The organism is Rhizobium sp. RHZ01 (assembly GCF_014851595.1).
Lineage (GTDB): Bacteria > Pseudomonadota > Alphaproteobacteria > Rhizobiales > Rhizobiaceae > Rhizobium > Rhizobium altiplani.
Genome location: NZ_JACUZZ010000008.1, coordinates 1 through 57,671 on the forward strand (window position 1 = coordinate 1; position 57,671 = coordinate 57,671).

Below are 57,671 nucleotides of genomic sequence, written 5' to 3' on the forward strand. Positions count from 1 at the left end.
ACCAGTGCAGCATCTGCACTTCCTTCACATCCGCAGCCTTGGCAGCACCCAAGCCCGCAACACTCATCGTCACCAACGCTGTCGTCAGCAAAAACTTGCGCATCGTTTCCTCCCGGTTTGCAAGTTCGAAGGTGCGGGACCATTCCCGCACCGATTACCCGCCCTCCTCGGGCGTAGTCTCGTTGCCGGTTATCCCAGCGTTTCCCTCTTCGGCATCCACCAGTTTGTCCGGGCGCCGATATGCATGTTGAGCGTCTTGGTCTCGGTGTAATCCTCCACCGCATGGCGGCCGAGTTCGCGGCCGAGGCCGGATTGCTTGTATCCTCCGAACGGCAGCTCGGAGGCGCCGTCCATGAAGGTGTTCATCCAGACCGTCCCTGCCCTGACCTTCCGACCGATCGTCAGGCAGGTGTCGAAGTCACGGCTCCAGACGCCAGCGGAAAGGCCGTAGTCTATGGAGTTGGCGATCGCGATCGCCTCACTGGTGGTTTCGAACGTGAGGACGGACAGCACCGGTCCGAAGACTTCCTCGCGCGCAACCGCCATGCCTGGCGTGACAGCTTCGAGGATCGTCGGCGCCATGTATTGCCCCATGCCCAAGTCGAGCTTTTCGCCGCCATGCGCCACCTGCGCACCGCTGCTCGTCGCACCGGCCACGTAACCGGCAATCTTTTCCAGATGCTGCGGCGTGATGATCGCGCCCACTTGCGTTGTCGGATCGAGCGGATCGCCAACCTTGACGTCCTTGGCGAGTTCGGCGACGCGCTTGACCACATCGGAAGCGATGCTCTTGTGCAGGATAAGGCGCGAGCCCGCATTGCAGCACTCGCCGGCATTGAAATAGGCGCCGAAGACGGCCGCGTCGATGAACGCATCGAGATCCGCATCCGGGAATACAATCTGCGGGTTCTTGCCGCCCAGTTCCAGCGAGACCTTCTTCAGCGTCTGCGCGGCATTCGTCATGGTGAGCTTGCCGACGCCGGTTGAGCCGGTGAACGACACCATGTCGACCTCAGGATGGGACGTCATGATCGCGCCGACCTCTGGTCCCGTGCCGGTGACAATGTTGACGACGCTATCGGGCACGCCTGCTTCCTGAAGGATTTCGCCAAGAACCAGCGTCGAGCCCGAGGTCAGTTCGGATGGCTTGACGACCGTGGTGCAGCCCGCCGCCAACGCAAAGGGAAGCTTCTGGCCGACGATCAGGAAGGGGAAGTTCCAGGGAGTGATGATCGATACGACGCCGATCGCCTCACGCAGGACAACGCCCAGCGTGCCGTCTCCAAGCGTGTTGTAACTTTCGCCATGAAGATCGCGGGCGAGCGCCGCTGCGTATCGCCAAATGTCGACCGAACCGGCGATTTCGCCGCGCACCTGGGAGATCGGCTTGCCGGCCTCGATCGCGTCCAGGTAGGCGAGTTCGTCCGCACGGGCTGAGATCAGGTCGGCAGCCTTGAGCAAGATGGCGGAACGTTCGGATGCCGTCATTCTGGGCCAGGGACCCGTGTCAAACGCCTTGCGGGCGGCTTTGATGGCGCGCTCGGCATCGGCTTTGCTTCCCGCCGGAAAGCGGCTCACGACGACGCCATGGCTTGGCGCCACGCGCTCGATCGGCTGGCCGGAGCCGGCCTCCCACTTGCCATCGACCAGCATCTTGAAGTCGCGGGCCTTGTGATCGCTAAGCGCCTTGGGAGTAACCAGAACCGTCATTACCATTCTCCTTTAAAGTGTGCAGGGCGTTTTTCGGTGAACGAAGCCACCCCCTCATTGAGGTCGCCGGTCTTCGCAACGAGGATCGAGCCCAGCGCCTCGACGGCCGTGCCATTGTCCTCGCCGTTCGCGGAGGCAATCATCAGCTTGACCACTTCAAGAGCAGCCGGCCCCCTCATCGCGATGCGGGCCGCATATTCCTTGGCCGCTTCCACGGCATTACCGGTCGATGTCACCACATCGACGATGCTAAGCGCGCGGGCTTCCTCGGCGGTGAAGATCTCACCGCCCAGCGCCATGCGCCTGACCACCTGCGCGCCGAAGCGCTTCACAAGACGCTGCGTGCCCGACCAGCCGGGAACCATGCCGAGGCCTGTTTCCGGAAGTCCGATCTTGATGTTCTCTTCGGCAATGCGAATGTCGGCGACGCCGGCAAGCTCCAGCCCACCGCCGAGCGCATGGCCGTTCAAGGCCGCGATCAGAGGCATTCTGAGGGTCGCAAGTCTTTCGAAGATGCGATGTCCGTGGCGTACCCAGGCATGACCAAACTCCTGTGGCCGCATGCCACCCCAGGCCTTGATGTCGCCGCCCGCTGAGAAGCCCTTGCCTTCGCCTGTCAGGATCGCCACACGAACGTCGCCGTTAGCCTCGACGTCATCGGCGGCATCTGCCAGCGCCTTGAGCATGTCGAGATCAAGCGCATTCAGCTTTTCCGGACGCGATACCGTCATGATCGCGATGTGATCTTCGACGTGGATCTTGACCGTGCCGCTAGCCATTGAACGTGCCCTCCAGGACGCGGGCGCTCTTCTTCGGTAGAGTCAGGCCGATGTTTGCTTCACCAAAGAGTTTCGCATCCATGACCTTGAGGTCCTCTGCTATGATGAGCGAGAACTCGGACTGATCGAGGATATGGGCCTGCAGGTCGACACCCGGCGCAATCTCCGTGAGAACAATGCCTTCAGGCGTCAGCTTCATCACGCATCGTTCGGTGACATAAGTGATGTCCTGGCCCTGCTCGATCGCCCGCTTGCCGGAGAAGGTGACATGCTCGACCTCGTTGACGAGCTTCTTCAACTTGCCTTCCTTCTCGATCACGAGCTTGCCGTCGACGATCGCGAGCTTTGCGCCGGCATTGAACATCCCCGAGAAGACGATCTTCTTCGCACGCGCCGTGATATCGACGAAGCCGCCGGCACCCGCGGTGACGTGGGGACGGAACGACAACTTCGAAACGTTCACCGAGCCATCACGGCCGATCTCGAGGAAGGAGAGCAACGAGGCGTCGAAGCCGGCGCCCTGGAAATAGGTGAACTGGTATGGCGAGGGCATATAGGCGTCGGCGTTGGATGCACAGCCGAACGCGAAGTCCAGCAACGGGACACCGCCGACGGCACCCTGTTCGATGACCCAGGTGACGGAGCCGTGCAGCCCTTCCTCAAGGAGGATGCGCGGCACGTTGGCGGAAATGCCGAAGCCCAGATTGACGCAGCTGCCTGCCTGCAACTCTTGGGCAACGCGGCGCGCGATGACCTTCTGGATGTTGAATTCCGGAACGCGGAAGCTCTCCAACGGGCGAAAGATCTCGCCTGAGATAGCCGGATCGTAGAGCGTCTGAGTGGTCTGCTTCTGGTCCGGATCGACGATCACGTAATCGACGAGCATACCGGGGACGCGCACGTCATGCGGCTTCAGCGAACCTTCCTTGGTGATCCGCTTGACCTGAGCGATGACGATGCCGCCATTGTTGCGGGCAGCAAGCGCCTGGTCGAGACCGCCGAGATAGGCACCCTCGTGTTCATAAGTCAGGTTGCCGCGCTCGTCCGCGGTCGTCGCGCGGATGATGACGACCTGCGGCACGATCGACGGGAAGAACAGGTAGTCGTCGCCTTCGAACGAGACGCGCTTGACCACCGGGTCCTGGGCAGCGAGGTCGTTCATCGCGCAACCCTGCCTCTTTGAATCCACGAACGTGTCGATGCCCACCTTTGTCAGGACACCCGGGCGTTTGGCGGCAGCCTCCCGGTGAATATCGAACATGATGCCCGAGGGAATGTTGTAGGCCGGAATTTCGTTGTTCGTGATCATTTGCCAGATCAGCGGCGGCTCCGCGCTGGATGGTCCCGACGGATAGGAGCCGCCGATGATACATTTGAGCAGGCCCTTCTTGGCGATATAGTCCACACCCCTGATACCGCTCATGTCGCCCGCCGCGATGGGATGCAGCGTCGTGATATCGCGCGGATGACCGGTGCTATCGAAGCGCTCGCCGATCGCCTTCAGCATCAGGTCGGGGCAACCGAGGCCGCTCGACGACGATACGGAGACAACCGCTCCGTCGGGGATCAGTGCTGCGGCTTCCGTCGGGGTAATGTGCTTGCTCATCTGATTACTCAAAGCCCTTTTTCGATTTTCACGGCCGAGCCGCTTTTCGCCGCCTCGACAACGGCGGGACCCGTCGCCAGCGACCAACTCATGCCTGCCTCCTGTTGGAACCGCCTGCCAGATTTGCTCCACAGGTCTCCCGGACCACGAGCCGTACAGAGGAGACGATCGACTCCGCTTCCGCCCTACCCGCGCTGATCTGCTTCAGAAGCAGTTGCGCTGCGCGCCTGCCCATTCCCTGCGGATCCACCGAGATCGTCGTCAGCGCCGGAACGGCGGCCTTTGCCTCGATGACGTCATCGAAGCCGACCACTGCAAAGTCACGTCCAGGCTCGAGGCGCTGGGCGCGAAGCCCGTCGCACACACCGAACGCGACTGCGTCGTTGAAACACACAGCGGCAGTGGGAGCGGCAGCGATTGCCAGCGCTCGGCCGATCGCATCGACACCACCAGCTCTCGAGGGGGCGGAAGGCAGGATAAGATCTTCGTCAAGCTCAAGGCCGCAAGCCGCTATTGCGCCGCGATAGCCGTCGATGCGCTCGTCGAAGACCGCCGTATCACTAAAGCCGCCGATGAATGCGATCCGGCGGTGGCCAAGCGAAGCGAGATGCTGCACGCCAGCAGATATTCCCTCGCGATTGTCCGAAACGACGGACGAGACCTTAGCTCCCGGAACGTTGCGGACAGCAACGACGACGGGAATGCCAGCGGCGACCAGCGGCTTCAGGTCAGCGGCTTCGGTCGCACGGGCGGGCGACATGATCAGCCCTGAAATCCCATGCTCGCGCATGGAGGCGATAACTTCCCGCTGTCGGTCCAGGTTCTCGCTGGTATTGGACAGGAACTGGACGAATCCCGCGGACTGGACGACCATGTCCACACCAACGGCGAGTTCCGCGAAGAACCCGTTGGTCAGATCGTTGACGACCACGCCGATAATTTTCGACTTCGAACCGGATTGGCGCAGATTGGCGGCTCCGCGATTGTACACGTAGCCAAGCTCGCGCATCACCGCATTGACCTTCGCTCTCGTGCCGTCGTTCACCAGGGACGATCCTTGCAAGACAAGCGAAACGGTCGACTTGGAGACGCCCGCCGCCTTCGCAATATCGATGACGGTGACCCGCCCTTTTGTCATGAGATCCTCCAATGGCCTTAGCCACGGCGCCCAAATAATTGGAACGTTCCAATTTTGTCAAGTGGCAATTCCGCATTTCTTGCCGGAAAAGCAATCGCCATACAGGAATTACGCCTCTGCGCTTCGGAATATCTAAGCCACGGAAAATACATCAATATCATCTACAGCGCTTGCTTATTCGCAAGAAATTGGGTCGGTGTCGATCTAGAATATTTTGGAACGATCTAAGTTAAACCAACCGGAGGTCGCGCATCAACGCTCCCCGCTGCTGAGCAAAAGTCACGGACATGTAGTGTCGGTAGGCTGGGAAACCGGCCCAGACGGTCTTTTGGATCTCCGCGCTGAGTCCCTTTACGCTGCGCGACCACTTGGCCCGCCGCTCCCAAGCGCCGACTGGCCAGCAGTCAGTCGCCAGCGGTGAAGCCACCTATGGCATGCGTCAAAAATCCATGGTGAGATCGGCCGCTGGTAGGCCTGAGCTCGTGGAAGCCGTGATAGACAGCGCTGCGCCAACCGGAACTCGCCGCGTCAGAACTCCCCGATCAAACCGCGATCGGCGCCTTGATGCTGGCGTCGGCTTCGTAGCCGACCAGCTCGAAATCATCGAACTTGAAGCCGAAGATGTCCTTCACGTCGGGGTTGATCCGCATGAACGGCAATGGCTTTGGCGTGCGCGTCAGCTGCAGCTTCGCCTGCTCGAAGTGGTTGTGATACAGATGCGCATCGCCGAGCGTGTGCACGAAATCGCCGAGCTTCAGGCCCGTTACCTGCGCCACCATCATCGTCAGCAGGGCATACGAGGCAATGTTGAAGGGTACGCCAAGGAAGATGTCGGCCGAACGCTGATAGAGCTGACAGGACAGCTTCCCGTCGGCGACATAGAACTGGAACAGGCAATGGCAAGGTGGCAACGCCATGTCATCCACCTCGGCAGGGTTCCATGCCGAAACGATATGCCGGCGTGAATTCGGGTTCTTGACGATGCCCGAAACGAGATTGGAGATCTGGTCGATATGGCCGCCATCGGGAGCAGGCCAGGAACGCCACTGTGCGCCGTAGACCGGCCCAAGGTCGCCGTTTTCATCAGCCCATTCGTCCCAGATCGAGACGCCATTGTCCTTGAGGTAGCCGATATTGGTGTCGCCGCGAAGAAACCAGAGAAGCTCGTGGATGATCGAACGCAGATGCAGCTTCTTGGTCGTCAGGACCGGAAAGCCCTCCTGAAGATCGAACCGCATTTGATAGCCGAACACCGAGCGTGTGCCGGTGCCCGTTCGATCGCCACGATCGGTTCCGTGTTCCATGACATGCTTCAAGAGATCGAGATACTGCTTCATCGTCCGCCGCCGATTCCGTTCCGTACCTATTTAGGCGTTTTACCCGTCGAAACCAATCATAGTGCGGCTATTATCCCGGCAATTCTCCGCGATACCTGCCAGACGGTCGGAGGCGCTTTCAGGCTACCGTCAGGTTTGCGTGTCGCCCTATGCTCAGCGCGGGGGCGCTCCACGGGGTTCAGCACTGTCAGTATATTGGCGGCAATTCACGCCGCTCTCCTTTGGGACCAACCGCTTTTTTTGGGGGGGGGAAATGATGGCAGAGAGCCCGATACGATTGCAGCTGCGAACAGAGCGGCGGGACGAAGAATTCGCCAAAGAGGATCAGCCGATTGGCGACTTCACCTTCAATGCGAAGGTCGCAGATGTCTTTGACGACATGGTCAGCCGATCCGTGCCGTATTACGAAGAAATGCAGCGGATGGTCTGTGAGTTGGCGCAGGACTTCGCCGTACCGAACACCAATCTCTACGATATCGGCTGCTCGACGGCGACGACATTGCTTACGCTCGACCGAATGATCGATCCGAACGTCACTTTCATCGGCATCGACAATGCCCCTGACATGCTGGAAAAGGCGGCACAGAAAATCGAGCATGCAGACGCGCGGCGCCCGATCGACTTGAAAGTCGTCGATCTCCACCAGGGTCTTCACATGGAGAACGCCAGCGTCGTCACCATGCTGCTGACGCTGCAATTCATTCGCCCGCTGTTTCGCGAGCGCGTAATGAAGATGATCTTCTCCGGCCTGAACGATCAGGGCTGCCTGCTCCTCGTTGAGAAATTGACCAGCGAGGATACGGCCTTCAACCGGCTGTTCATCTAGCACTATTACGACTTCAAGCGACGAAACGGCTACTCCGAAATCGAGATCGCCTAGAAGCGCGAAGCGCTTGAAAATGTGCTCATCCCCTATCGTCTGGAAGAGAACATGCAGCTTCTGAAAGAGGTCGGCTTCCGCAGTATCGAGGCCTTTTTCCGCTGGTACAATTTCTGCGGCATCGTGGCCGTCAAGTGAGTCTGGGCGCAGAAATGAAAACAGCCATGATCCATATCGGGAACTTCTTCTTCAAATATCGCAATCAGGTGTTCCCGCTCATAATTGTCACCTTGTTTCTGATGACGCTACCCCCCTCGGAAATCGGGGGAAGCGTTACGGCGGAGCGTGTTAAAGACGTAGTTGCACTTCTGATCCTGCTTGCCGGCCTGGCTTTGCGCGCAACCGTGATCGGCTATGCCTATATTCAGCGAGGCGGCCTGAAGAAGCGCGTCTACGCCAGCGATCTTGTGACCGAGGGGATGTTCGGGTCTGCCGCAACCCGCTCTATGTCGGAAACATGCTGATCTATGCAGCGGTCTTCTTGCTGCATGGAAATCCAATGGTCGTAGTTGTCGGCATAGCGCTCTTCATGCTCATCTACCAATGCATCGTCTACGCCGAGGAAGCATTTCTCGAAAACAAGTTTGGCGACGCCGACGTTCCGCGCTGGATGCTTCGCCTTGGCAATTTTGCGCCGGCAACGCAAGGGATGGTGTTCAATGCGAAACGCGTCATCGCGAAGGACTATTCGACTGTTTCCGCCGCGCTTCTGGCCGTTCTCCTGATCGAGATCTACCGGGTCGCCAGCGCAGCCAATGCGCTGTCTCTCCCCTATCTATCTCTTCTTGTCTTCTTCATGGCCGTCGTGGGCGCTGCGACCGGTATGGTGAGTCTGCTCAAGAAGCGCGGTGTTTTCAATGAGGCAACGGCCGTCTGCTAGAGCACGGGCGAAATTCCTGCAGTCCCGCTCACTACGAAACGGTTTTGTGACAACACCTCTTCCCAACCGAGGCGGAAAACACTATATCAGCCATGCCGGTCCTCGGGCCGGCTATGGCGATAAATGAGCGGTGTAATAAACCTATTGGACCCGGGGGCGGTACCCGGCGCCTCCACCAAAAACCGGCGGCTTGCAACAAGATGGCCGGCTTTTGATGGGGGCGAAACAGGATCGACAAGGGTGTAAAGATCGTCTTTTTGCTCGGCATTGTACCGCCGTTATCGGGCTAAAATTGTAGTTGCAAACGACAACTATGCGGAAGCTCGTCTCGCTGCTTAATCGCGGTGTGACACTTCAAATAAAGCCCTAGTGGTTCGCACCTCTAGGCGGGGTCCGAAGGCACCTGGCAACAGAAGCCTTCACCTTCTCCCTTGCGCGCAAATCATGTATGGTTTGGTCAAGCATGACTCGGCTCAGGCCTTTTCCAGGGCGTCTTGGCATGCCATACAGCCTTGGGAAACGAGTCCGAACCAAAAGAAAGACAGGAAAGCATGGGGCAGGATCACATCCGTTACGACATTCTGGCACAGGACGCACTGCGCGGCGTCATCCGCAAGGTCTTGTCTGAAGTTGCCGCGACGGGCCGCCTGCCGGGCGAGCATCATTTCTTTATTACCTTTCTGACCGGCGCCCCTGGTGTTCGCATCTCGCAGCACCTGAAGGCGAAGTATCCGGAACAGATGACTATCGTCATCCAGCACCAGTTCTGGGAACTGAAGATCACGGAGACCACTTTCGAGATCGGCCTTTCCTTCTCGGATGTTCCGGAAAAGCTCTTCATTCCGTTCAACGCCATCCGCGGCTTCTATGACCCGTCCGTGAACTTCGAGCTGGAATTCGACGTGCCTCTCGCTGACAGCGAAGAGCTTCCCGCCGCTGAAATCACCGCCTATCCGGTTGCGTCCGAGAAGTCCGAGGAAACGCCCGCCGCCAAAACCGATGGCGAGGAAAAGAAACCCGGCTCGGTCGTCTCGCTCGACGCCTTCCGAAAGAAGCAGTAAAACCAAGGGAAGCAACTGCTTCCCTTTTTCAATTCCGATCGAGGCCAACCGTGACCGCCGAAGTCGTCAATCTCCGCCAGTTCAAAAAGAAACAGGCCCGCGCCGACAAGGCGAAGCAGGCGGAGCAAAACCGTATCTCCTTTGGCCGCACCAAGGCCGAGAAGCAGCTGACGAAGGCGCTCAATGAGAAGGCCGAACGCTCTCACCAGCAAGGCCGGATAGAGAAATCTGAAGACGACAAATGAGCGCCCCGAGAAACGCAAAAGATTCCGGGATCAATCAGTTGGCAGGCTTTCTGGAATCAACGTGTCAGCGGCTCGAACCGAATTCTGAAGCCTTGCGATGATCCGCAAGCACTCGGCTACTCTACACGGACACCGCACCAGCTTCTCGTTGGAAGACGAGTTCTGGACCGAGTTGAACATAATCGCCAAAGCGCGCGCCATCCCACTCGCAGCCTTGATTTCCGACATAGACGATCAGCGACAGCCGGAGAGCAACCTCTCGTCAGCGCTGCGCGTCTATGTCCTTCATTGGCTGAAATCCGAGAGCGCGGGCTAGTTCGCCTCGAAGGCTACCGCGCGTGAGGATGCCCACATACCGCGATCGCAAACACACTACTGCGGCACCTGCACGCCCGGCAACCCCGGCACCGTTTCGAAATTGAGTGAGTTCTCCGGGGGCACGGTAAGCTGCTCCTGTGCCCGTCGCGCCGCCTCTGCGGCCGCTTTTGCGCCCTCCGCCGCCTTTGCCTTGGCGCGCGCTTCGGCTTCAGCGTCAGCCTTTGCTTTCGCTTCCGCTGCCTGCCTATCGCGCTCGGCCTGCGCGGCCAAAGCTCTCAGGCGCTGCTCTTCCGCCTGCCGTTGCGCCTCGAAGGCTGCGGCCTTCTGGCGCTCGATATCGTTGAACTTGTAGAGAGCAACTTCACGGCGCAGTCGCTGCTTCTCCAGTACGTTGGACTGCAGGCGCTCGACGCGCCGGCGTTCGCGCTCGTAGGCGCGCAACGACAGGAAGCCGGTGATGTCCGTGACATCAATGGTTCGCCCAGGCGACGCGAGCAGTCCTGAAAAGTCGAGTCGTACCGCAGGCTCCGCACCGGGAAGCACCTCGCCACCCGGATTCAGTGCAATGTTGAGCGACGCATTGATGCGCTCCTGTGGCAGGTCGATCTGGCCGTTGCCGACGAGCTTTGCCTGGTCGGTCGTCACGCTGACGTTCTGAAAGCGCAGAACCCCATCCGTCACGTTGAACGGAATCGCAGTCGGCGGCAGCTTCGCTTCGCCGTTGTTGAGCAAGGTCTCGACGATCGGATGAACCTTGCCGGCATTCAGCTGATCCTGCATCGGATCGGTGGCGGCCAGTAATGGCGCCAGCATGCCGAGATTGAGACCACGTACGCTGATATCGCCAAGCCGAAGCTCGCCGGAGCCGTTCAAAGAACCAGCGATATCCTTCATGGACTTGCCGGAAGCCTCCATGGAGAGCCCAAGCCCGAACTTGCCGTTGGCGACCGGCGCGCCATCGCGGGGCCACACGACACCGGCCAAATCCGCATCTGCCAGCACCAGTTGCGTCTGGAAGAAGCCCGTACCGTCAGCATTGGTAAACAGCAGGCTGCCGTTGACGCTGCCGCCATCCCAACCGCCCTTGATGTCGTTCAGCTGCAATTCGTCGCCCCTGTAGGCCACGTTTGACGTGAAATCCGAAATCGCGCCGGACCAGCCAGGCCAGAATTGCTTGGCGGAGAGCTTGAGGTTGACGTCCAAATCCTTGAAGATCGGCAAGCCCAGCGCGCCGGCCGACAGGTCGCCGGTCGCCGCATCCGTCATAGGTCCGTAAACAGCTTCCCCTAGCCAGGTGGCATCGGCCTTGGATAGCGCCAATTCGCCCGTCGCCGTGGTCTTTTCCGCTTTACGGTCGACGGTCAGGGCGCCGCTGAACTCGTTGTCGGCGGCATGTCCTGCGATATCCGCAAAGGAAATCTTGTCGCCATCGATGGTCGCGTTCGTTGTCAGCTTGAACGGCAGGCCCGTACCCATTTGCGGCACAGCGATGCCGTTCATGACAAGATACGGATCAAGATCGGCACTCTCCAGGGATACTGCAAGCTGTCCGTTCATGAAGGCCTGCGGGCGAACGTCCACCTTGCCGCCAGCCGTAAACGATGTGCGGTCGGTGGCAAATGTCAGCTGGGCGTCGGCAGGATCCGTTCCTTCTGCCTGCACCTTCAGGGTCAGGCGGCCATTGGCATCGGCCTCGACCGGCAACGGATCAAGACCCGCCTGCCCAAACAGGATCGAGGTGACGCTGTTCTCAAGCGTCGCCTCAAGGCTCGTTGTGCCCTTGCCCGTCAGCGCCAGAAGATCCGACATGCGGTAGTCGAGGTTGACACGACTGCCGTTGGTCACCCCCGCCAATGTCAGGGTCAGGCCGTCGCCCTCGTCGCCTCCGAGAGTCAAAGCTCCGCGCAGTGCGGTATTCGTGTACCATGCGGCATTGCGCACAAGCCTATCCACGACCGGATGCTGCGGCAGATGCTGCTTGAGCATTGTGAAGAATGAGCCCGGATCCGCCGATTTGAAGGTGATTTCCCCAGAGCCCTTGTAATCGAGCAGCGATCCCTCGGCGCGACCGGTCGCAGTCACTTCGGCACCCGCCAGGTTCTTGATAGAAAGCTTGTCGACCGCGAGAGCCCCATCGGCAATTGCAAAGCTCGCCTCGACATCGCCCGCTTCGACGCCGAAGGCTGTAAACTTGTCGGCCTTGAGCCGTGCAGTGATCTTGTGATCGAGTACGTTGTCGCCGCCATCCTGGCCGGTGAACAGCCCTGTCAGCGCACGCAGTGCATCCAGATCGAGTGCGTCGCCGGCAAGCGCGACATCAAGCGTCGGTACCTGGTTGGCCAACGCCTGTCGGTCCATCCGACCCTTCAACGTGGCCTGTCCAACGGCGATTTCCAGGTTGTTGAACGTCTGCCGGTCATGCGTGAGGCTGACATCAGCGGAAAAGCCCGCCTGCCGCAGTTGCCGGATCGCCGGATCGACTGAGCCGGAAAGCCATGCCGCAAGGCCCGTGGGCTGATTGGAGGCCACCGTGATCTGCCCAACGAACGATGCTTGCCCCTGCAAATTGAGCTTGCCCTGGCCTTCCACCTGTGTGCGTCCCGGAAGCGTGCCGACCACGTTGTCGATGATCCAGCCCTTGCCAGCGGGTTGCACATCGAGCTGGATATCGCGGATTGTCGTGTCGCCGGCGACGATCGCCGGCAACCGAACGGTTGCCTTACCCGGCACCTGCGGTACAGGCACTTGCGAAACGATCTGAATCAGCGCGTTCAGGCGCTGCCGCGCCGATAGGCCGGGATCGCGCGTCGTCTTGCCATTCGCACCCTGATTGCCGATGCGATTGACGTCGATCTGCTGGCCGTTCGCAATCAGCAGGAATTGCGGCTGGCTTCCGGTGTCCAGGGCCGCCTCGCCCGTGACCACATAGGGATCATCGGTGGCTCCGATCTCGAGACGGTATTCCGGTATACGAATGCTCTCGTTCGTAAGCTCGAACTTGCCTTTCAGTCGCGGAGGAACATCGGTCTTGTCGGCCGCCTTGGCGTTCCGGCTCTCGATCGATGCAGATATCGCTCCCTGATAGTTCGGCCTGCGGTCGACAAGTTTCAACTCGCCATCGAGATCGACGATCACCGGTTGCTTGTCGGGCTGCAGTCGCGTGCGCATCCGCAGGATCCCGTTCTCATCAGGCTGATTGCTGGCGATCATGAAACTCCCATGTGCGCCATCCAGCGCCGCATCGCCTTCGATCCTCCACGGACCGGCAAGCGACTTAGCCGACATTTCGGCGTTCAGTCCTGTGATGCGGCGCGACCGCCCTGACTGATCGTCAATGAACTGAATATCGCCGCCAGTAACGTGGACGTTTTCGAGAACAACCGTCTTGGCCGGAATTTCGGGTTGGCTGCCACGGGTCCAATCGAGCGTGCCATCCTTCAAGAGGCGCAGCTTCACCCGCGGATTGACCACGCGCATGTCGAAGATCAACGCCTCGCCGGAAAGGAAAGGCGCGAGTTCAGCATCCATGGAGAACTGCTCGATCTGCACGATCGGCGACCCGTCGACCTCCTGTCCAACGCGTACATCATGCAGCGTCACCGAAGGGAACGGCAGAAGGCGCGCGTCCACCGCTCCGTGCACGACGACCTTTTTGCCGATAATCCGGCTCGCCTGATCCTCGAAATTCTTTCGGAAATCGGTCCAATCGATAAACAGCGGTGCCAGCAGCGCTACGAACAGCGCCACCACAATCACTCCGCCCAAAAAGACGAGGAACCGGCCTACCAACTCAACTATTCTCCATTCGGGAATCCATCGCGGACACTAGAGCATGATCCCGAAAGCTGTGAAGCAGCTTTCGGGCAACATCATGCCCTATTTAATTGATTTGGAGATGAATTCGCCTCATCGCCAGTCAATCTTCCGTAGCGTCAACCCTGCCGGCCCACAGGCTCGACGGAATCCTACTTCAGGTGCGGTGGAATATCTTGCCAGGATTGAAGATATCATCCGGATCGAGCGCCTTCTTGACCTGCCGCATCAGTTCAACCGTGCCGCCGAGCTCCTCTTCCAGGAATGCCATCTTGCCCTGGCCGATGCCGTGCTCGCCAGTGCAGGTGCCGTCCATCGCCAGAGCGCGAGCGTTGAGCCTGCCGACAAAGGCCTCGGCAGCAGCAATGCCCTCCTCGGTCTTGTCGTCGAACAACAGGAGCACATGGAAGTTTCCATCGCCTGCATGCCCGACGATCATCGCCAGCAGGCCATGTTCCTCTATATCGATCTGCGTCTCGCCGATACAATCGGCAAGACGGGAAATAGGCACGCAGACATCCGTCGAGAGCGCGGCCAATTCCGGCGCCAGCGCGCGCGATGCCCAGTAGGCATCGTGCCTTGCCTTCCAGAGCCTGCTGCGCTCCTCGGCGTTGACTGTCCATGAGAACGCGCCGCCTCCACATTCGGAGGCAATCTCGGCAAACTGTTCCGATTGCAGGGCAACGGTTTCATCCGTGCCATGAAACTCGAGGAAGAGCGTCGGCGTTTCCTCGTAGTTCAGCTTGGAATAGGCATTGCAGGCACGAATTTGCAGCGCATCGAGAAGTTCGATGCGGGCGACGGGAATGCCCATCTGGATGGTCATGATCACGGCATCGCAGGCGGCCCGAACAGTCGGAAAGGCGCAGACGCCACCGCCGATCTTCTGCGGGATGCCCTGCAGCCTCAGCGTCACCGACGTTAGTATGCCAAGCGTGCCTTCCGCGCCGACAAACAGCCGGGTCATATCGTATCCGGCCGACGACTTGCGGGCGCGTCGTGCTGTACGAATTTCCTCTCCGTTCGCGGTAACCGCGGTCACGGCAAGCACATTGTCCTTCATCGTGCCGTAGCGCACGGCATTCGTTCCGGAGGCCCGCGTCGAAGTCATGCCACCGATCGAAGCGTTTGCTCCAGGATCGATCGGGAAGAATAGACCGGTGTCACGGAGATAGGTATTGAGCTCCTCCCGCGTCACCCCGGGCTCGACGGTACAATCGAGATCCTCAGCATTGACTTCAAGAACCCGGTTCATTCGACTGAAATCGATCGATATACCGCCATTCGGCGCATTGACCTGCCCTTCCAGCGACGAGCCGGTGCCGAAGCCAATGACCGGCACCTTGTGCTCGGCGCAAATCTTGACTGCGGCCTTCACATCGTCGGCACTCTCTGCAAAGAGCACGCCGTCTGGCAGCTGAGCCGGGATGTAGGTAGTAGTATGCGCGTGCTGTGCGCGGAAGGCCTCGCCGGTCTGGAAGCACTCACCAAAGCTCTGTTTCAGAACAGCAAGAGCGGCGGTGATGCCTGTTTCGTGCCGTGTTCCGGATTTTGCATCTTTGAGCGCCATCTCTTTGATCTCCTTCACCTTCACACCCGGAGGCAGGTTGGTATGAGACAAGAGACGGCGCCTGTCTAGTGCATGATTAAGGGGAACGTCCCCGATCGAGCACCCTTAGACCACCGGCGGGTTTAGCCGCGCAAACGCTTCCTGCCTGCGGTATGGGAAGTAGGGATAGGGCGCGGTTACACTGCTCGCTTTGTCGAGCTTTTCCACCTGCTCCTTGGCCAATGACCAGCCGACGGCACCGAGATTCTGCCGCAGTTGCTCCTCGTTGCGCGCGCCGATAATGACGCTGGAAACAGTGGGGCGACCGATCAGCCAATTGAGCGCGATCTGCGGGACGGTCTTGCCCGTTTCCTCGGAAATCTCCAGCAGCGCATCTACGATATCATAGAGCTTCTCATCATCGACCGGCGGCCCGAATTCAGCCGTCTGGTGCAGCCGACTGCCTTCTGGCAATGGTTGGCCACGGCGGACCTTGCCGGTGAGACGGCCCCAGGCAAGCGGACTCCAGACCAACGCACCGACGCCCTGGTCGGCAGCGAGCGGCATCAGTTCCCATTCGTAATCGCGGCCGGCAAGGGAGTAGTAGACCTGATGCGCAACATAGCGCGGGTAGCCATGCCGCCCAGCAATGCCGAGCGACTTCATCAGCTGCCATCCCGCGAAATTGGAGACGCCGACATAGCGGATTTTCCCTGCCGCGATCAGCCCGTCCAGTGTTGCGAGTACCTCTTCGATCGGCGTCGAAGCATCGAATGCATGGAGCTGCAACAGGTCGATATAGTCGGTCCCTAGGCGTTTCAACGCCTCGTCAGTGGAACGTATCAGGCGCGAGCGCGACGTTCCCCAATCACCCGGTCCGTCGCCCATCGGTAGCGCGATCTTGGTTGAGATCAGCACGGCGTCGCGCCGGCCGGCGATAGCCTGGCCAAGGACTTCCTCGGAGGCGCCGCCCGAATAGACATCTGCGGTGTCGAAGAGATTGACGCCCGCTTCCAGCGAAATGTCGATCAAGCGTCGAGCTTCGGCGGCGTCCGTGTTGCCCCAGGCACCGAAGAGCGGACCCGAGCCTCCGAATGTTCCCGCACCGAAGCTCAAAACCGGCACCCTGAGGCCCGATGCGCCGAGATTTCTGTATTCCATGGTCGGTCTCCTGTTGTGGACTTCAGAAGAGATAGACACTGAATCTATCGTGATATAGATTGCCGGGAGGAAAACTATCCATGAATTGAATTCATCATGAGCAGACAAGACATCAATCGCTCCGGCGAAATGGAAGTCTTCGTGCGTGCCGTCGAACTCGGCGGTTTCACGGCCGCAGCGCGTGCCTGCCGCATGACACCATCTGCCGTCAGCAAGCTTGTGGCGCGCCTTGAGGCACGCCTCGGCGCTCGCCTCGTCAACCGTTCGACCCGCAAGCTGCATCTGACGCCGGAGGGATCCGCCTTTTATGAGCGTAGCGTTTCGATCCTTGCGGACATCGCGGAGGCCGAACGCTACGCCTCCGCCGGCGAGCAGGCCGCGGGTCCCATCCGCATCAACACGAGCGCTTCCTTCGGCCATCATATCCTTGCACCGCTCGTTTCGGATTTTCTGGCGCTCAATCCCGCCGTCACCCTCGACATCTCTCATACCGATGCCATTGTCGATCTTGTCGAGGATCGCGCCGATGTGGCGATCCGCGCCGGACCGTTGAAGAGCTCTAGCCTCATTGCGCGCAAGCTTGGCTTCACCCGCAACGTCATCGTGGCATCGCCGGATTATTTGAAACGCGAAGGCGAACCGAAGACGATCACGGATTTGAAGCGCCATCGCCGTGTCGGCTTCTCCTACGCACGCAGCGTTCAGGGCTGGCCGTTACTCGATGGTGGCGAGACCATTGGCCTGCCGATTACGCCAGGCGTTCAGGTGGGTGATGGCGAAGCGATGCGATACATGGCGCTGTCAGGCGCAGGCCTGGTCCGCCTCGCCACCTTCACCGTTCGCGCCGATATCGAGAGCGGGCGGCTGGTGCCCGTTCTCGAGGATCTCAACCCCGGCGACATCGAGGAGTTCTACGCCGTCTACATTGGCCAGGGCGGTCCGTTGCCGGCTCGCGTGCGGGCCCTGCTCGACTTCCTGGCGGAGCGTGTCAGCCTCTGACCTCGCGAAACCGACAGGATTTCGCAATTGACCGCTTCCCCGGCAGGCGCCTATATCGCCGCATATCCTCCGGCCCCTCCGGCCGGCTTCTTTTGCCAGCCAGTGCTGCTCTCCTGCTTCGCCTGATCGCGGCTCCAGCATTGGCAAGACATGCATGGGAATCATGCCGTTGTACGACGCCAGCCGTTTCTTTCGATACGCCAGCCTGCCGCGATGGTTTCTCCTGCTCAGTATCTCGACCCTGCTTGTGGTCGGGCTTGAAATGCTCGGGCTGCCAGCCTCGCTCCTTATCGGCCCGATGGTGGCGGCAATCATCCTTGCCCTTTCCATCGGGCAGGGATCGCTTCAGGTGCCGCGCTGGCCACTCCTCTTCGGGCAGGCGCTCGTCGGTTTTCTGATGGCGCGCGCCATCACTGTCGATATCCTCAAGACCATGGCGACCGACGCGCCACTTTTTCTCGCGATGATCTTCTCCGTCATCGTTGCCGCGGCCGGCCTTGGCTGGCTGCTGACGCGCTGGCAGGTCTTGCCGGGAACGACCGCGGTTTGGGGTTCCTCGCCAGGCGCGGCGTCCGCGATGGTCATCATGTCCGAAGCTTATGGCGCCGATGCCCGTCTCGTCGCCTTCATGCAATATCTGCGGGTGGTCTTCGTCGCGGTGGCGGCCTCGGTTGTCTCGCGCCTCTGGGTTGCCGCCGATGGTGGCGAAGCGCCGCCCTTCATCCTCTTCCCGTCGGTCGACTGGCAGGCGCTGGCCGCCACTGTCGCCCTCACCTGCCTGTCCGCCTACATTGCGGTGCGCTTTCGCATTCAGGGCGGCACGATCACCGTGCCGTTGGTTCTCGGCGCGCTGCTTCAAGGGTTCGGGTTGTTCAAGATCGAACTTCCGCTCTGGCTGCTGGCGATCAGTTATGCCCTGATCGGCTGGAACATCGGACTGCGTTTCACACGCCGCATCGTCATGCACGCCGCGCGTGCCCTGTCCCGCGTCGCGGCCTCTATCCTGCTGCTAATGTCGATCTGCGGCTGTATGGCCCTTGCCTTGCACAAATTCGCCGGCGTCGATCCGCTGACGGCCTATCTGGCGACCAGTCCCGGCGGGGCTGATTCTGTGGCGATCATTGCGGCGTCAACCGACGTCAACGTGCCCTTCGTGATGGCGATGCAAACCGGCCGCTTCCTGGTGATCCTGTTTACTGGCCCAATGCTGGCACGCTTTATCGCGCGCCGCTCCGGCCTTGCGGAGAAGCCCGTCTAAGGCTCGCCCATTGGCCGGGCGTCATGCCATAGGCCTTTTTGAAATGACGTGTCAGATGGCTTTGGTCTGCAAAGCCCGTCGCCGCGGCCACATCCGAAAGCCCGTCACCCACCCCGATCATGGCGCGCGCCTGCTGCAGCCGCCGCATGAGCAGATAGCGATGCGGGCTTGTGGCGAAGGCGGCCCGGAAGTGCCGCGAAAGGGAGAAGCGGTCGAGACCGGTGACCGTCTCCAACTCACCGGATCGCACCGCTTCCGTCGCATGTGCTTCGAGATAATCGCGCGCCAATCTAGCACGCTGCCACGCAACGTTGCCGAGCGGCCGCCGCGGGGTCTTTGCATGCTTTGCAAGTCCGCCGGCAACACGCGAAACAAAGTCGTCGACGAACAACTCGTCGAGCTCGCGATCCAGCTCACTGAGTGCAGCTAGCAGCGTACCCGCCAAAACCGGATCTCCGATGACAGGGTCGTCAACGAAGGGCAGCCCGATCTTTTCCGCTCCAAGGCATTGGAGCAGTAGCGCCGGCTCAAGATAAAGCATGCGATATTGCAGCCCATCATCGGTGCCTGCTCCACCATCATGCTCCTCGTCCGGATGGAGCACGAGCACCTGCCCGGGCATGCTGAAGCGCCGCTGGCCGCGATAAGAAAAGGTCTGCACGCCTTTCATCGTGACGCCGAGAGCATAGGTATCGTGGCGATGCGGCTCGAAGGCCTTGCCGGAAAACTGCGCTTCCATCCGCTCGATTCCCGGAAAAACCGGCGCAATCACGATCCTGTCTGCGCCGGGCTCCGTGCACAAACGTTCAAGACCCTCGAAGGCGTGACTGGTTACATCCTGGTCCAACGCGACTTTCGAACCTGCATGAAAGAGACTGGAATGTTTGATACCAAAATTGCGATCGTCCTGCGAAACAATCTTGCATCCTGGCAGAAGCTGAACGTCACGGCTTTCCTGATGAGTGGCATTGCCGGCCAGCACCCCGAGATGATCGGCAAGGCCTACAAAGACCGCGCCGGCAATCTCTACAATCCGCTTTCCATCCAGCCGATCATTGTACTGTCTGCAGAGGACGAAACGATGTCGACAATCCACCGCCGCTCGCTCGAGCGCGGCATAACCTCGTCGCTGTTCATCGAGGAGATGTTTGCAACCGGCCACGACGCCGCCAACAGGGCCGTCTTTGCCGAATACGCACCCGACGATGCCAAGGTCGTCGGCATAGCCATCCGGGCCGAAAAGAAGATCGTCGACAAGATCACCAAGGGCGCGACGATGCATCAATAACGAAAACGGCCGGGCGCTGGCCCGGCCGTTTCTCTTGACTGAAGTCTGGATCAGCTCTGCGTGACAGGCGCAATCTGGATTTCGACGCGGCGGTTCTGAGCACGTCCAGCTTCCGTAGCGTTGGAAGCGATCGGCTGCGACGGACCGAAGCCGACAGCGGAAACGCGGCGCGGGTCGATGCCCTGCGTGCCGAGATAATCGGCAACCGACATGGCGCGGCGCTGTGACAGATCCTGGTTGTGCTGCAAGCTGCCGGTCGAGTCGGTGTGGCCGTTGACGTCGATCAGCGTGCGGTTAAACTTGCGCAGGACGATCGCGACAGAATTCAGCGTTGGATAGAAGCCAGACTTCACAGCGTCCTGGTCAACATCGAACGTGATGTTGGACGGCATGTTGAGGATGATGTTGTCGCCGCGGCGGGTCACCGAAATGCCCGTTCCCTGGAGCTGGGCGCGCAGTTCCGATTCCTGCTGGTCCATGTAGTTGCCGATCGCACCGCCTGCGAGCGCACCGACGCCGGCGCCGATCAGCGCGGCATTGCGACGTCCGACCGGCGAGCCGCCGACCGCCAAACCGGCAAGCGCGCCAACGCCGGCACCCAGCAGCGCGCCGCCCGATGTATTCGACATCTTCTGCTCGCCCGTATAGGGGTCGGTCGTGGTGCAAGCACTAAGGTAAGTTGCGGCAACAGTCAAAAGTATGAATTTCTTGATCATGGACGGGCGAATCTCCAATTCGGTGTTAATGCGACCAGTATTAAGGATTGCGGCAACAAGATGAAGCAGACGCTGCAGATGCTCGAAATTGGGCAAAAAGCACAACTACTGCGGACGGCAAGCAACAACAACGGCCAGGCCGCTAAGTCGCCCGTCGGAATCTAAGCGACAGTTCTACTTCAAGACGACCGGTTAGAAGTTCTGGAAGAGTTGGCGAACCGTGTCGTAGCTGGCGTTGGCGATGTTCAGCGACTGCAAGCCAAGCTGCTCTTGGGTTTGTAAGGCACGCAGCAGGCTCGACTGCTCTTCCATATCGGCGTCGATCAGACGGCTGATGCCGCGGGAATAGGAGTCGTCCAGCGACTGCGCGAAGTCGCTCTGGATGCTGATGCGCTTTTCAAGCGCACCGAAGGCCGAGCCAACCGTCGTCATCTGGTTCAGCATCATATCGACGACGGTGATCATCTCCTTCACCTGCGCCTGCGTCGTGCTGCTCGAAACACCGATTTCAACCTGCCCAGCCGTGTTACCAGCGCCTTTGAGCATCACATAGTTCTGCGAGGCACCGGCCTCGGTCGCGAAATACTGGGATGTAAGAGCGCCATATTCACCGGAACCGGTGGTACGGTCGTCAATCAGGTAGCGAGCATCCTTCGAGGTGGTTGCCCCAACGGGCGCGAGATCGACCTCATAGCTCAGCATATCGACCTTCACCGTTCCGTCGGAATAGCGGACGAACGACGACGGGATCTCCCTCGGCTTGGAGGGATCGGCCGAATCGTCGATCGTAACCCAGTTGTCGCCGTTGAACTCCGCCGACTGCGCGACCGACCGGAGCTGATCTTTCAGGTGGGCGATATCGGTGTTGATCTTGTCCTTGTCGACACCAGACTCGGTCGCTGCGACCAGCTTTGCCTTGATCTCGCTGACGAGATCAATTGCGCTGTCGACGGCGTTATAGGCCGTGCCCATCGTCGCAGCCGCCAGGCCGAGAGCGTCGCGAATGGCCGATTGAGCTTTCTGATCAGTTTTCAGGGTCGAACTAATCGCCCAATAGGCGCCGTTGTCGGACGCTCTTTCGACTCTGAGGCCGGTAGACACCTGCCTCTGGGTTTTGGTCATGTCGCGACCGATGTCGCGCAATACATACAGCGCGGCATCCACCGAGGTGCGCCGATAAATGCTCAAGGTACTGTACTCCGAACACAACAATACACTGATACAAACAAACCGTACCGCGAACGATCATTGTCCGGGAGCGCCTGAACGAGGCACCAGGGCGGCCCTCAGAAAACGCTGGAGGACCTTTCGGCTTCTGTCGGAATGATTACCGCTCACACTTAAAAAACGTCTAAAATTTAGAAGAAATTCATCCAATCCTACAACTTTTTATAAGCCATAACTCGCAGGACCTTACCCGCTGAAGGCGCGGTTCATTCTGCCGCCTCCAGCCGGCCTGCCTTGGCGGCAGGGCGCGGACGCGATGCGTGCGCCATTTCTTCGTGGAGCCGCTCCTCTTCGTGAGCATGCGGCTTCGCGAAGCGGGCAATCAGCAGGTAAGCGACCGGCGTAATATAGAGCGTCACCAGTGTCGCAAAGCCAAGCCCTCCAACGATAACCCAGCCAAGCGCAATGCGCGCTTCCGCGCCAGCGCCATGGGCGAAGACCAGCGGAACGCCGCCGAGGATCGTCGCTATCATGGTCATCATCACGGGGCGCAGGCGTAGCGCGCACGCCTTCTCAATCGCCGTGCGCACCTCCTCGCCGCGATCGCGGAGTTGGTTGGCAAATTCAACGATCAGAATACCGTTCTTCGCCATCACGCCCACAAGCAGAACAAGGCCGATCTGGCTGTAGATATTGAGGCTCGACCCGGTAATGATCAGCGCGAAGACGGCGCATGCCAGCCCGAGCGGAACCGTCGACATGATGATAACCGACGACAGCACACTCTCGAACTGCGCGGCCAGAACCAGGAAGATGATGACGATTGCAAAGCCAAAGGTCAGTGCCATGCCGCTTGAGTTCTCCTCCAGCGTCGCCGCCTCGGCAAGTGGCACGAGACGCGCACCGGCAGGCAGGATCGATTTGGAGATCTCGGTTACTTCCTTGACGGCATCTCCGAGCGAAAGACCATTCTTCAGGCCGGCCGTGATCGCTACCGACGCAAGCTGCTGTTCGCGGTTCAATTGCGGCGCGACCGAGCTCTCCGTCAGTGACGCGATTACAGACATCGGCACGATTTTGCCATCGCCCGTCTTCAGGAAGACGTTCTCTAGATCCGTCGGATCGTCGAGTGGTCGGGTGTTCGACGTGAGCAGCACCGGATAGGCTTCGCCCTTGACGAAAACGTCAACGACCGATCGCCCTTCCAGGAGCGACTGCATAGCCGTTGAAAGGCCGGTGATGTCGATCCCGAGATCGGAGGCACGCTCGCGGTCGATCGTCACCGACACCTGGGCCTGGGTCGGTTCGTTGGTCAGTCGCGGCGTATCGTAATGGCCCGTGGCGTCGAGGGCCTGCACCAGTTGAGCAGCCGCAGTCGTCAGAGCCTCGTGATCGTTGCCGACCAAGGCCATCTGCAGTCCGTTGCCGGCGCCGCGGATGCGCAGGCTGTTCGATTGGATCGCATTGCCGCGCAGCGCCGGAACCCTTGCTGCGGCCCGGTTGATATCGGCCACGATCTCCGCCTGTGTGCGATGGCGTTCACCCCACGGCGCCAGCGTCAGCACCATGAAGCCGCTGTTGACCTGTCCGCCCTGTCCCGAGATCGAAAAGACATTGCTGATATCGCCGCTATTGACAAGCGGCTGGAGATATTCCTCCACCCGTTGCATCTTGTCGCGCGTGTATTCGAGACTTGACCCCTGCGGCGTGGTCAGGCGCATCATCACCATCGCGCGGTCTTCGTTCGGCGTCAGCTCGCTTCGAACCGTCTGGAAAGCAAGAACAGCGGCACCGGCAAAAAGCAACGAAGCGACGACGACCACAAGCGGTGCATTCAGGCAGGCGTGCAGCGACCATCGGTAGGCGTCGGCGAACCACCTTCCGAAACGGCCAAGAAGGCCATGGTCCTCAAGCATCTCCTTCGTCAGTATCCGTGAAGCCAACATCGGACATAGCGTCAGGGCAACGATGGATGAGAGGCCAACCGAGAAAGCCAGCACGAAGCCGAATTCGCGGAACAGACCACCCACCTGCCCCGGCAGGAAGGAAAGCGGAATAAAGACCGCTGCAAGCGTCGCGGTCGTGGCGATGACAGCAAAGAACACTTCGCGCGTGCCGAGCACGGCAGCCGCTCGAGGTCCCATGCCTTCCGAACGGCGGCGAACGATGTTTTCGAGAACGACGATCGCGTCGTCAACGACAAGGCCGGTCGCCAACACGATCGCTAGCAGCGTCAGGATGTTGATCGAGAAGCCGACGAGATAGACCGCTGCCAGGGTTCCGATCAGCGCAACCGGCATGCTGACGGCAGGGATAATCGTCGCACGCCAGTCCCGCAGAAAGAGATAGATGACGCCGGTGACGATGACCGCGGCCAGGATGAGCGCCAGTACCACTTCATGGATCGCGCCCTGGATGAAGACGGCGTCATCGCTGGTGATGGCGATCCGCGTGCCTTCGGGAAGCGTTCTTGAAAGCTCGGCGACGGCGTCCTTGATGCCGTTGGAGATGTTCAGCGTATTCGATTGTGCCTGGCGGATGACGCCGAGGCCGATGCCGGGAACGCCGTTCGAGCGCAGCGCCGTCTGCCCGTCGCGCGGTCCGAGGGTAACATTTGCCACATCGCCGAGACGCACGTGGTTCTGCAGGATGACGTTGGAGAAATCCTCCGGCGTCTGCAAACTTGCCATCGCGCGGACAACGATCGTCTGCGTCGGGCTCTTTAGCGATCCGGCCGGCACGTCGAGAGCAGCGCTTGAAAGCGCCTTCGTCAGATCGCCAACGGTCAGCCCGCGACTGGCCAGTTCGCTCTGGTTCACGTCGACGCGGAAGACCTTCTCCTGGTCGCCGTAGGTTTCGACATCGGCAACGCCATCTACCGAGGCAAGCCGGTCGATGACCTGGTTCTCGACGAGAAGCGTCAGATCGTCCATGTTCAGTTTCGACGACGTAACGGCAAGACGCATGATCGGCTGAGAGTCGGAATCCGCCTTGACGATCTGCGGCGCATCCGCCTCTTCGGGAAGACGGTCGGCGATACGGCCGATGGCATCTCGCACGTCGTTTGCCGCTACCGCGAGATCGACGGAGTCAGAGAATTCGAGCGTCACCCGGCTCTGGCCGAACTGAGAACTGGAGGAAATGGATTTGAGGCCGCTGACGCGTGCGGCAGCGCCCTCGATCACCTTCGTCAGTTCCTGGTCGATAGTCTGTGGCGAGGCACCGTCGAAAGTCGTGCGCACCGTCACCACGGGTCGGTCAACATCGGGCAGTTCGCGCACTTCGATCCCGGCATAGGCTGCAAGGCCGGCAACGATCATCAGGGCGTTGAAGACAAGCGCAAGGATCGGGCGCCTGACAAACAGCGCGGTGAAGGTCTGTTTGCCGGAAGCCGGCTTCTCCTGCATCTCGGTCACGGTCATTGCGTGACTGGCTCCGAATTCGACGCCACTTCGCCGGCCACCCGTACCGCGCCGCCTTCACGGACACGCTGCAGCCCTTCGGTAACGATTGCATCGCCATCGTCCAGATCGGCCTTGACGAGAATATAGTCGGGATTGCGCTGCACGATGCTGACACGCACCTTGCCGGACTTGCGGTCGACGACCTGCCAGACGAACGCGCCTTGCGAATCCCACTGGATTGAGAGCGGATCGACCGCGGGATACTGGTCGCCGCCAAACCTCATCCCGACATTGAACGACATGCCGGCGCGCAGTTCGTCCGATGCGTTGTCGATTCGGGCCCGCACGCGCATTGTCCGGCTGGCGGCGTCAATGCGGTTGTCGATTGCCTCGACCGCGCCCGAGAATACCCGACCTGGCCGTGCCACCGACGTTGCCTCCACGGGCTGGCCGACCGTGATCGTGTTGGCGAAGCGTTCCGGCACCCAGTAGTCGACCAGGATTTCGGTCCGGTCGTCGAGGGTCGCGATCGGCGTCGTCGTCGAAACGTTGTCGCCGACGTTGACCGGGATGATGCCGACAATGCCATCGATCGGCGCGACAATGCTGCGACGCTCGAGATTGAGTTCGGCGGCCTGCAGTTGAAGGCGTGCGCCTTGCTCGGCGATTTCTGCATCGAAGACATCCATGCGCGACACGCTGGATTTGATGTTGTGGTAGAGGCTGGATTTCTCGACGGCGCTTTTCAGCGCCACATCGGCCTGACCGCGAGCGATGACCTGCTCTTCGCTGTCTAGCTTTGCAAGCACCTGCCCCTTGGTGATCCTGTCGCCCGACTTGATCAGGATCTCGCGAATTGTCCCGCTTGCCTGCGGCATCACCACCACGGAGCGGATGGCGTCGCCCGTGCCGATGGCACTCAGCCGATCATTGACGACACCACGAACGACGGCCTGCGTGGCGACCAGAACGGGCGCGTTTGCTCCGCCGCTGCGACGTCTCGATTGCCCTTCCTCGCTCCCCACCGGCTTCGGTGCAGCCTCACCGGGCGCCAGCTTTGAAACCTCTGAAAAGCCGGCCTTCCGTAGCGTCTCGCCAGCCCCTGGCACGAAGAAAACCCATCCAGCAAAGCCGGCCGCAATCACGACAAGGCAAACTATAAACTGCTTCCAAAATGGCATTCACGTCTCCAGAGGGACTCGAGGCTGGTCCAGGGTCTATCGAAAGAGGCGTTCGCAGGACAAATTGCCGCGCGTCTGCGACAATATTGTCTCTTTGCCGATCACCAGCAAGCGAATTGCTCCAGCATTACTGAATTGTAATTCAAGACTGAGTTACTGTCAGGCAACTCTCGACCGCCGCCTGCCGTGTTGTAGAATTTCATCGCCAACGTCAAATGACGGTTTTGTTTTCTGAGTTTTATTGACGATGTTTGCGCGCGACCGAGCCCGCCCTTACAGCGCACATGGGCAATTCCCGGGCAGGACTGCTCGAATGCACTGCATAAGCTGAGGACAGCGGGTGCGGGGCGGAATGAAAGCAGAACATCTTTTCTGGTCTTTCGATCCCGAATCACTACATTACGCGCCATGAGCAATAGTTTCGACGATATCCCCTTCTTCGATGAAGAGCCGGGCGAGCCGCCGCGCAAGCAACCGGCCCCTGCCGCTCCCGCCGCCGGAAGGCTCGCCGCCCGTGCCATGGCAGCTCGCGATGGCGGCGGGCGCCCCGATTACCTTTCCGGCCTGAACCCTGAACAGACCGAAGCCGTCGAGACACTGGAAGGCCCCGTACTCGTGCTCGCCGGTGCGGGCACCGGCAAGACGCGCGTGTTGACGACGCGCATCGCCCATATCCTGAACACTGGACGCGCTTTCCCCTCGCAGATCCTTGCCGTGACCTTCACCAACAAGGCCGCCCGCGAGATGAAGGAACGTATTGCCGTGCTCGTCGGCGGCGCCGTCGAGGGCATGCCCTGGCTCGGCACTTTTCACTCGATCGGCGTCAAGCTTCTGCGCCGCCATGCCGAACTCGTAAACCTGCGCTCCGACTTCACGATCCTCGACACCGATGATGTCGTCCGGCTGATCAAGCAGCTGATCCAGGCGGAAGGCCTCGATGACAAGCGCTGGCCTGCCAAGCAGTTCGCCGGAATGATCGATGGCTGGAAGAACAAGGGCCTCGGCCCTGGCGACATTCCCGAGGGCGACGCCCGCGCCTTTGCCAACGGCAAGGGCCGCGAACTCTACTTTGCCTATCAGCAACGGCTCTCGACGCTGAACGCCTGCGATTTCGGCGATCTCCTGATGCACCCGATCGCGATCTTCCGGAAAAACCCGGATCTTCTCAAGGAGTATCACGGCCGCTTCCACTACATCCTTGTCGACGAGTATCAGGACACCAACACAGCCCAGTACATGTGGTTGCGGCTGCTTGCCCAGCGCCCAAAGGGCGAGCCGCAGAACGTCTGCTGCGTCGGCGACGACGACCAGTCGATCTATGGCTGGCGCGGTGCCGAGGTGGACAACATCCTCCGCTTCGAGAAGGACTTCCCGGGCGCCAAGGTCATCAAGCTGGAGCGCAACTATCGTTCGACGGCGCATATCCTTGGCGCCGCCGGCCACCTGATCGCTCACAATGAAGGCCGCCTCGGCAAGACGCTTTTCACCGACCGCAGCGACCCCGATGACATCAAGGTCCAGGTGCACGCATCCTGGGATTCAGAGGTGGAAGCCAGGGAAATCGGCGAGGAGATCGAGCAACTTCAACGCGGCGACGCCAAAGGAAAGCGGCATTTGCTCAACGACATGGCGATCCTCGTGCGCGCCTCATTCCAGATGCGCGAGTTCGAAGACCGCTTCGTGACGCTCGGCCTCAACTACCGAGTCATCGGCGGCCCGCGCTTCTACGAGCGCCTCGAAATCCGCGATGCCATGGCCTACTTCCGCCTCGTCGCCCAGCCTGCCGACGACCTCGCCTTCGAGCGCATCATCAACACCCCGAAGCGCGGTCTTGGCGATACGACGGTGCGCGCCCTCCACGATTATGCCCGCGCCCGCGACATTCCGATGCTGGCCGCAGCCGCCGACATGATCGAAACCGACGAGCTGAAGCCGAAGGCGCGCAAAGCTCTCTTCGACGTCGTCCAATCATTCCGCCGCTGGCAGGAAATGCTGGAAAACACCCAGCACACTGAGCTTGCCGAGCAGATCCTTGAAGAGTCGGGTTACACCGACATGTGGAAGAACGATAAGTCGGCGGACGCGCCGACCCGTCTCGAAAACCTGAAGGAACTCATTCGCTCGATGGAGAGCTTCGAGTCGATGCGTGGTTTCCTCGAGCACGTCGCGCTTGTCATGGACGCCGAGCAGAACGAAAACCTCGACGCCGTCTCGATCATGACGTTGCATTCCGCCAAGGGCCTGGAGTTCGATACCGTCTTCCTGCCGGGCTGGGAGGAAGGCCTGTTCCCGCACCAACGTTCACTGGACGAAAGCGGCCGCGCCGGCCTCGAGGAAGAACGCCGCCTTGCCTATGTCGGCATCACCCGCGCCAAGCGCCGCTGCCACATCTGGTTCGTCTCCAACCGGCGCATCCACGGTCTCTGGCAGTCGACCATCCCTTCGCGGTTCCTCGACGAACTGCCGGAAATGCATGTCGAGGTGGCGGAAGCCGAGCAGAGCTACGGCGGCTATGGTCGCGGTGGCTACGGCCAGTCCCGTTTCGACAAGGCTGACCCCTTCGCCAACTCCTATTCGACGCCCGGCTGGAAGCGTGCCCAGCAGAACAAGACGGACGCCACCCGCGACAACTGGGGCACACGTTCTGGCCACGCCGTCGAACGCATCGGCTACGGCGAAAGCGGCCCGCGCAGCCGCACCATCGATGGCGAACTCGTGGCGAAATCAACCGCCGCCGAGCCCTCGAAATTCAAGACCGGCGATCGCGTCTTCCACCTCAAATTCGGCAACGGCAACATCGTGGAGATCGAGGGCAACAAGCTGACGATCGAGTTCGACCGGGCAGGCCAGAAGCGCGTCTTGGATGGGTTTGTGGAGAGGGTTTCCTAAAGCGGAACCGCCAACTCACTGACCTCAGATAATGTACCAACAACTGCAGCAAACGACAGCGCGGCTTGCCTCACCCTTTCGTGACTTCGTTTACTGCCCCGCGTCCCGCATACTGAACTCCCGCGCGCATCGATCGCGGGAGAGAAGGAGGACGCAGATGAAACGTTATTCGCTGCCTCTGATCGTAGCCTCGCTCATGATTGCCGTGTTGAGCAGTCCGACCGTCGCATTTGCCTGCAGCAAGATCATCCTAGGGACCTGATCCCGCAGGTACACGAACGACTACCGACAAGCGAGGAAGTCCGAATTCATGGAGCGGGCGTGGCGCCCGCTCACCCCAGGATCGGCATCGATCCCAACCCCAGTATGTCGTTGAGCAATGCGAGCCCGATCCCGGCGGCGACGACCGCGATTCCGATCAGGAACAGGCGCCTCGCCCGATCGTACTTGGCCGCAATCAGCGAGTCCCTGGCCAGCAGATCGGCAAAGACCTTGACCTGCAAGGCAATCCCTACCGTCAGCAGCAACATCGGCAGGATATCGATCCGGCTCCAGTCGTTCGGATTCGAAGCCCAACGGCTCATGAAACTCAGGGAAAAACCGAGAATGATGCCGGCTGCTGTCAGTGACCCGTTGCGAAAGGTCGCATCGATCTTCTCATCAGGACCGGGCTCGGTCGTTGGCTTTCGCTTCAGGTCATCCTCTGCAGCCATCAGGCACAGCCTTCCGCGGCAAATGTCGCACCGCGCTCTTCAAGGAGGCGCCGCAACACGCTTCGATGGCAGCGGCTCTCGGTCTCGCAGTAGCATCCGATTGAAAAATGACTGGCATGCGAAAGCGTGGCGAGCAGGTCTAGCACATGGCTCGCCTCCGGCACTTTCATTTCCTTCGTGAAGCTGCGGACGAAGGCCGCCCACTCGGCGTCAGTCGTCGCGGCCTTCGCTTCCGTCACAAGGGGCTGGCTCGGCGAAAGCACCGGCAGCCAGACGTCATAGTAGTTGCGGCTGGAAAATTCTTCCTTCGGCACGCCCCGTGGCGGTCGGCGGACGGTACCGATCCGCACCCCCTCGCCTTCTGCCCGCGGCGAACCCAATTGCACGACCCTGATTGCCACGACGCCCTCCATCGACCTGCCGCGATATTTACCGCAAGGGCCGCCGCCTCACCAGCCTCCAGAGGAATGATCCGTCACCAGATCCCAGGCACTAGGCGCCATTGGACCTGGCTGCGGTACTCGGCATAGCCGACCAGATTGCCCACCAAATACCTCTCCTCATCTAGGAGGCGGGCGACCAGACCACCAATGACGGGAGCCAACACAAGCAGACCCCAATAGGAAGCCAGCGCCAAGGGCACGCCAAAAAACATCGCCAGCGCCGCGGCATACATCGGATGGCGCACCACGCCGTAGAGGCCGGTCGAAATCACCCGCTGCCCCGCCGTCACGCCGACTGTCGCCGCGGCAAACGAATTCTGCCGGAGCACGAAGAAGCAGCCGATAAAGCCGACCGCGATCAATGCATTGCCGAGAAGCACGATCGAGGCCGGAACGACCGACCAGCCGAACCTGTGGTCGAGCGCCGAAACGACGAAAAGCGCAAGGATCGCGATGCTGTTAAAGGACTGTATGCGCTTCTGCGATGGCTCGCGTTCCGCCGCCGGTCCGACACTCATGCGTTTCCGGACCAGTTCCGGGTCGCGCTTGACGAAATAGGCCGTGAGGACTGCGCACCACCCGCAGAAATGCACGAGAAACACCCAGCCTTGCCAGTAAGACAGGGATCCCGCCGCTAGGAAAATCATGACCAGCATGACGAGACAGAATTTGGCCGTCGCGACTGTCGCCTGTCGCCCGAGACTCTGAACGCTACTCACCATCATCACTCACTCGCACTGTCGCGGGCACAAGGTCTCCTATCTCTAGATTGGCCTGACTGAGCGCGCGTCAATGGCATGAATCGCACGAGGATCGGGAAACCGATCTTCGCCGCATCAAGTGAAGGTTTACGAATCATGCTTAAAAGCCGACGAACAACGCTGCGCCTCCACACATGCGACAACAAACCGAAAGTCTCATCATGAGCGACTCCGATATCTTCGACCTGTCACCGATCGCGATGTGGATCGAGGATTTCAGCGGGGTCAAGGCGCAATTCGATCGCTGGCGCGCTGAGGGCGTCGAAGACATCCGAGCTTACCTTAGAGAAGACACAACGCGCATCGCCGCCTGCTCACAGCTTATCCGCGTGCTGCGCGTCAACCGAAAGACACTCGAACTCTTCGGGGCTAACGATCTCGACCACCTGGTCGCCAATCTCGGCCTGGTGTTTCGCGACGAGATGCTCGAAAGCCACGTCAACGAATTGGCAGAACTCTGGGATGGCAAGACCGAATTCACCAGCAGCGCGGTCAACTATACGCTGTCCGGCCGCAGGCTCGATATCCAGCTCCGTGGTTCGGTGCTGCCGGGCCATGAGCAGTCGCTTGCGCAGATAATGCTGACAACGGAAGATGTCACCGCACGTGAGGAAGCGCGCCGCAAGGAGCGCGAAAATCGCCGCTACGCCGAAGGCATCTTCGAGCATTCCCCGGTCTCGCTCTGGGTCGAGGATTTCAGCCAGATCAAACTGCTGCTTGAGAATGTCCGCGATCGCGGCATCGACGATTTCAGGGTTTTCACCGATGTCCATCCCGAGTTCGTGCGTCAGTGCATGAGCGAGATCCAGGTGATCGACGTCAACCAGGCAACCCTCGACCTGTTCTGCGCACCCGACCGGCATACGCTTCTGCAGCGCATTGGCGATGTCTTCCGCGACGACATGGAAAAACACTTCCGCGAACAGCTGATCGAGCTTTGGAACGGCCGGCTCTTTCATCAGCGCGAAGTGATCAACTACGCCCTCGACGGCTCCGAGCGCTACGTCCTTCTGCAATTCTCCGTCCTTCCCGGCCACGAAGGCGACTGGGCACTTGTGCAGGTAGCCCTCACCGACATCACAGCGCGCAAGAAGGCCGAAGCTTACCTCGAATATCTCGGCAAGCACGACGTCCTGACCAAGCTTCACAATCGCGCCTTCTACGTGGACGAGTTGAACAGGCTCGAACGCAAGTCGCTGCGGCCGGTCTCGGCTGTCGTCATCGATCTCAACGGCCTGAAGGAGGCCAATGACCAGCTGGGACACGATGCCGGCGATGCGCTGCTGCGCCGTCTCGGCGAAGTTCTGAATGGCGCCGCCACACAGCCAAACCATGCTGCCCGCATCGGCGGCGACGAGTTTGCGGTGCTGATGCCCGGCGCCGACAAGCAGGCTGTCGCCGCAATGGTCGAGACCATCGGCGAGCTGCTGAAGATCAACAATCAGTTCTACTCCAATGCTCCGCTCAGCATATCGCTCGGTGTCGCGACAAGCGAGCCGGGGGAAACGATGGAAGCCATGGTGCGGCGTGCCGACATTGCGATGTACGCGCAGAAACGCGCCTATCACGCCAGCCGCAAGACAGAAGGACAAGGCAGCGTCGCGGCGAATGAAAAGTCCGCTTCGGCGGCCTGACCATTTCCCCGGCGCAGGAAATCTCTCCACGGTCTTGGAACGCCGGCGCAAGAACCGGCCGCGTCAGCACATGTTCGCAGGGGCGAACCACCCGCCGCAACGCACAATAAAAATCGTTTGAATACTACCAATTTGGTTTCAAATGGATATATGAGCCTTGTGGCTTGCTGCATGCCTCCTCCCAAGTGCCTTGCCGAGCCACCGCCGGCCCGCCGTTTCGACGGCTTCAAGAGAAAATTTCCGGCGCAACAAGAACAAGAGGTACAAGACTGTGGCTGGTATCATCACCAACAGTGCCGCGACGACGCGCCCGGCATCGGCTTCCCCGGCAGCGAGCTATCAATTTGCCCTCGTGGCCCTGACATCGTTGTTTTTCATGTGGGGTTTCATCACCTGCCTGAACGACATTCTCATTCCGCACCTGAAGAACGTCTTCCAGCTGAATTACACGCAATCGATGCTGATCCAGCTCTGCTTCTTCGGCGCATACTTCATCGTCTCCCTGCCCGCCGGCGCGCTCGTCAAGCGCATCACCTACAAGTGGGGGATCGTGACGGGCCTGATCATTTCCGCCATCGGTTGCGCGCTCTTCATTCCGGCCGCAAGCTACCGTATCTATGCACTCTTCCTCGGCGCCCTCTTCGTGCTGGCAACTGGGATCACCGTGCTACAGGTCGCGGCAAACCCGTATGTCACGGTCCTCGGTCCACCCGACACCGCCGCAAGCCGCCTGACCTTGACACAGGCCTTCAACTCCCTCGGCACGACACTTGCCCCGATGTTCGGCGCAGTCCTGATCCTGTCGGCGACAGCGGCCGCCGTTGCGGGCACCACTCCGGAACAACTCGACGCCGTCAGGCTTGCCGAAGCGAGCGCTGTGAAGTTCCCCTATATGCTGCTGGCTGTCGCCTTCCTGTTACTCGCCGCGCTCTTTGCAGCCCTCAAGCTCCCCCAGGTTGAAGGTGCGGAAGATATTGAGCCGATCACCGGCGGCGGCTCGGCCTGGCAGTATCGCCATCTCGTGCTCGGCGCAATCGGCATCTTCCTCTATGTCGGCGCGGAGGTCAGCATCGGCAGCTTCCTGGTCAACTTCATGAGCCAGCCGGATATAGCAGGCTTTTCGGAAGCCGAGGCCGCCCATCATGTATCCTACTTCTGGGGCGGCGCGATGATCGGCCGGTTCATTGGTGCTGTCGTGATGCGCTACGTCGATGACGGCAAGGCCTTGGCCTTCAATGCAGCCGCGGTCATCCTGTTGCTGTTACTCACCGTCTTCTCGGGCGGTCACGTCGCCATGTGGTCGGTCCTCGCAATCGGCCTCTTCAACTCGATCATGTTCCCAACGATCTTCAGTCTCGCACTGTACGGCCTTGGAAAATACACGAGCCAAGGCTCTGGAATCCTTTGCCTGGCAATCGTCGGCGGCGCCTTGCTGCCGCTTTTGCAAGGCGCCCTTGCTGACACGATCGGCATACATCTCGCCTTCCTGATGCCGGTTCTGTGCTATGCTTACATTGCCTTTTATGGGCTGAAGGGGCACCGGCCGACCTGACCATTTCAAGGCCCGCTTCGCCGCCCATGCGGCGAAGCGTTTCGGCGCTTGCGCCGTCCCTCGGCCCTTGGCATGTTGCAGTGCAAATCGAGGGAGTCGCACCGATGAAAGCCTTGCTTCTAGTCGATATTCAGAATGGCTTTTGCCCGGGCGGCAACCTGCCGGTGCCGGATGGCGACCAAGTGGTTCCCATCGCAAACCGCCTGATCGAGAGCGGCAAGTATGACCTGATCGTCGCCTCCCAGGACTGGCATCCTGCCGGCCATGGAAGCTTTGCCTCATCTCATCCCGGCAAGCAGCCGTTCGAATTAGGGACGCTCTCCGGCAAGCCGCAGATGATGTGGCCGGACCATTGCGTTCAAGGAACGGTGGACGCTGAACTGCATCCCGATCTCAAGACGGGCGAGATCGATCTCATCCTCCAGAAAGGCGAGAATCGTGGTGTCGACAGCTACTCGGCATTCCGCGACAACGATCAGGACGCCCTCACCGGGCTCGCCGACTTTCTCGAGGGGCAGGATGTCACGGAACTCGACGTTTGCGGTCTCGCAACCGACTATTGTGTGAAGTTCTCCGTCCTCGATGCGACCGAAATGATGCCCGGAGTGCGGGTTCGCTTTGTCGAAGATGCCAGCCGTGGGATCACACCCGAAGGTGTTGCGATCGCGGTCAAGGAAATGCGCGAGCACGGCATCGACATCGTCACCAGCCGACAAATTTTGGAAGGCTGATCACTCCGTCGCAGTCCGCTGCAACTCATAGACGTCCTCGGAAAAGTCATCCATGCGTCTGGCAAGCGCGACTTGCGCATCCTCGAGCCCCTTCTTGTAGTAAGCGGCGCCAACTTCCTTCGCGAAAAACTCGAGAACAAACTCCGCTTTCAGGAGGCCGATCGGTTGGTCCAACTCACTATCGAAATAGTGCTGGATCCGCGCAATGAGTTCGGCCTTTTCCTCTTTCGATAGTTCGATCCGGGTCATCTTTGTTCCTCGAACGGCAATCAGTCGCGTGTGCATCGTTCAGCGAAATCGATCGGTCAATCAAGGAAATTTGCTTGCGGCGGATACCGCCCGTCCCTAGACGGGGGACAAAATTCCAGAAGGATTATCGCCGATGAGTCGCGCTGATTTTTTCGACGGCTTGCGCGGTGGCTCAGCCATTGCGATGGCCTCGGCCCCGTTTGGGGCATTGTTTGGAGCGCTCGCAGTCGATAACGGCATGTCGCTCGCGGAAGTGACCTTCATGAGCGCCACGGTCTATGCCGGCGCGAGCCAGATGGTCGGCCTCGAACTGTTCGGCCATAACGTCCAGGCGTGGCTGATCGTCGCCTCCATCCTGGCCGTCAACTTTCGCCATGTCCTCTATTCGGCGGCCATCGCCCCTTACATCAAGCATTTTTCGCCGCTCCAGAAATTCTTCACCTTTTTCCTGCTGGTCGATCCGCAGTTTGCCGAAACGCTGAAGCGCGGCGAAGCCGGCAAGCCGGTCACCTTTGTCTGGTACCTCGGCTTCGGCATCATCATCTACATCCCCTGGGTCCTGGTGAGCCTGCTCGGCGGGCTGCTCGGCAACTACATCGGCGACCCGAAGTTGATCGGTCTCGACATCCTGCTGCCGGCCTACTTCCTCGGCATCGTCCTGGATTTCCGCCATCGCGACAACTTTCTGCCGGTCGCCGCCGTCAGTGCGGTCGCCTCTGTTGTCGCCTATCACTATGTCGGCTCACCTTGGCACGTCAGCCTGGGTGCCGCAGCGGGAATCATCCTTGCCGCCCTGTTCCCACCGCCGCCCCACGAACAGGAACTCGAATCCGATCTGCACGAGGTATGACGATGGCCTTCGATCTTCATATGGCACTCGTGATCGTCGCTGCGGCGGTTGCAACCTACGCAACCCGCATCGGCGGCTATATCCTCATCACCACGATGAAGCGCATTCCGCCACGCATGGAGGCCGCACTTGCTGCGGTCCCAGCTGCAGTCTTGACGACGCTTGTCGCGCCGGCCTTCTTCATGGGGGGCTGGGATTCGAAGCTGGCCCTGCTCGTCGCACTCGTCGTTGGCCTGCGGGCCTCGCACACCTGGATGCTGATCGTCGCGTGGCTCTTCGTTCTGGGCTGGCGTCACACGATCGGCATGTGACGCCATCGGCGGCGAGCAAGGCCGCCTGGCTCAGTATTCCAGCGGCAAGGTCGAGTTCTCCAGCCACGCCTTGACGTCGTGGTCGTGGATCAGCGGCATCAGCGCCTCCCGCGTGCGCTCATGATAATTGTTCAGCCAATGCAACTCGTCATGGTTCAGAAGTTCTGGAATGACGAGGCTGCGATCGATCGGACAGAAGGTCAGCGTCTCGAACCCGAGCATTGGCGTGTCGCCGCCATCGATTGCCTCTGCCTCGCGGACGTAGATCAGGTTCTCGATGCGGATGCCGAAAGCGCCGGGACGGTAGTAGCCGGGCTCGTTCGAGAGGATCATCCCCGGCAGTAATTCCTGCGTTGATAACCTGGCGATGCGTTGCGGACCTTCATGCACCGAAAGGTAGGACCCGACACCGTGGCCGGTGCCATGGGCGAAATCGGCCCCCGCCCGCCAGAGCGCGATGCGGGCCAGCGGATCGAGATCGCAGCCGCGGGTGCCTTTCGGAAAACGCGCGGTGCTGATCTGGATCATGCCCTTCAGCACCAGCGTGAAGAAGCGCTTGTGCTCCTCGGTGACCGAACCGATCCCGACGGTGCGGGTAATGTCCGTCGTGCCGTTGATGTACTGGGCGCCGGAGTCGATCAGGAAAAGCTCCCCGGCTTCCAGCTTGCGGTTCGTTTCCGTCGTGACGCGATAGTGCATGATCGCCGCGTGCTCGCCGGCACCGGAAATCGTATCGAACGAAATGTCCTTCAGCGGGTTCTGCATGCTCTGCCCGACACGGGCGCGCGCTACTTCGAGCTTCTCCGCCACGTCGATTTCCGACACGGTCCCGGGCTTGACTTGCGACAGCCAGTAGAGAAACTCGACCATCGCTGCGCCATCCTGCAGATGCGCGGCCGCGGAACCGTTAATCTCAACGTTGTTCTTCACCGCTCGCGGAAGCTTTGCGGGATCATTCCCTTCCACGACTTCGCCACCTCCCTTGCGAATGATCTCCGCCAGGGCATACGAGGTGAGGTCAGGATCCACGAAGACGCGACCACCATCCTTTGCAACAGCTGACAGTTTCTTTTCGAGCTCCGACGGCGGAAGCTGCATGCACATCTGAGCGAGATAGGCTTCGGGTTCGATACCGGTCTTGCGCTTGTCGAGGAAGAGGTCCGCCTTGCCATCGGCATAGATGATCGCCCGCGCCAGCGGGTGCGGCGTGTGCGGCACATCGGCACCGCGGATATTGAAGATCCAGGCGACCGAAGACGGATCCGCGATCAGCGCCGCCTTGAGGTTCTTCTTTGCAAGATCGGCCGCGACCGTTGCGATCTTGTCGGTTGCGAGCACGCCCGCCTGGACGATGTTCTGGATTGTCACCTGCCCCAACGGCTCCTGCGGCCGGTCGCTCCAGAGTTTGTCCAGAGGATTGTGAGGCAGGACAACGAGCGAACCGCCAATTTCGGCAAGCGCCTTTTCAAGTCGCCGCACCTCCGCCCCGGAGTGCAGCCAGGGATCAATGCCAAGACGCAAGCCCTTGGAGCCATTCTTTGCAAGCCAGGCATGAGGCGGCTCGTTCACAAGGTCCCCACCGGTGAAGAGCGCGTTGTCGACTTGCTCGGCAAGTTGCGTCACGTAGCGCCCGTCCACGTAGACAATCGCCTCCGAACGCGTCACCAGCGCGACCCCCGCCGAGCCCGTGAAACCCGTCAGCCACGACAAGCGTTCCGAGCAAGCTGGCACGTATTCGCCGTTGAACTCGTCGGCGCGCGGCACCAGAAAGGCGTCGATGCCAAGCGCATCAAAGCTTGCGCGCAGGGCCGAAACGCGATCGCGGCCGAATTGTGGCGTCGAGGTGACTTCGAAAGACTGGAACATGCTCACTAACCCGTTTTTTTGGACGATCCCCTCAGCGAAGAGATTCGGCTATGGTATCGGAATTTCATGAGAATACGAGAAATTGCTACGCGATACCTGAGTGAGAGCCGCGCAATAATTCGGCGGAAATGAGGCGCCGATTCACAAACTGGCACGCTTTATGCATTCTCTGCATGGCTCCCATGAAGGAAACCCTCTCCCTCAGCTTTTCTAAATCGCTATATAGGCGCCATCAGACGGGTTCGAGACGAACCTGAAACGAAACAAAAGGAATTTGGATATGACTGCCCCTCTGTCGCGCTTCGCTTACAGCAGCCCGGTGCAGGCTGGCGAGCGCCAGACTGTGCGTCACATCATCGGCTCGCGCCGTCCGCCGCATGAGGACACCCTCAAGCTGCTCGGCGCCGGCCACAGGGTTACGCGCCATCAGGTCGCAACCAGCTACACGTTCTGAGCAACTCGCCGCTCCCTTCTCCTCCTCCCTCACGGGATCGGCGATCAGAACAGTAGAAGCCCGCTCGAGCGCTCCTCCTCCTTCGAGCTCGCGGGCACTGACCGGGAAACTGGTCTCAAGGCGGTGCCATTGGCACCGCCTTTTCTTTTGCCTTCATCTCAAGGGCGGTCGAGATGGATCGTCACCCAACCGTTTCGCCAGATCGTGCGGACATGCCGCAGGTGCGCACCATTATAGGCGGCAAGCACCTTCCAGCGTTGCGCGGCCAGAATGCCGGAGAGGATGACCGAGCCTCCCGGCGCCAGGTGGTTGACGAGCTGCGGCGCCATCTTGATCAGCGGTCGCGCGAGGATGTTGGCGATGATGAGATCGAAGGGACCATGTGTGGAAAAGGCCGTCGAGTGAAAACCCGGCGCTGTCGCCGTCGAGATACCGGACGCAATCCCGTTGCTTCTGATGTTCTCGGCCGCGACCCGAGTTGCGACCGGGTCGATATCGGTGGCGAGAACGGGAATGTTACGCAGCTTCCTCACGGCAATCGCCAGAACGCCGCTACCGGTTCCGAGGTCGAGCGCATTCCGCACGGAGCGGGAACGAAGAACACGATCGATCGTCTCCAGGCAGCCAGCCGTCGTACCGTGGTGACCCGTACCGAACGCCTGGCCCGCATCGATCTCGATCGCAATGTCCCCGGGCCGTACCTTGTCGCGGTCGTGCGAGCCATGGACGAGGAACCGCCCTGCCCGAACCGGCTTCAGGCCCTCGAGTGACTTGGCGACCCAATCGACGTCAGGGATCACCTCGCGTTCGACCTTGGCGTCGGGAAAGCTCGTCTTCAGCGCGTCTTCGACACGCGCGCGAACCTGCGCCTCGTCTTCACGCATCATGTAGACGGAGGCTTCCCAAATGTCCTTCTTCTCGTCGATTTCAGTCGTCGCGATCGCGAAGTCTTCTTCGCCGAAGACCTCGGACAGCAGGTCCAGAATCTCACCGGCCTGCACTTCGGTCGTCGTCACATAAAGGCGTATTTCACTCACAATCACTCTTTCTTTTATGGGGCGCCATCGATCCAGGGCGGCGACTGCGTATCATATCCGGAAACACCGTGAAGCAATTTTTGTCGGAATGCAGGTATCCGCAAAAGAACCGGTACGGCAAGATTGCGGATCGCGATTGCCATCGGATGTGTCATTGTGATTAGCGATGTCAATTGATGGGTCTGCTTCAGCACCGTCGTCACAGCAGGCATCCTGAGCACCGCATACTCCTGCTCCCGCCTCTCCGAGATCAGCCAGGCCAACCAGCATGCGTCTTCGATGCCAAGGTTCATCCCCCGCGCCCCGGCAGGCGAATGAATGTGCGCAGCATCCCCGGCAAGGAAAACGTTGCCCCTCGCCATTACCTCGGCACGACGAAAGTGAATGCGAAAATCGGACGCCCAGACCCGCTCAGCAATGGGCGCGGGATGCTCGATGCGGCTCTCGAAATCGGGGAGCGTCGAAATGTAGCGCAGCACGTCACGCGTCACAGGCAAGCGCCCGATCATGCCAGGATCGAACAGGCTGATCTCGGCAAAGCTGGGATCGACCGGTCCGGCGTAGCGAAAATCCGCCAGGTAAAAGCTGCTCTCCAGCACCTGCCCGGGGAAACCGATGCCGAGGGCTTCTCGCACCGTTGAATGGGACCCGTCGGCCGTGATCACGATATCGAAATCCGCGGTTTCGACCGAACCATCCAGCTTCCTTAGCGTCACCTTCGGTTTCGAAAGATCGCCGGAAACCGCCTCCACGACGGTTTGCCACTCCGGAGCAATCTCGTAGTCGGAAAGCTTGCCGAGCAGCAGCCGCTCGGTATGCCCTTGCGCCAGCGCATGGATGGCACTGTAGGGACCGGGAACCTCCGTGGTGTCGATGTCGGCAAGGACCTTGCCTTTGGCGGCGATCCGGAAGTGCTGTATCTGCTGCGCTTCCTGCAGGATCGTGTCCGTCACACGCGAAGGTGAAAGCAGCGTCAGCGTTCTGGCATTGATGCCGAGAGCACGGCTTTCCGTTAGGGGCACCGGTCCGGCGTCGCTATCGACGATGCGCGGGAGGTGGCCGCGGCGGGCGAGTTCAAGAGCAGCAGTCAGACCAGTCGCACCGGCTCCGGCGATCAAGATGCTGCGATGCCCTGACGCCATGCCGTCATCCCTTGCTGACGAGGTTCTCCAGTTTCTTTACAGCCGTATCGGGATTTTCGCCATAGGCGATGGTACCGGAGAACCGCCCTTCCGAATCGAGCAGGAAGACAGAAGCCGTGTGATCCATCGTGTAGTCGCCGTTCGGATTGCTTTCGTCCACCGGAACCTTCTTGGCGTAGACGCGGTAGCCCTTGATGACATCGGCAATCTTGTCGGGCGCGCCTGATATGCCGACGATGCGCTTGGACACGTTGGAAACGTATTCGTTCATCACCTCAGGCGTGTCGCGCTCCGGATCGACGGTCACGAAATAGGCCTGCAGCTTCTTGCCATCCGGATCGACCTTCTCCAGCCAACCGTTCATCTCAAAGAGCGTTGTCGGGCAGACCTCCGGGCAATGGGTGAAGCCAAAGAAGAGCGCCGTCGGCTTGCCCCGGAAGGCCTGCTCGGTGATCGGCTTGCCGTCCTGGGCAACGAGCGTGAACGGCACGCCGAACGGCCCCTCGGAAACGGCCTCCTTCGTCTTGGTGACATTAAGCGTCAGCCAGCCGAGAATTCCGGCCATCAGCAGCACCGCAACCCAGACCGCAATGCGGACAGTCTTCATCGATCGAACCTCAAAGATCGGGATTATTCCCGTTTATCGGGTGATATCGCCTCCTGCTTCGGGGCGCAATTCAACAACACGTTTCCCAGTGGCGACCGATTGCCCCACCAGCACACGGAAAAGGCGAAATCGGTTTCACAAAAACCAAAATCTTCAACCACTTAGCAGATGAAACAAAGACGGTTGCAATCTTTGAGGGTTAGCAAATACTTAAAAATACATATCTATATTTAGGAATGGATAGAACGTTCTACGTTCTCGTGACATGAGGTCCACCCGGCATTTCAATCCCCGGCTATCCGCGTGAGCGCAAGATGCACACCGCGTCTCATCGCGGAGGGGGATGATCATCAATGACTGATATGAAAGTGCGCAAGAGCCTCTCTGTAGGCCAACGGCTGGGGACACTTGCCGGCGCGGCGTTCATTGGCTTCGGCTCGATGCTTGCAGTTGGCTGGTATCAAAATTCGAGCGCCGACGCGGCTTTGAGACATGCCAACGAAATCCAGGCCAGCGTCGACCAGATTAACGAGATGCGCGCCGCAAACCTCACCCTCATTCTTGCCGCCATGGACACCATCGTCGACCGTGGCGATCGCGCCGTGATGCCCGAACGCCTGAAGCTGATGAACGAGGCGATCGGCGAGCTGCAGAACAGCTCCAAGGAGATGCACCGCCTGGGCGAAGAGCTGAACGCCGGAAACCTGTTGTCCACCTATGGTGCAGACGTGGCGTCTCTGGGGAAAAATGTCGTCGGAGACTTGAAATCTGCTGTCGAAGCCGGGGCGCCGGACAGTGAATTTGACAAGCTGGACGACGCCATCGACGGTGGCGGCGACAAGGTGGGCGCGACACTGGACAAGCTCGCCCACGAAGGCGGCGAATTGGCCAAAGCGCGTATCGACGAGGCAAACGCAATCTCGGAGCGGGCGATACTGATCCAGCTGGGACTTGGCATCGTCGCCATCCTGACAATGGGCACCCTGCAATACATCCATGGCGGTTCCATCCGTCGCGGTATCGAGGGTGTGCGAAAAAGCATGCAGGGCATCATGCGCGGCGATCTCAATAGCCTTGTCCCCGCCACTGACCGGGGCGATGAGATCGGCGACATGGCACGCGCAGCGGAGAGCTTCCGGCTTGCCGCAATCGAGAAGCAGGAATTGCAGGCGCGTAGCGACAGCGAACGCCAGCAGAGCGACGCCGAGCGCCGCAGCCGTGAAGCAGCGAAGCTTGCGGACGCCGAAGCGCTCAACGATGCAGTCCATGCGTTGGGCGACGGCCTTACGCGCCTCGCGGGCGGAGACGTGACAGTCACCATCAATCAGCCGTTCACGGCAGAGCTTGAGCGCTTGCGCACCGACTTCAATCACACCACGGCGACGCTCCGCCAGACAATGGCCGGGATCGCCCGAAACGGGACTTCCATCCAGGCAAACAGCCAGCAGATGCGCTCGGCAGCAGACGACCTCGCCAAGCGTACGGAACAACAGGCGGCCTCGCTGGAGGAAACCTCCGCGGCGCTCGACCAGATCACCGCGACGGTTCGCAACGCCACCAACCGTGCCGAGGAAGTCGGCCACATGGTTGCCCACACCCGGCAGAATACCGCGAAATCAGATGTGGTCGTGACCGATGCCATGGCTGCGATGGAGCGAATCGCGACCGCCTCGCGCGAGATCGGAACAATCATCAACGTCATCGATGAGATCGCCTTCCAAACCAACCTCCTCGCCCTCAACGCGGGCGTCGAAGCTGCTCGCGCCGGCGAAGCCGGCAAGGGCTTTGCTGTCGTAGCACAGGAAGTACGCGAACTCGCCGGCCGCGCGGCCGGTGCCGCCAAGGATATCAAGGCCTTGATCGGAAAATCCGGCGCCGAGGTAAAGGCCGGCGGCGAACTCGTAACGGCGGCCGGCGAAGCCCTGCGCCAGATCGGCGAAGATGTTTTGCGCATCGACGAGCATGTTAAATCAATCGTAACCTCTGCACGCGAACAATCTACCGGACTGAACGAAATCAATACGGCCATCAGCCAGATGGACCAGGTCACGCAGAAAAACGCGGCCATGGTGGAAGAAACGAACGCAGCAAGTCACGCGCTCGCCACCGATGCCGACAGCCTGATCCACCTGATCCAGACGTTCAAGATCGGCGAAGGCATGAATGCCCGTTCCACGCCGCGGGAAGCCACCGCAGTCTCGCATCCGAAACCATCTCCCGCACGAAGCCTTATCGGCAAGGTCGCGGGCGCATTCAGCGGCGGCGCAACCGCCAGAGCCATGGCCGTACCGGCCGGAGACAACTGGGAAGAATTCTGATCATGAACAATACCGTCATCAACCAGACCGGATCGCATCTCGAGATCGTCTCCTTCCATCTCGGCGAGCAGGAGTTCTGCATCGACATCATGGCGATCCGCGAAATCCGCGGCTGGGCGCCCGTAACGCCAATGCCGCACACACCGCCCTACGTCCTCGGCCTCATCAATCTTCGTGGTGCGGTAATTCCGGTCATCGACATGGCCTGCCGCCTCGGCATGAAGATGACCGAGCCGTCGGAGCGCTCCGCCATTATCGTCACCGACATTGCCGGCAAGCTCGTCGGCCTGCTGGTCGAGCAGGTCTCCGACATGATGACCATCAAGAGCGAAGACCTGCAGCCGGCACCGGAGATCATCCCGGAAGCCCAGCGCGCCTTCTGCCGCGGCATCGTCGCCCTGGAAAAGACCATGGTCTGCTTCCTAAACCTCGACACCGTAATCGCCGACGAATTGGCACAGGCTGCTTGACGCGACCAGCCAGCATAACCGCCAAGAGATTTTCGAACCGCTCGCATCGAACCGTTGCGAGCGGTTTTTTCTGTACGGTCATTGTTAGGGCCGCATTGCAGGCTATCTCCTCATCGCATCGTCCGACGTCGCTTCGAGTGAACGAAGTGCGCGAACGGGCGTTCGAATGGTTGTCAGAAGAACAACGGGGTACGCAGAATGCGCGAGGCGAAAACCCGTCACACCGGAGGATGCGGCTGCGGTGCGGTCCGATACAGAATTGACGAGGCGCCGCTGGCGAGCGGCATCTGCCACTGTCAGACATGCCGAAAGGTCGCTTCGGCTCCTACGCTTCCGTTCGTCACCTTTCCCGTGCGAACGCTGGTATACGAACAGGGAGCCCCTCGGGCATTTGCCTCCTCGAGAGGCGTTGTCAGGACATTTTGCGGCTCATGCGGTTCCCCGATCGGCTATCAGAACGATGCCGACCCAGACCTGATCGACATCATGACAGTCAGCCTCGACGACCCGGATGAGTATCATCCGACCTTTCACGTCTGGACGTCTGAAAAGGTGTCCTGGGATGTCATCTGCGACGAGCTGCCGGCACATCCCAAGAGCCGCGCCTAGCGCGACGAGGCGTGTTGCTATTGCGGCTTGCCGTTCTTCCACGTGACATTCTGGCCGTATAGCGGGATGGTTGAAATCGCCATCTTCGCCGAGCCATCAGTCAGTTCGCGGGAGTGGGCGAGATAGACCAGCGTGTCGTTCTTCTTGTCGTAGATCCGGTTGACGACCAGCTTCTTCCAGATAAGCGACATGCCCGTCTTGAACACCTCGTCGCCGCCCTCCGACAGATTGATGTCGCCAATCTCGATCGGCCCCGTCTGCCGGCAGGAGATGGAGTTGTTCGAGGGGTCTTCGAACCAGTTGCCGTTCTTCACGCGATCGATAACGCTGCGGTCGAAATAAGTGACGTGGCAAGTCACGCCCTTCACCTGCGGGTCGGCCACCGCATCGATGATGATGTCGTTGCCAATCCAGTCGACCCCGACCTTGCCGACGACGTCGGCTGAGGCAGCGCCGGCGCTAAGGCCGATGAGTGAAGCAGCGGCAAGCGCGATGTAACTCTTTCTGGACATGACGGTTCCCTGATTGCATCCGCATCTTAGGTAAGCGCGCCTGATGCCTTTACAAGGAAGTGTTCACGCCTTCCTGCAGGTGCAGGCCTCATACCCGGTCGACGTCAGCCTGCCAGGCTTCATGCCTATCAGAGCGGGAATGGCGTTCACTGCAGCCGCCCCGACAGCCTTTGCCATCGCGATCGCGGCATGCGCGCAGACGGCGGCGTCCTCGGCGGCATTGTGATGCGCAAAACGCAGGCCGAGATGCTCGGCGATCATGTTGAGCCGGTGCGAGAGGAAATGCGGCCAGATCCGCTGGGCCATCTTCAGGCTACAGAGATACGTCAGCTCCGGATAGGACTGCCGATAGAGATCGAGGCTCGCGCGCCAGACGCTGAAATCGAACGCTGCATTGTGCGCAATCATGGTCGCACCTCGGAAATCGTCGTGGAATTCGTCCATCACTTCCGGAAACGCCGGCGCGTCCTCGACATGCTCAGGCCGGATGCCGTGAATGGCGATGTTCATACCGGAGAACCGCATCTCCTTCGGCCGGATCAGACGCTCCTCGACGCGGGTAACCTTGCCGTCCTCAATCCATGCCAGTCCCACCGAACAGGCGCTGCCGCGTTGTTCGTTGGCGGTTTCGAAATCAATGGCGATGGTTTTCAACGAGATTTCCGATTCGATAGCATGGATCTGGCATAACCTCCCCACCCTCTCCGCGCAAATCCGGCTGTTGACATCCGCAAGCGGATTGCGAAATCATGGCGCATGACCGGATTGGTGACCATTGTGCTGACGCGGACGACCACCCTTGCAGGGTTGGCGGGAGCGATGGTGCGTTAGAAGCAGTCCGTCATCCCCTAAACCCTGCCGAGGCGAGCAGGGTTCGGGAACCGGCTCTCCTCAAACTGAGAAGGAGAGTTGCATGCAGAAGAATCCAAACCCCAGAGAAATACCCGCCGGACTGTCGATCCGAGCCATCCGTCCGTCCGACACCGAGGCATTGACGGCGCTGGTCAATCTGCCGGGCTTCCGTGCCGGTACCTTGCGTCCACCCTACCAAAGCATTGAAGAGACCCGCCGCCATGTCGAAAACAGCAATCCGGATGCAATGCGTCTGGTCGCAATTATCGACGAGCAGATCGTCGGCGACATCGGCATGACCCGTTACCACGGCCGCCGCAGTCACGTCGCCAGCATCGGCATGGGCGTGCATGACGACTTTACCGGTCGCGGCATCGGCAGCGCGATGCTCGCGGCCGTCATCGATGCCGCCGACAACTGGCTGAACATCATGCGCCTGGAATTGACTGTTTACACCGACAACGAAGCCGCCCTGGCCCTTTACAGGAAATTTGGTTTCGAAGAGGAAGGTATACTCCGTGCTTTCGCCTTCCGCGCCGGCAGCTACGTCGATGCTTACGCGATGGCGCGCATCAAGCGGTAGAGGAACGCTCCGAGGTCGGTGACAGCCGATCCCTCATCCGCTGATCAGGGCCAGCCACTCGTCCTCGTCCATCGTCTGGACACCGAGTTCGCGTGCCTTGTCGAGTTTCGAGCCTGCGCCTGGTCCTGCAACCACGATGTCGGTTTTCTTTGACACCGAGCCTGCGACCTTAGCGCCGAGGCTTTCAGCCCGCGCCTTGGCTTCATCGCGCGTGAACTTCTCCAGCGAACCGGTGAAGACCACAGTCTTGCCGGCGACTGGGCTGTCTGCAGCAGCAACCTTCTCTGCAGGCAAGGGCGTCCCGTCATTCAGTTCGGCGAGCAGTCGCGAGATCACCTCGACATTGCGCGGTTCCTTGTAGAATTCAACGATCGCGCGCGCGACGATCTCACCGATGCCTTCGATGGCGTTGAGGTCGTTCCAGGCATCGCCCGAGAGCGGCGCGGCAGCTGTCATCGCTGCTTCGAAGTCGGCATAGGTGCCGTAGGAGCGTGCCAGGAGCTTGGCTGTCGTCTCGCCGACGTGCCGGATGCCGAGCGCGTAAATGAACCGGTGCAGCGCGATGCTCCGCCGCTCGTTGATCGCCGTATAGAGCTTTCCGACGCTGACCTTGCCGAAACCTTCGATATTTTCAAGCTTTGTCAGCGAACCGGCCTGCCGCTTCTCAAGCGTGAAAATATCTGGCGCGTTACGGATCTGCAGCGCCGGATCGTCGCTCTCGAAGAAGAAGTCGACCTGCTTCGATCCCAGGCCCTCGATATCGAAGGCATTGCGCGAAACAAAGTGCTTCAGATGCTCGGTGGCCTGCGCACGGCAAATGAAGCCGCCGGTGCAGCGCGTTACGGAGTCGAGCTTGCCTGTCTTTTCGTTCTTCTCCCGCACCGCATGGCTGCCGCAGACCGGGCATTTTTGCGGGAATTCATAGCGGGCGGCATCAGCGGGGCGCTTCTCCATGACAACATCGAGCACCTGCGGGATAACGTCTCCGGCCCGCTGCACGATGACCGTGTCACCGATCCGAATGTCGTGCCCGACGTCGCGGATGCGTTCGCCCGAGTTCCCGATGCCTTCGATGTAATCGGCGTTATGCAGGGTCGCATTGGTTACGACGACGCCGCCGACGGTAATTGGCGTCAGCCGTGCAACCGGCGTCAGGGCGCCGGTGCGGCCCACCTGGATATCGATGTTCTCGACAGTCGTGAAAGCCTGCTCGGCCGGGAACTTATGTGCCGTCGCCCAGCGCGGACTGCGGGAGCGGAATCCGAGCCGTTGCTGCAGATCCAGGCTGTCGACCTTGTAGACGACACCGTCGATATCATAGTCCAGGTCCGGTCGCTTCAGGCCGATCTCGTCGTAGTGGGCTAAAATATCGGCGACGGAATTCAACCGCTTCATCAGGGGATTGACCGGAAAGCCCCAGCTCTTGAATACCTCGACCATACCAAACTGTGTGTCGGAGGGCATGTCGGATATCTCACCCCAGGCATAGGCGAAGAACTTCAACTTGCGGCTCGCAGTCACCTTGGCGTCGAGCTGCCGCAGCGATCCGGCTGCCGTATTGCGCGGATTGACGTAGGTCTGCTTCCCCTCGGCTTCCATCTGCTTATTGAGCGCCAGGAAGTCGCTCTTGGCCATGTAGACCTCGCCGCGCACCTCGACGACTGCTGGTGCCCCCGCCGGCAGCGTCTGGGGAATTTCCTTGATCGTGCGGATGTTGGCCGTGACGTTTTCGCCGGTCGTGCCGTCGCCGCGCGTTGCAGCGCTCACCATCCTGCCGTTCTCATAGCGAATCGACATAGAGAGGCCGTCGATCTTCGGCTCCGCGGTAAAGGCAATCGACTGGTCCGGCAGACGGCCGAGGAAGCGATAGACGCTCGCCACGAAGTCCTGCACGTCCTCCTGCGAGAACGTGTTGTCGAGCGATAGCATCGGCCGTGCATGCACAACGGGCGCGAACGTTACCGAAGGCGCGATACCGACACGCCGCGACGGACTGTCCTCGCGAATGAGTTCCGGAAAGCGCGCCTCGATCGCGTCGTTGCGACGCTTCAGTGCATCATACTCGGCATCGGAAATCGCCGGGCGATCCTCGCCGTGATAAAGCTCGTCGTTGCGGGCGATCTCCTTGGCGAGCCACTCAAGCTCGGCGGCGGCATCTTCGATCGTCAGGGCATCAACGGCTATGGCTTCGGTCGACATACGGCTCTCGCTCCACGGAATCTGGAGTCGGTTTTAGAGCAAAATGAATGGATTGAAAGAGAGCGAGAGGTCCTCGTTCGCCCTCTCCCCAATTCGGCGATTAGGAAATCAGCCGTTCCCGGCCAGCAGCCGGGCCGCCGCCGCCCTCGCCTCTTCCGTCACCGACGCACCCGCCAGCATGCGTGCGATTTCTTCCGTCCGGTCGCCAGGCGCCATCGTCGCGACGTGAGTCGCGATCTTCTCCGAGCCTTCGGCGGCCGGTCCTTTCGAAATCAGCAGGTGCGTCGCCGCACGCGCGGCGACCTGCGGCGCATGTGTGACCGACAGCACCTGCACGCGGTCGGAGAGCCGCTTCAGCCGCTGACCGATCGCATCCGCAACCGCCCCACCGACGCCGGTATCGATTTCGTCGAAGACGAGCGTCGGCGCAGAACCGCGATCGGCAAGCGCGACCTTCAGGGCGAGCAGGAAGCGCGAAAGCTCGCCGCCGGATGCCACCTTCATGATCGAACCAGGACGTGTGCCCGGGTTGGTCTGAACGTGGAACTCCACCACGTCGATCCCCTCCGAGGTCGCGTCATCAGGATTGGTGGTGATCTCTACCATGAAGCTTGCGCGCTCGAGCTTCAGCGCCGGCAGTTCCGCCATGACGGCAGCAGCCAAGGCGTCTCCGGCATGATGACGCTTATCGGAAAGGCTGCGCGCCGCTGCGTCGTAGTTTGCCTTGCCAACACCGACCTCGGCTTCAAGCTTGGCAAGCTTTTCCTCGCCGGCATCGACGTCGGCAAGATCGCTGATCATGCGGACCGCCAACGCCGGCAGTTCGGTCACCGGAACGGAGTATTTGCGGGAGGCAGCGCGCAAGGCAAACAGGCGTTCCTCTACACGCTCCAGCTCCTTCGGATCGTATTCCGTCTTCCTCAGCGCAGCCTCGACTTCCATCTGCGCATTGGAGAGCTGGTCCAGAGCGGCATCCAGAAGCGCCACCGTATCTTCCAGCAAGCCCGGCGCCTCGTGGCTCTTGCGCTCCAGCCTGCGCACCAGCGAGGCGATATGTGGCACGGGGGAAGCATTGCCGTTGAGGAATTCGGAAGCCTCGGCGATATCGCCGGCGATCCGCTCGGCCTTCATCATCTTCTGGCGACGATCGGCGAGCTCGTCCTCTTCTCCGTCCTGCGGTGAAAGCTTCTCGAGCTCCTCTACGGAAGCGCGGAGGTAGTCGGCCTCACGAGCAGCGTTCGCCACCTTTTCGCGCTGCTTCTTGAGCGTCCGCTCGGTATCGCGCCAGATGCGGTACAGATTGGAGACTCCGGCAGCATCTTCGTTCACGCCTGCGAAAGCGTCGAGCAGGATCCGGTGCGCATGCGCATCGACCAAGGCGCGATCGTCGTGCTGGCCATGAATCTCGACCAGCATCTGCCCGACCTGGCGCATGAGCTGAACGCTGAGCGGCTGGTCGTTGACGTAAGCCTTGGTACGGCCATCAGCGTTCTGGACACGGCGGAAGATAACATCGCCGTCATCATCGATGCCGTTTTCGCGCAGCAGCTTGCGGGCGCTGTGGTCCGGACCGACGTCGAACACAGCCGTAACCTGCCCCTTGTCCTCGCCATGGCGAACAAGACCGCCGTCTCCGCGCCCGCCAAGCGCGAGCGACAGGCTATCGAGCAGGATGGATTTGCCAGCGCCGGTCTCCCCGGTCAGCACCGAGAGGCCGGTCTCGAAGGCGAGATCCAGCCGCTCGATCAGGACGATATCGCGGATCGAAAGCTGGATCAGCATTGGCCTCAGGTACCGAGCAGGAGTTTCTTGCCCGCGGCAGCAATCCACGAACCGGGGTTTTCACGCGGCTCGGTGCCACCACTCTTCAGCAGCTTGAAGGAGTCCGCATACCACTGACTGTCAGGATAGTTGTGGCCGAGAACCGCGGCTGCCGTCTGTGCTTCCTCGACGATGCCCATTGCGTAATAGGCTTCGACAAGGCGCGCAAGCGCTTCTTCGATCTGGTTGGTATTCGGATATTTCTCGACAACCGTGCGGAAGCGTGAGATCGCCGCCAGGTATTCCTTGCGCTCCATGTAGTAACGGCCGACCTGCATTTCCTTGCCTGCCATCTGGTCGCGTGCGAAGCGGATTTTCGCCTGCGCGTCGTCGACGTATTCCGAATCCGGGTAGTTGTCGATGACGGCCTGCATGGCCTCGACGGTCTTGGCGGCCGCGCGCTGGTCCTGCGTGACGTCCACGATCTGCTTCGAATAGGTCAGACCGATCAGATACTGCACGTAGGGAGCGTCCTTCGACTTCGGATACTGCGCCATATAGCGGTTGCCCGAAGCGAGAGCGTCGTCCAGACGGCCCTGGCGATACTTGACGAAGGTGCTCATCACGAGCGCCTTTCGCGCCCATTCTGAGAACGGGTTTTCGCGGTCGATTGCGTCGAACTTGCGCGCCGCCTCGGCCATGTTGCCGGCCTTCATGTTGGCGAGGCCTTGGGTATAGAGGACATCCGGCGGATCGTTCTCGAGGCCGAGCTTGGTGATATCGATATCGGGGTCCGACTGGCATCCGGAAATTAAGGCACCTGCGCTCAGCACCAAGAGCGATGCGAACAAAGCGCGCGCTGTCTTCATCATACTATCAGACCCTGCATAACCCATCGGAATATCCCAACGCCGCCATCCCTCAACGGCAGCCACGCCTTGCTGGCGTTTCTAGCCACAAATGTGGAGCCAGAGCAACGCAATGATGATGCATTAACGCATTTTTGTGGCGATGCAGGCGATAAACGCCGGTTTTACACTGCGAATGCTGCATCTGGTGCTACTAAGCATCTGCGGCAGCACATCTATCGGGGAATCATCGTCAGCCTGCTCCCCATAAAGAAACCGCCTCCCGAAGGAGGCGGCCCTGGCCTAATAAATGCGATGGAGGTCATGCCGACCAGGGAGCAAATTCCGGCGCGTTGACCCGGATGAAATCCCGAGCCGCAACACGCTGGCGCGGCGCAGAGGTCTCGACCACTTCATAGGCGGTCGGGTCGCTGAGCAACGCCTTGAGAGCATTAGCATTCATCTTGTGACCGCCGCGGTAGGACCGATAGCAGCCGATGAAAGGAGCACCGGCGAGCGCCAGGTCGCCAACCGCATCGAGTGCCTTGTGGCGCACGAACTCGTCCTTGGCGTAGCGCAGGCCTTCGACGTTGATAACGGTGTTGTCGTCCGATATGACGACCGAATTCTCAAGCGACGAACCAAGCGCGTGGCCGGAGGCCCAAAGACGCTCGACATCGCGCATGAAGCCGAAGGTACGGGCACGCGACAGCTCGGACTTGAACGTCGCAGCCGTCATGTCGCCTTCCCACTTCTGTCGGCCGATCAGCGGGCAGTCGAAATCGATCTCAACCTCAAAGCGCATGCCGTCATAGGGACGGAACTCGCTCCACGAACCACCATGCTCGATGCGAACCGGCTTGGTGACGCGGATGTAGCGACGCTTGACGCCAAGCGATACTAGGCCAACCTGTTCGATCGCCTCGATAAAGGGCATCGAGCTGCCATCCATGATGGGCATTTCGGAACCGTGAACTTCGATCAGGACGTTGTCGAGACCAAGCGCGTAGACAGCGGCCATGACATGCTCGATCGTCGCGACCGATCGCGCCGGCGAGAAACCAAGAACGGTGCAGAGATCTGTATTGCCGACCTGAGAAGACACGGCACGATATTCGGAAACCTCGCCGTTGTCGTGCATGCGATTGAAGACAACGCCTGTGTCAGCTTCTGCCGGGTTGAAGGTAATCGAAACGTCAGCACCGGAATGAACGCCGATGCCCGAGAGCGTAATCGGGCGCGATACTGTCGTCTGAAAACCCAACATGCCAATAACCATAAATTTTTGCCTTTATTATCCCTGGTGATCCGCATCGGCTAACATGCCGGACCATCCGCCAGGGGTCATTTCACTCCGTCAGAGCCTCGCGATAAAGCGCAAGAAGACGGTTCCTTGAGCACATACATACGTGCGCCCGGGTTCCAATCCAAATCACTGTTTCTTTCGCATTGTTACGAAAGCATGCCTTTGAAATAACAACGCAATTCGTGTCGAATTCAGAGCTTTGAAACGGCAATGCCCGGGAGCGTACTCCCGGGCATCCTTGTGGCGATTCTGTCCCTTGCCTCAGTTCGACTGGCGGCGCAGGAACGCAGGAATTTCAAGCTGATCGTCTTCCTGCATCATGCGAGCTTGCGGAACGCTTCGGCCCTGATCGTCGAGATTTCCGCGACGCGGCGCATAGAGGCTGGCTTCCGGAGAAAGCGGTCGGCGCTGCTGCGATGCCGCAGCCGGAGCCGAGGTCATCTCTGGCGCAACTTCCTCTTCGCGGCGACCAAGTGAGTTGGTGATCCGCTTCAGGAGCCCCATCGGGCCACGCTCTTCGTGGGCGTGAGACGGAGCGGCCGGCTGCGAGCGACGGTCGATCTCGGCCTGCACGACCGGCGGAAAGTCCTCCACCTTCGGCATGCGAACGGCCTGCTGGGCGGCCATCGGCTGCTGCATGACCGGAGCCGGCTGGCTCATGACCGGCTGCGGAGCCGGCTGGCTGATAACAGGCGCGTGAACGGGAGCCTGCTGAACCGGGGCGGGGCGAATGACGGGAGCGGCTTCCGGAGCAGCGAAGATCTTGCTCTGTGGGCGGAAGGTCTCCTGCATTGCCGGCTGCTGCACCGGAGCTGCAGCACGCGGAGCGTGGATCTCGAGCTCGCGTTCCATCTCGGCCTCGGCCGTGCGGATTGCCTGTGCAACCGAGTCGACGGGCTTGGGTGCCTGCTGCATGACAGGTGTAGGCTGAACAGCGGCCGGAGCCGGAGCAACGGCCGCGGAAGGACGCACGATCGGCTTCGCTGCCGGCTGGAAGGCCTTTCCTGCCGCGGCATTGATCGCACGATCGATACCGGTAGCAACAACGGAAACGCGGATGATGCCTTCGAGCGACTCGTCGAACGTCGCGCCGAGGATGATGTTCGCGTCCGGATCGACTTCCTCGCGGATGCGGGTCGCAGCTTCGTCGACTTCGAAGAGGGTCAGGTCGCGACCGCCGGTGATCGAGATCAGCAGGCCCTGTGCGCCCTTCATCGACGTTTCGTCGAGCAGTGGGTTGGCGATTGCAGCTTCGGCAGCCTGCATCGCGCGGCCCTGACCGGATGCTTCGCCGGTGCCCATCATCGCGCGGCCCATTTCGCGCATGACCGAACGGACGTCGGCGAAGTCGAGGTTGATGAGACCTTCCTTCACCATCAGGTCGGTGATGCAGGCAACGCCGGAGTAGAGTACCTGGTCAGCCATCGCGAAAGCGTCGGCAAAGGTCGTCTTGTCGTTGGCAATGCGGAAGAGGTTCTGGTTCGGAATGACGATCAGCGTGTCGACCGACTTCTGCAGCTCTTCGATTCCGGCTTCGGCCAGACGCATGCGGCGACCGCCCTCGAAGTGGAAAGGCTTGGTAACGACGCCGACCGTGAGGATGCCCTTGTTTCGAGCCGCCTGAGCGACAACAGGGGCAGCGCCGGTGCCGGTGCCGCCGCCCATGCCGGCGGTGACGAAGCACATGTGCGTACCGTTCAGGTGATCGATGATTTCATCGATGCACTCTTCGGCTGCGGCACGGCCGACTTCCGGCTGCGAACCAGCACCGAGACCTTCAGTGACGTTGGCGCCGAGCTGGATGATGCGCTCCGCCTTGGTCATCGTCAGGGCCTGGGCATCCGTGTTGGCAACGACGAAGTCGACGCCCTGGAGGCCAGCGGAGATCATGTTGTTGACAGCGTTGCCGCCGCCGCCGCCAACACCGAACACGGTGATACGCGGCTTAAGCTCAGTGATATCCGGCTTTTGCAGCTTGATAGTCATGTTACCGTTCCTTCTCTTTATGGCCGCATCGCCACGCCGGCCAATTCACTCAATTGTCAGAAGCTCTCTTTCAACCACTGCCCCATGCGGGCAAAGCGGCTGGTATTTCCCCCAAGCGACATGAGCAGACCGCTCTGTGACGCATGTGTTTCCTGGTCCGCGACCTGCGGATAGATCATCAGACCGACGGCCGTCGAAAAGGCTGGGCCCTTCGCTGCAGTCGGCAGGCCCGAGACGCCCATCGGACGACCGATTCTGACGTTGCGGGCAAGAATGCGACGCGCAACTTCGGCAAGACCGGTCAGCTGGCTCGCACCACCCGTCAGCACGACGCGCTTGCCGACGATCGGGCTGAAGCCCGAGCGCTGGATGCGGTCGCGGATCAATTCCATGGTTTCCTCGATACGGGCGCTGACAATGCGCGATACCAAAGCGCGCGGCACTTGCGTCGGCAGGTCGCGTTCGTCTTCGCCGATCGGCGGGATCGAGATCAACTCGCGCTCGTCCGAGGAGTTCGGCATTGCGGAAGCATGAACGACCTTGAGGCGCTCGGCGTCTTCGATACGGGTCGAAAGGCCGCGGGCGAGGTCCGTAGTGACGTGATGGCCGCCGAGGCTGACGGCATCCGTGTGCACCAGCTTACCTTCTGCAAAGACCGAAATCGTCGTCGTTCCGCCCCCCATATCGATCGCCGCGCAGCCCAGCTCGACTTCATCGTCGACGAGAGCTGCCAGACCGGAAGCATACGGCGTCGCAACGATTCCCTCAACCGAGAGGTGAGCGCGATTGACGCTGAGCTCGAGATTTTTAAGCGCGGTACGCTCAGCGGTGACGACGTGCATGTCGACGCCGAGAACGTCACCGTACATCGACAAGGGATCTCGGATACCGCGTTCGCCGTCGAGCGAGAAGCCGGTTGCCAGCGAATGCAGCACGGCACGATCCTGGCGCAGCGACTGCTGGCAGGCTGCCGACAGAACCTTCTTGAGGTCGTTCAGTTCGACTTCCTGGCCACCGAGATCGATGGTTGCGGTGTAGATATCGCTCGTCAGACGACCGGCCGTGACGTTAACGATCAGGCTTTCGACCGTCAGGCCGGCCATGCGCTCGGCGGCATCGACAGCAAGGCGAATCACGCTTTCCAGCGCATCGAGGTCGGAAATCGCGCCGGTCTTGATGCCGCGCGAACGCTGGTGGCCAATCCCAATGATTTCAATGTTGTGCGTGCGGCCGGGCAGCACCTGGCTTTCCTCGCGAGGCGTCAGGCGGCCGATCATGCAGACGACCTTCGTCGATCCGATGTCGAGCACCGAAACGACGTGGGACCGCTTCGACGAAAGCGGCTTCAGGCGCGGCAATCCGAAATGGGACGAACCGAACAAGCTCATATATTTTGCCCCGCCTTCTTCAAATCCTTGGTCCGCTGATCAAGCACAAGTTGCCGGCGCGCCATGGCTTCCGGCGTCAACTGAATTGCCGTGCGGTCGGTGAGCCTGAGATCGACCGCAGCGATGTCGCGCTCCAGAAGGTCCTGCTCCTTCATGAACTTCGACAGCCGCGCCAGAGCCAGATCGACATCGTCTTCCGGCAACTTCACCGCAACGCCGTTGTCCATGTGCAGATCCCAGCGGCGACCCGACACCCAGACGTAGGCCTTTACCCGCGCCCTGATCTCCGGCCACTTCGCAAATTCGGTTTCGAGCGAGGTTGCGGCAACTTCAGCACCGCGACCAACCACCAGCGGCAACTGCGAAAACTTGTTGTCACGCAGCGGAGCGATGACCGAGCCACCCTTCTCCACGAGAGAGAGCTCCTGGCCATGCTGCCAGATGGCGTAAGCCTGGCGCTCCGTGAGCTTTACCTCGATCGTCTTCGGATAGACCTTGCGAACTTCGACATTCTCGACCCAGGGAAGCTTCGCGATCTTCTGACGCGCAGCATCGACATCGAGCGCCACGAGCGAGGTCGTACCGTCCAGCCCCAACAACTGCAGGATCTCGATTTCGGAGGTCTCGGAATTGCCGGACACCTTCACGTCATCAATCGCAAAGCCTGCAGCCGTCGTCGTCGCCTGCGCAACCGCTTCGGTGTGACCACCGAGCGACATGCCGTAGAGACCCGTCGCCGCAAAGAATGCCAAGGCGGATACCGTCCCAACGTGAGCCGGAATATGGATGCGGCCACTCCCGAGGCTGACAAGAAAGCGCACAACGCGACGCAGCGGGCGCGGCAGAACCAACCGACCATCACCCTCGGGAAACGAGAGCTCCGCCTGATGACTTGGGCGCCCTATTCTTTTGACCGTCACCGAGAACAAGAAGCGTCCTCCACCATCCAACGGAGAAATTCACCAAACGTGTAGCCGGCATGACCGGCCATTTCGGGCACCAGGGAGGTTGGAGTCATGCCTGGCTGAGTATTGATTTCCAGCCAGATGATTTCACCATCTTCGGAGAAGCGATCGTCGTAACGAAAGTCGGAGCGACTCACGCCACGGC

51 protein-coding genes and 1 other RNA gene (1 of these 52 running past the window's edge) are annotated in these 57,671 nt (G+C 60.4%); 21 read left to right on the top strand and 31 right to left on the bottom strand.

Features of this window, described 5'->3' with window-relative positions; translation table 11 throughout:
* Positions 1-189 precede the first annotated feature (189 nt).
* From IB248_RS10635 to IB248_RS10655, 5 genes are all read right to left on the bottom strand, one after another.
* Positions 190-1,716, bottom strand: a complete 1,527-nt coding sequence (locus IB248_RS10635) for an aldehyde dehydrogenase family protein (protein WP_192240796.1) — start codon at positions 1,714-1,716, stop codon at positions 190-192.
* The gene (locus IB248_RS10640; protein ID WP_029792359.1) at positions 1,710-2,489 is read right to left on the bottom strand and encodes an enoyl-CoA hydratase/isomerase family protein; all 780 of its coding nucleotides are present in this window, start codon (positions 2,487-2,489) and stop codon (positions 1,710-1,712) included. The genes IB248_RS10635 and IB248_RS10640 overlap by 7 nt, the downstream gene beginning before the upstream one ends.
* On the bottom strand, positions 2,482-4,095 hold the full coding sequence (locus IB248_RS10645) for an acyl CoA:acetate/3-ketoacid CoA transferase (protein ID WP_029792358.1): 1,614 nt from the start codon (positions 4,093-4,095) through the stop codon (positions 2,482-2,484). The genes IB248_RS10640 and IB248_RS10645 overlap by 8 nt, the downstream gene beginning before the upstream one ends.
* An 88-nt stretch (positions 4,096-4,183) precedes the next feature.
* Positions 4,184-5,233, bottom strand: coding sequence for a LacI family DNA-binding transcriptional regulator (locus IB248_RS10650; protein WP_018858375.1), 1,050 nt, complete (start codon positions 5,231-5,233; stop codon positions 4,184-4,186).
* A gap of 542 nt (positions 5,234-5,775) precedes the next feature.
* Positions 5,776-6,570, bottom strand: coding sequence for a thymidylate synthase (locus IB248_RS10655; protein WP_018858374.1), 795 nt, complete (start codon positions 6,568-6,570; stop codon positions 5,776-5,778).
* 253 nt (positions 6,571-6,823) lie between these two features.
* Between IB248_RS10655 and IB248_RS10660 the strand changes: the two genes are divergently transcribed.
* From IB248_RS10660 to IB248_RS10685, 7 genes are all read left to right on the top strand, one after another.
* Complete coding sequence (locus tag IB248_RS10660) at positions 6,824-7,396, top strand: methyltransferase domain-containing protein (RefSeq protein ID WP_246779231.1); 573 nt, start codon at positions 6,824-6,826, stop codon at positions 7,394-7,396.
* Positions 7,397-7,602: 206 nt separating this feature from the next.
* Positions 7,603-7,914 carry a hypothetical protein gene (locus tag IB248_RS31670; protein ID WP_246733638.1) on the top strand — a complete coding sequence of 104 codons (312 nt, stop codon included), beginning with the start codon at positions 7,603-7,605 and terminating at the stop codon, positions 7,912-7,914.
* Positions 7,908-8,330 carry a hypothetical protein gene (locus IB248_RS31675; protein WP_245267977.1) on the top strand — a complete coding sequence of 141 codons (423 nt, stop codon included), beginning with the start codon at positions 7,908-7,910 and terminating at the stop codon, positions 8,328-8,330. The genes IB248_RS31670 and IB248_RS31675 overlap by 7 nt, the downstream gene beginning before the upstream one ends.
* A gap of 55 nt (positions 8,331-8,385) precedes the next feature.
* Positions 8,386-8,754, top strand: a transfer-messenger RNA (tmRNA) gene (gene ssrA, locus IB248_RS10670).
* Between the two features lie 127 nt (positions 8,755-8,881).
* The gene (locus IB248_RS10675; protein ID WP_029792357.1) at positions 8,882-9,391 is read left to right on the top strand and encodes an SspB family protein; all 510 of its coding nucleotides are present in this window, start codon (positions 8,882-8,884) and stop codon (positions 9,389-9,391) included.
* 50 nt (positions 9,392-9,441) lie between these two features.
* A complete protein-coding gene (locus IB248_RS10680; RefSeq protein WP_025659412.1) occupies positions 9,442-9,636 on the top strand; it encodes a DUF4169 family protein in 195 nt (64 codons plus the stop codon).
* Between the two features lie 97 nt (positions 9,637-9,733).
* Entirely contained in the window at positions 9,734-9,952 is a 219-nt protein-coding gene (locus IB248_RS10685; RefSeq protein ID WP_018858370.1) for a ribbon-helix-helix domain-containing protein, read from the top strand.
* A gap of 56 nt (positions 9,953-10,008) precedes the next feature.
* Here IB248_RS10685 and IB248_RS10690 read toward each other — a convergent pair whose 3' ends face one another.
* The 3 genes from IB248_RS10690 to IB248_RS10700 form a co-directional block, all read right to left on the bottom strand.
* Entirely contained in the window at positions 10,009-13,743 is a 3,735-nt protein-coding gene (locus IB248_RS10690) for an AsmA-like C-terminal region-containing protein (RefSeq protein ID WP_029792353.1), read from the bottom strand.
* Between the two features lie 181 nt (positions 13,744-13,924).
* Positions 13,925-15,337 carry an FAD-linked oxidase C-terminal domain-containing protein gene (locus tag IB248_RS10695; protein WP_029792352.1) on the bottom strand — a complete coding sequence of 471 codons (1,413 nt, stop codon included), beginning with the start codon at positions 15,335-15,337 and terminating at the stop codon, positions 13,925-13,927.
* 105 nt (positions 15,338-15,442) lie between these two features.
* Positions 15,443-16,477 (bottom strand): aldo/keto reductase, encoded by a 1,035-nt coding sequence (locus tag IB248_RS10700; RefSeq protein WP_029792351.1) that lies wholly within the window; start codon positions 16,475-16,477, stop codon positions 15,443-15,445.
* 96 nt (positions 16,478-16,573) lie between these two features.
* On the opposite strand from IB248_RS10700, the gene IB248_RS10705 reads away from it, so the two are divergent.
* Together IB248_RS10705 and IB248_RS10710 are read left to right on the top strand one after the other, a co-directional pair.
* Entirely contained in the window at positions 16,574-17,476 is a 903-nt protein-coding gene (locus IB248_RS10705) for a LysR family transcriptional regulator (RefSeq protein ID WP_029792350.1), read from the top strand.
* Between the two features lie 163 nt (positions 17,477-17,639).
* A complete protein-coding gene (locus tag IB248_RS10710) occupies positions 17,640-18,734 on the top strand; it encodes an AbrB family transcriptional regulator (protein ID WP_029792349.1) in 1,095 nt (364 codons plus the stop codon).
* Here the strand turns inward: IB248_RS10710 and IB248_RS10715 are convergent.
* Complete coding sequence (locus IB248_RS10715; protein ID WP_169681424.1) at positions 18,694-19,581, bottom strand: AraC family transcriptional regulator; 888 nt, start codon at positions 19,579-19,581, stop codon at positions 18,694-18,696. The genes IB248_RS10710 and IB248_RS10715 overlap by 41 nt on opposite strands.
* A 33-nt stretch (positions 19,582-19,614) precedes the next feature.
* Here IB248_RS10715 and IB248_RS10720 point away from each other — a divergent pair, with 33 nt between their 5' ends.
* Positions 19,615-20,022: a DUF2000 family protein gene (locus tag IB248_RS10720; RefSeq protein ID WP_018858363.1), complete on the top strand. Its 408-nt coding sequence runs from the start codon at positions 19,615-19,617 to the stop codon at positions 20,020-20,022.
* A gap of 50 nt (positions 20,023-20,072) precedes the next feature.
* On the opposite strand, the gene IB248_RS10725 is transcribed toward IB248_RS10720, so the two are convergent.
* The 4 genes from IB248_RS10725 to IB248_RS10740 form a co-directional block, all read right to left on the bottom strand.
* Positions 20,073-20,738 carry an OmpA family protein gene (locus IB248_RS10725; protein WP_018858362.1) on the bottom strand — a complete coding sequence of 222 codons (666 nt, stop codon included), beginning with the start codon at positions 20,736-20,738 and terminating at the stop codon, positions 20,073-20,075.
* Positions 20,739-20,930: 192 nt separating this feature from the next.
* Positions 20,931-21,926 (bottom strand): flagellin, encoded by a 996-nt coding sequence (locus IB248_RS10730; RefSeq protein WP_169681426.1) that lies wholly within the window; start codon positions 21,924-21,926, stop codon positions 20,931-20,933.
* A gap of 245 nt (positions 21,927-22,171) precedes the next feature.
* A complete protein-coding gene (locus IB248_RS10735; RefSeq protein ID WP_169681428.1) occupies positions 22,172-25,327 on the bottom strand; it encodes an efflux RND transporter permease subunit in 3,156 nt (1,051 codons plus the stop codon).
* A complete protein-coding gene (locus tag IB248_RS10740) occupies positions 25,324-26,490 on the bottom strand; it encodes an efflux RND transporter periplasmic adaptor subunit (protein ID WP_169681430.1) in 1,167 nt (388 codons plus the stop codon). The genes IB248_RS10735 and IB248_RS10740 overlap by 4 nt, the downstream gene beginning before the upstream one ends.
* Positions 26,491-26,898: 408 nt before the next feature.
* On the opposite strand from IB248_RS10740, the gene IB248_RS10745 reads away from it, so the two are divergent.
* Positions 26,899-29,379 (top strand): UvrD-helicase domain-containing protein, encoded by a 2,481-nt coding sequence (locus IB248_RS10745; protein ID WP_169681432.1) that lies wholly within the window; start codon positions 26,899-26,901, stop codon positions 29,377-29,379.
* A 332-nt stretch (positions 29,380-29,711) separates the two neighbouring features.
* Here the strand turns inward: IB248_RS10745 and IB248_RS10750 are convergent, their stop codons facing one another.
* From IB248_RS10750 to IB248_RS10760, 3 genes are all read right to left on the bottom strand, one after another.
* The gene (locus IB248_RS10750; protein WP_018858355.1) at positions 29,712-30,092 is read right to left on the bottom strand and encodes a hypothetical protein; all 381 of its coding nucleotides are present in this window, start codon (positions 30,090-30,092) and stop codon (positions 29,712-29,714) included.
* Positions 30,092-30,493, bottom strand: a complete 402-nt coding sequence (locus tag IB248_RS10755) for a DUF488 family protein (RefSeq protein ID WP_026371947.1) — start codon at positions 30,491-30,493, stop codon at positions 30,092-30,094. Before IB248_RS10755 ends, IB248_RS10750 begins: the two co-directional genes overlap by 1 nt.
* 74 nt (positions 30,494-30,567) lie before the next feature.
* Positions 30,568-31,260: an isoprenylcysteine carboxylmethyltransferase family protein gene (locus tag IB248_RS10760; protein ID WP_018858353.1), complete on the bottom strand. Its 693-nt coding sequence runs from the start codon at positions 31,258-31,260 to the stop codon at positions 30,568-30,570.
* Positions 31,261-31,457: 197 nt separating this feature from the next.
* Here IB248_RS10760 and IB248_RS10765 point away from each other — a divergent pair, with 197 nt between their 5' ends.
* The 3 genes from IB248_RS10765 to pncA all read left to right on the top strand — a co-directional run bounded on the left by IB248_RS10765 (position 31,458) and on the right by pncA (position 35,213).
* The gene (locus IB248_RS10765; RefSeq protein ID WP_169681435.1) at positions 31,458-32,930 is read left to right on the top strand and encodes a sensor domain-containing diguanylate cyclase; all 1,473 of its coding nucleotides are present in this window, start codon (positions 31,458-31,460) and stop codon (positions 32,928-32,930) included.
* Between the two features lie 280 nt (positions 32,931-33,210).
* Positions 33,211-34,482, top strand: a complete 1,272-nt coding sequence (locus IB248_RS10770; RefSeq protein ID WP_348644129.1) for a sugar MFS transporter — start codon at positions 33,211-33,213, stop codon at positions 34,480-34,482.
* Between the two features lie 104 nt (positions 34,483-34,586).
* The gene (gene pncA / locus IB248_RS10775; RefSeq protein ID WP_169681439.1) at positions 34,587-35,213 is read left to right on the top strand and encodes a bifunctional nicotinamidase/pyrazinamidase; all 627 of its coding nucleotides are present in this window, start codon (positions 34,587-34,589) and stop codon (positions 35,211-35,213) included.
* On the opposite strand, the gene IB248_RS10780 is transcribed toward pncA, so the two are convergent.
* Positions 35,214-35,462 (bottom strand): DUF2164 domain-containing protein, encoded by a 249-nt coding sequence (locus IB248_RS10780; protein WP_113471819.1) that lies wholly within the window; start codon positions 35,460-35,462, stop codon positions 35,214-35,216.
* 133 nt (positions 35,463-35,595) lie between these two features.
* Between IB248_RS10780 and IB248_RS10785 the strand changes: the two genes are divergently transcribed.
* Complete coding sequence (locus IB248_RS10785; RefSeq protein ID WP_018858348.1) at positions 35,596-36,312, top strand: AzlC family ABC transporter permease; 717 nt, start codon at positions 35,596-35,598, stop codon at positions 36,310-36,312.
* Positions 36,313-36,314: 2 nt separating this feature from the next.
* Complete coding sequence (locus IB248_RS10790) at positions 36,315-36,623, top strand: AzlD domain-containing protein (protein WP_169681441.1); 309 nt, start codon at positions 36,315-36,317, stop codon at positions 36,621-36,623.
* 30 nt (positions 36,624-36,653) lie between these two features.
* Here the strand turns inward: IB248_RS10790 and IB248_RS10795 are convergent, their stop codons facing one another.
* Positions 36,654-38,489, bottom strand: a complete 1,836-nt coding sequence (locus tag IB248_RS10795; RefSeq protein WP_169681443.1) for an aminopeptidase P family protein — start codon at positions 38,487-38,489, stop codon at positions 36,654-36,656.
* A 280-nt stretch (positions 38,490-38,769) separates the two neighbouring features.
* On the opposite strand from IB248_RS10795, the gene IB248_RS10800 reads away from it, so the two are divergent.
* Positions 38,770-38,943 carry a hypothetical protein gene (locus tag IB248_RS10800; RefSeq protein ID WP_018858345.1) on the top strand — a complete coding sequence of 58 codons (174 nt, stop codon included), beginning with the start codon at positions 38,770-38,772 and terminating at the stop codon, positions 38,941-38,943.
* A gap of 158 nt (positions 38,944-39,101) precedes the next feature.
* Here the strand turns inward: IB248_RS10800 and IB248_RS10805 are convergent, their stop codons facing one another.
* From IB248_RS10805 to IB248_RS10815, 3 genes are read right to left on the bottom strand one after another with little or no spacing between them, the layout of a single operon-like run.
* Positions 39,102-39,980, bottom strand: coding sequence for a 50S ribosomal protein L11 methyltransferase (locus tag IB248_RS10805; protein WP_026371944.1), 879 nt, complete (start codon positions 39,978-39,980; stop codon positions 39,102-39,104).
* A 14-nt stretch (positions 39,981-39,994) separates the two neighbouring features.
* Entirely contained in the window at positions 39,995-41,122 is a 1,128-nt protein-coding gene (locus IB248_RS10810; protein WP_169681445.1) for an NAD(P)/FAD-dependent oxidoreductase, read from the bottom strand.
* Between the two features lie 4 nt (positions 41,123-41,126).
* Positions 41,127-41,729 carry an SCO family protein gene (locus IB248_RS10815; RefSeq protein ID WP_018858342.1) on the bottom strand — a complete coding sequence of 201 codons (603 nt, stop codon included), beginning with the start codon at positions 41,727-41,729 and terminating at the stop codon, positions 41,127-41,129.
* Between the two features lie 353 nt (positions 41,730-42,082).
* Here IB248_RS10815 and IB248_RS10820 point away from each other — a divergent pair, with 353 nt between their 5' ends.
* The 3 genes from IB248_RS10820 (at position 42,083) to IB248_RS10830 (ending at position 45,126) form a co-directional block, all read left to right on the top strand.
* Positions 42,083-44,047 carry a methyl-accepting chemotaxis protein gene (locus IB248_RS10820; protein WP_169681447.1) on the top strand — a complete coding sequence of 655 codons (1,965 nt, stop codon included), beginning with the start codon at positions 42,083-42,085 and terminating at the stop codon, positions 44,045-44,047.
* Positions 44,048-44,049: 2 nt separating this feature from the next.
* Positions 44,050-44,517 carry a chemotaxis protein CheW gene (locus IB248_RS10825; RefSeq protein WP_018858340.1) on the top strand — a complete coding sequence of 156 codons (468 nt, stop codon included), beginning with the start codon at positions 44,050-44,052 and terminating at the stop codon, positions 44,515-44,517.
* 198 nt (positions 44,518-44,715) lie between these two features.
* Positions 44,716-45,126: a GFA family protein gene (locus IB248_RS10830; protein WP_018858339.1), complete on the top strand. Its 411-nt coding sequence runs from the start codon at positions 44,716-44,718 to the stop codon at positions 45,124-45,126.
* Positions 45,127-45,143: 17 nt separating this feature from the next.
* Here the strand turns inward: IB248_RS10830 and IB248_RS10835 are convergent, their stop codons facing one another.
* Positions 45,144-45,638, bottom strand: coding sequence for a CreA family protein (locus tag IB248_RS10835; RefSeq protein WP_018858338.1), 495 nt, complete (start codon positions 45,636-45,638; stop codon positions 45,144-45,146).
* A 63-nt stretch (positions 45,639-45,701) separates the two neighbouring features.
* The gene (locus IB248_RS10840) at positions 45,702-46,292 is read right to left on the bottom strand and encodes a 3'-5' exonuclease (RefSeq protein WP_018858337.1); all 591 of its coding nucleotides are present in this window, start codon (positions 46,290-46,292) and stop codon (positions 45,702-45,704) included.
* Positions 46,293-46,551: 259 nt separating this feature from the next.
* On the opposite strand from IB248_RS10840, the gene IB248_RS10845 reads away from it, so the two are divergent.
* Positions 46,552-47,073: a GNAT family N-acetyltransferase gene (locus tag IB248_RS10845; protein ID WP_169681449.1), complete on the top strand. Its 522-nt coding sequence runs from the start codon at positions 46,552-46,554 to the stop codon at positions 47,071-47,073.
* A gap of 33 nt (positions 47,074-47,106) precedes the next feature.
* Here IB248_RS10845 and ligA read toward each other — a convergent pair whose 3' ends face one another.
* The 8 genes from ligA to IB248_RS10885 all read right to left on the bottom strand — a co-directional run.
* Positions 47,107-49,272 (bottom strand): NAD-dependent DNA ligase LigA, encoded by a 2,166-nt coding sequence (gene ligA / locus IB248_RS10850; protein WP_169681452.1) that lies wholly within the window; start codon positions 49,270-49,272, stop codon positions 47,107-47,109.
* Between the two features lie 108 nt (positions 49,273-49,380).
* A complete protein-coding gene (gene recN, locus IB248_RS10855; RefSeq protein ID WP_169681454.1) occupies positions 49,381-51,054 on the bottom strand; it encodes a DNA repair protein RecN in 1,674 nt (557 codons plus the stop codon).
* 5 nt (positions 51,055-51,059) lie between these two features.
* A complete protein-coding gene (locus IB248_RS10860; protein WP_025659382.1) occupies positions 51,060-51,929 on the bottom strand; it encodes an outer membrane protein assembly factor BamD in 870 nt (289 codons plus the stop codon).
* 274 nt (positions 51,930-52,203) lie between these two features.
* A complete protein-coding gene (gene lpxC / locus IB248_RS10865) occupies positions 52,204-53,160 on the bottom strand; it encodes a UDP-3-O-acyl-N-acetylglucosamine deacetylase (protein ID WP_018858332.1) in 957 nt (318 codons plus the stop codon).
* Between the two features lie 288 nt (positions 53,161-53,448).
* A complete protein-coding gene (ftsZ, locus tag IB248_RS10870) occupies positions 53,449-55,173 on the bottom strand; it encodes a cell division protein FtsZ (protein WP_169681456.1) in 1,725 nt (574 codons plus the stop codon).
* Positions 55,174-55,229: 56 nt separating this feature from the next.
* Positions 55,230-56,561 carry a cell division protein FtsA gene (ftsA, locus tag IB248_RS10875; RefSeq protein WP_018858330.1) on the bottom strand — a complete coding sequence of 444 codons (1,332 nt, stop codon included), beginning with the start codon at positions 56,559-56,561 and terminating at the stop codon, positions 55,230-55,232.
* Complete coding sequence (locus IB248_RS10880; RefSeq protein WP_026371941.1) at positions 56,558-57,490, bottom strand: cell division protein FtsQ/DivIB; 933 nt, start codon at positions 57,488-57,490, stop codon at positions 56,558-56,560. The genes ftsA and IB248_RS10880 overlap by 4 nt, the downstream gene beginning before the upstream one ends.
* A protein-coding gene (locus IB248_RS10885) for a D-alanine--D-alanine ligase (protein WP_018858328.1) crosses the window boundary here: on the bottom strand, positions 57,478-57,671 show its final stretch. Its footprint extends 733 nt past the window's final position; only the last 194 of its 927 coding nucleotides appear in the window; its start codon lies beyond the right edge, outside the window; it ends in the stop codon at positions 57,478-57,480. The genes IB248_RS10880 and IB248_RS10885 overlap by 13 nt, the downstream gene beginning before the upstream one ends.

Coding starts and splice junctions, on each gene's coding strand:
- IB248_RS10660 (WP_246779231.1), top strand. CDS start 6,824: ATGATGGCAGAGAGCCCGATACGATTGCAGCTGCGAACAGAGCGGCGG.
- IB248_RS10825 (WP_018858340.1), top strand. CDS start 44,050: ATGAACAATACCGTCATCAACCAGACCGGATCGCATCTCGAGATCGTC.
- IB248_RS10735 (WP_169681428.1), bottom strand. CDS start 25,327: ATGACCGTGACCGAGATGCAGGAGAAGCCGGCTTCCGGCAAACAGACC.
- IB248_RS10675 (WP_029792357.1), top strand. CDS start 8,882: ATGGGGCAGGATCACATCCGTTACGACATTCTGGCACAGGACGCACTG.
- IB248_RS10650 (WP_018858375.1), bottom strand. CDS start 5,233: ATGACAAAAGGGCGGGTCACCGTCATCGATATTGCGAAGGCGGCGGGC.
- IB248_RS10740 (WP_169681430.1), bottom strand. CDS start 26,490: ATGCCATTTTGGAAGCAGTTTATAGTTTGCCTTGTCGTGATTGCGGCC.
- IB248_RS10645 (WP_029792358.1), bottom strand. CDS start 4,095: ATGAGCAAGCACATTACCCCGACGGAAGCCGCAGCACTGATCCCCGAC.
- IB248_RS10745 (WP_169681432.1), top strand. CDS start 26,899: ATGAGCAATAGTTTCGACGATATCCCCTTCTTCGATGAAGAGCCGGGC.
- pncA (WP_169681439.1), top strand. CDS start 34,587: ATGAAAGCCTTGCTTCTAGTCGATATTCAGAATGGCTTTTGCCCGGGC.
- IB248_RS10765 (WP_169681435.1), top strand. CDS start 31,458: ATGAGCGACTCCGATATCTTCGACCTGTCACCGATCGCGATGTGGATC.
- IB248_RS31670 (WP_246733638.1), top strand. CDS start 7,603: ATGAAAACAGCCATGATCCATATCGGGAACTTCTTCTTCAAATATCGC.
- IB248_RS10820 (WP_169681447.1), top strand. CDS start 42,083: ATGACTGATATGAAAGTGCGCAAGAGCCTCTCTGTAGGCCAACGGCTG.
- IB248_RS10845 (WP_169681449.1), top strand. CDS start 46,552: ATGCAGAAGAATCCAAACCCCAGAGAAATACCCGCCGGACTGTCGATC.
- lpxC (WP_018858332.1), bottom strand. CDS start 53,160: ATGGTTATTGGCATGTTGGGTTTTCAGACGACAGTATCGCGCCCGATT.
- ftsZ (WP_169681456.1), bottom strand. CDS start 55,173: ATGACTATCAAGCTGCAAAAGCCGGATATCACTGAGCTTAAGCCGCGT.
- IB248_RS10815 (WP_018858342.1), bottom strand. CDS start 41,729: ATGAAGACTGTCCGCATTGCGGTCTGGGTTGCGGTGCTGCTGATGGCC.
- IB248_RS31675 (WP_245267977.1), top strand. CDS start 7,908: ATGCTGATCTATGCAGCGGTCTTCTTGCTGCATGGAAATCCAATGGTC.
- IB248_RS10710 (WP_029792349.1), top strand. CDS start 17,640: ATGCCGTTGTACGACGCCAGCCGTTTCTTTCGATACGCCAGCCTGCCG.
- IB248_RS10635 (WP_192240796.1), bottom strand. CDS start 1,716: ATGGTAATGACGGTTCTGGTTACTCCCAAGGCGCTTAGCGATCACAAG.
- IB248_RS10780 (WP_113471819.1), bottom strand. CDS start 35,462: ATGACCCGGATCGAACTATCGAAAGAGGAAAAGGCCGAACTCATTGCG.
- IB248_RS10705 (WP_029792350.1), top strand. CDS start 16,574: ATGAGCAGACAAGACATCAATCGCTCCGGCGAAATGGAAGTCTTCGTG.
- IB248_RS10750 (WP_018858355.1), bottom strand. CDS start 30,092: ATGGCTGCAGAGGATGACCTGAAGCGAAAGCCAACGACCGAGCCCGGT.
- IB248_RS10790 (WP_169681441.1), top strand. CDS start 36,315: ATGGCCTTCGATCTTCATATGGCACTCGTGATCGTCGCTGCGGCGGTT.
- IB248_RS10695 (WP_029792352.1), bottom strand. CDS start 15,337: ATGGCGCTCAAAGATGCAAAATCCGGAACACGGCACGAAACAGGCATC.
- IB248_RS10830 (WP_018858339.1), top strand. CDS start 44,716: ATGCGCGAGGCGAAAACCCGTCACACCGGAGGATGCGGCTGCGGTGCG.
- recN (WP_169681454.1), bottom strand. CDS start 51,054: ATGCTGATCCAGCTTTCGATCCGCGATATCGTCCTGATCGAGCGGCTG.
- ligA (WP_169681452.1), bottom strand. CDS start 49,272: ATGTCGACCGAAGCCATAGCCGTTGATGCCCTGACGATCGAAGATGCC.
- IB248_RS10655 (WP_018858374.1), bottom strand. CDS start 6,570: ATGAAGCAGTATCTCGATCTCTTGAAGCATGTCATGGAACACGGAACC.
- IB248_RS10835 (WP_018858338.1), bottom strand. CDS start 45,638: ATGTCCAGAAAGAGTTACATCGCGCTTGCCGCTGCTTCACTCATCGGC.
- ftsA (WP_018858330.1), bottom strand. CDS start 56,561: ATGAGCTTGTTCGGTTCGTCCCATTTCGGATTGCCGCGCCTGAAGCCG.
- IB248_RS10700 (WP_029792351.1), bottom strand. CDS start 16,477: ATGGAATACAGAAATCTCGGCGCATCGGGCCTCAGGGTGCCGGTTTTG.
- IB248_RS10760 (WP_018858353.1), bottom strand. CDS start 31,260: ATGATGGTGAGTAGCGTTCAGAGTCTCGGGCGACAGGCGACAGTCGCG.
- IB248_RS10785 (WP_018858348.1), top strand. CDS start 35,596: ATGAGTCGCGCTGATTTTTTCGACGGCTTGCGCGGTGGCTCAGCCATT.
- IB248_RS10810 (WP_169681445.1), bottom strand. CDS start 41,122: ATGGCGTCAGGGCATCGCAGCATCTTGATCGCCGGAGCCGGTGCGACT.
- IB248_RS10800 (WP_018858345.1), top strand. CDS start 38,770: ATGACTGCCCCTCTGTCGCGCTTCGCTTACAGCAGCCCGGTGCAGGCT.
- IB248_RS10725 (WP_018858362.1), bottom strand. CDS start 20,738: ATGATCAAGAAATTCATACTTTTGACTGTTGCCGCAACTTACCTTAGT.
- IB248_RS10685 (WP_018858370.1), top strand. CDS start 9,734: ATGATCCGCAAGCACTCGGCTACTCTACACGGACACCGCACCAGCTTC.
- IB248_RS10860 (WP_025659382.1), bottom strand. CDS start 51,929: ATGGGTTATGCAGGGTCTGATAGTATGATGAAGACAGCGCGCGCTTTG.
- IB248_RS10720 (WP_018858363.1), top strand. CDS start 19,615: ATGTTTGATACCAAAATTGCGATCGTCCTGCGAAACAATCTTGCATCC.
- IB248_RS10795 (WP_169681443.1), bottom strand. CDS start 38,489: ATGTTCCAGTCTTTCGAAGTCACCTCGACGCCACAATTCGGCCGCGAT.
- IB248_RS10640 (WP_029792359.1), bottom strand. CDS start 2,489: ATGGCTAGCGGCACGGTCAAGATCCACGTCGAAGATCACATCGCGATC.